Origin of the sequence: Kineococcus gynurae (assembly GCF_042433995.1) — a bacterium.
Lineage (GTDB): Bacteria > Actinomycetota > Actinomycetes > Actinomycetales > Kineococcaceae > Kineococcus > Kineococcus gynurae.
Genome location: NZ_JBHLUI010000003.1, coordinates 57,216 through 113,345 on the forward strand (window position 1 = coordinate 57,216; position 56,130 = coordinate 113,345).

At 73.3% G+C, this 56,130-nt stretch carries 57 protein-coding genes, 3 tRNA genes and 1 riboswitch (2 of these 61 running past the window's edge); of the genes, 32 read left to right on the forward strand and 28 right to left on the reverse strand.

The features are described 5' to 3' along the window. From yidC to rpmH, 4 genes are all read right to left on the reverse strand, one after another. Window positions 1–332, reverse strand: the 5' portion of a protein-coding gene (gene yidC, locus ACFFKU_RS01610) for a membrane protein insertase YidC (RefSeq protein ID WP_380134892.1). Its footprint begins 646 nt before the window's first position; only the first 332 of its 978 coding nucleotides appear in the window; it begins with the start codon at window positions 330–332; its stop codon lies off the left edge, out of view. Between the two features lie 82 nt (window positions 333–414). Beyond that, entirely contained in the window at window positions 415–696 is a 282-nt protein-coding gene (gene yidD, locus ACFFKU_RS01615) for a membrane protein insertion efficiency factor YidD (protein ID WP_380134895.1), read from the reverse strand. Then, window positions 693–1,064, reverse strand: a complete 372-nt coding sequence (gene rnpA, locus ACFFKU_RS01620) for a ribonuclease P protein component (RefSeq protein WP_380134898.1) — start codon at window positions 1,062–1,064, stop codon at window positions 693–695. Before rnpA ends, yidD begins: the two co-directional genes overlap by 4 nt. A gap of 24 nt (window positions 1,065–1,088) precedes the next feature. Next, the gene (gene rpmH, locus ACFFKU_RS01625; protein WP_380134900.1) at window positions 1,089–1,226 is read right to left on the reverse strand and encodes a 50S ribosomal protein L34; all 138 of its coding nucleotides are present in this window, start codon (window positions 1,224–1,226) and stop codon (window positions 1,089–1,091) included. Window positions 1,227–1,630: 404 nt separating this feature from the next. Between rpmH and dnaA the strand changes: the two genes are divergently transcribed. The 11 genes from dnaA (at window position 1,631) to ACFFKU_RS01680 (ending at window position 13,712) form a co-directional block, all read left to right on the forward strand. After that, on the forward strand, window positions 1,631–3,259 hold the full coding sequence (gene dnaA, locus ACFFKU_RS01630) for a chromosomal replication initiator protein DnaA (protein ID WP_380134901.1): 1,629 nt from the start codon (window positions 1,631–1,633) through the stop codon (window positions 3,257–3,259). 576 nt (window positions 3,260–3,835) lie between these two features. Then, window positions 3,836–4,969 (forward strand): DNA polymerase III subunit beta, encoded by a 1,134-nt coding sequence (dnaN, locus tag ACFFKU_RS01635; protein ID WP_380134903.1) that lies wholly within the window; start codon window positions 3,836–3,838, stop codon window positions 4,967–4,969. A 42-nt stretch (window positions 4,970–5,011) separates the two neighbouring features. Continuing rightward, window positions 5,012–5,932 carry a phosphogluconate dehydrogenase (NAD(+)-dependent, decarboxylating) gene (gnd, locus tag ACFFKU_RS01640; protein ID WP_380134906.1) on the forward strand — a complete coding sequence of 307 codons (921 nt, stop codon included), beginning with the start codon at window positions 5,012–5,014 and terminating at the stop codon, window positions 5,930–5,932. 30 nt (window positions 5,933–5,962) lie between these two features. After that, a complete protein-coding gene (gene recF / locus ACFFKU_RS01645; protein WP_380134909.1) occupies window positions 5,963–7,126 on the forward strand; it encodes a DNA replication/repair protein RecF in 1,164 nt (387 codons plus the stop codon). Then, window positions 7,116–7,739, forward strand: a complete 624-nt coding sequence (locus ACFFKU_RS01650) for a DciA family protein (RefSeq protein ID WP_380134911.1) — start codon at window positions 7,116–7,118, stop codon at window positions 7,737–7,739. Before recF ends, ACFFKU_RS01650 begins: the two co-directional genes overlap by 11 nt. A gap of 256 nt (window positions 7,740–7,995) precedes the next feature. After that, complete coding sequence (gene gyrB, locus ACFFKU_RS01655) at window positions 7,996–10,062, forward strand: DNA topoisomerase (ATP-hydrolyzing) subunit B (RefSeq protein ID WP_380134913.1); 2,067 nt, start codon at window positions 7,996–7,998, stop codon at window positions 10,060–10,062. Between the two features lie 79 nt (window positions 10,063–10,141). Beyond that, on the forward strand, window positions 10,142–12,838 hold the full coding sequence (gyrA, locus tag ACFFKU_RS01660; protein WP_380134916.1) for a DNA gyrase subunit A: 2,697 nt from the start codon (window positions 10,142–10,144) through the stop codon (window positions 12,836–12,838). Next, complete coding sequence (locus ACFFKU_RS01665; protein WP_380134918.1) at window positions 12,835–13,305, forward strand: DUF3566 domain-containing protein; 471 nt, start codon at window positions 12,835–12,837, stop codon at window positions 13,303–13,305. The genes gyrA and ACFFKU_RS01665 overlap by 4 nt, the downstream gene beginning before the upstream one ends. Before the next feature lie 86 nt (window positions 13,306–13,391). After that, window positions 13,392–13,465, forward strand: a tRNA-Ile gene (locus tag ACFFKU_RS01670). Window positions 13,466–13,507: 42 nt separating this feature from the next. After that, entirely contained in the window at window positions 13,508–13,612 is a 105-nt protein-coding gene (locus tag ACFFKU_RS01675; protein ID WP_380134921.1) for a DLW-39 family protein, read from the forward strand. A gap of 27 nt (window positions 13,613–13,639) precedes the next feature. Continuing rightward, window positions 13,640–13,712 (forward strand) — tRNA-Ala (locus ACFFKU_RS01680). 56 nt (window positions 13,713–13,768) lie between these two features. On the opposite strand, the gene ACFFKU_RS01685 is transcribed toward ACFFKU_RS01680, so the two are convergent. Further along, the gene (locus tag ACFFKU_RS01685; protein WP_380134922.1) at window positions 13,769–14,548 is read right to left on the reverse strand and encodes a hypothetical protein; all 780 of its coding nucleotides are present in this window, start codon (window positions 14,546–14,548) and stop codon (window positions 13,769–13,771) included. A 185-nt stretch (window positions 14,549–14,733) separates the two neighbouring features. Here ACFFKU_RS01685 and ACFFKU_RS01690 point away from each other — a divergent pair, with 185 nt between their 5' ends. Further along, window positions 14,734–15,258, forward strand: coding sequence for a peptidylprolyl isomerase (locus tag ACFFKU_RS01690; RefSeq protein ID WP_380134923.1), 525 nt, complete (start codon window positions 14,734–14,736; stop codon window positions 15,256–15,258). Window positions 15,259–15,348: 90 nt separating this feature from the next. Further along, window positions 15,349–16,215, forward strand: a complete 867-nt coding sequence (locus tag ACFFKU_RS01695) for a rhomboid family intramembrane serine protease (protein WP_380134925.1) — start codon at window positions 15,349–15,351, stop codon at window positions 16,213–16,215. A gap of 272 nt (window positions 16,216–16,487) precedes the next feature. Here ACFFKU_RS01695 and ACFFKU_RS01700 read toward each other — a convergent pair whose 3' ends face one another. Next, window positions 16,488–16,808, reverse strand: coding sequence for a cell division protein CrgA (locus ACFFKU_RS01700; RefSeq protein ID WP_380134927.1), 321 nt, complete (start codon window positions 16,806–16,808; stop codon window positions 16,488–16,490). A gap of 143 nt (window positions 16,809–16,951) precedes the next feature. On the opposite strand from ACFFKU_RS01700, the gene ACFFKU_RS01705 reads away from it, so the two are divergent. The 5 genes from ACFFKU_RS01705 to ACFFKU_RS01725 all read left to right on the forward strand — a co-directional run bounded on the left by ACFFKU_RS01705 (window position 16,952) and on the right by ACFFKU_RS01725 (window position 20,872). Next, window positions 16,952–17,671 (forward strand): DUF881 domain-containing protein, encoded by a 720-nt coding sequence (locus ACFFKU_RS01705; protein ID WP_380134929.1) that lies wholly within the window; start codon window positions 16,952–16,954, stop codon window positions 17,669–17,671. Then, complete coding sequence (locus ACFFKU_RS01710; RefSeq protein WP_380134932.1) at window positions 17,668–18,363, forward strand: class E sortase; 696 nt, start codon at window positions 17,668–17,670, stop codon at window positions 18,361–18,363. The genes ACFFKU_RS01705 and ACFFKU_RS01710 overlap by 4 nt, the downstream gene beginning before the upstream one ends. 2 nt (window positions 18,364–18,365) lie before the next feature. Next, complete coding sequence (locus ACFFKU_RS01715; RefSeq protein ID WP_380134935.1) at window positions 18,366–18,530, forward strand: hypothetical protein; 165 nt, start codon at window positions 18,366–18,368, stop codon at window positions 18,528–18,530. Between the two features lie 90 nt (window positions 18,531–18,620). Beyond that, window positions 18,621–19,247: a DUF4190 domain-containing protein gene (locus tag ACFFKU_RS01720; protein ID WP_380134938.1), complete on the forward strand. Its 627-nt coding sequence runs from the start codon at window positions 18,621–18,623 to the stop codon at window positions 19,245–19,247. Between the two features lie 107 nt (window positions 19,248–19,354). Continuing rightward, on the forward strand, window positions 19,355–20,872 hold the full coding sequence (locus ACFFKU_RS01725) for an LCP family protein (protein ID WP_380134939.1): 1,518 nt from the start codon (window positions 19,355–19,357) through the stop codon (window positions 20,870–20,872). Window positions 20,873–20,909: 37 nt separating this feature from the next. Here ACFFKU_RS01725 and ACFFKU_RS01730 read toward each other — a convergent pair whose 3' ends face one another. Continuing rightward, a complete protein-coding gene (locus ACFFKU_RS01730) occupies window positions 20,910–21,950 on the reverse strand; it encodes a Gfo/Idh/MocA family protein (protein WP_380134941.1) in 1,041 nt (346 codons plus the stop codon). Window positions 21,951–22,062: 112 nt separating this feature from the next. On the opposite strand from ACFFKU_RS01730, the gene ACFFKU_RS01735 reads away from it, so the two are divergent. The 3 genes from ACFFKU_RS01735 to ACFFKU_RS01745 all read left to right on the forward strand — a co-directional run bounded on the left by ACFFKU_RS01735 (window position 22,063) and on the right by ACFFKU_RS01745 (window position 24,982). After that, on the forward strand, window positions 22,063–23,061 hold the full coding sequence (locus tag ACFFKU_RS01735) for a LacI family DNA-binding transcriptional regulator (RefSeq protein WP_380134943.1): 999 nt from the start codon (window positions 22,063–22,065) through the stop codon (window positions 23,059–23,061). 49 nt (window positions 23,062–23,110) lie between these two features. Next, on the forward strand, window positions 23,111–23,515 hold the full coding sequence (locus ACFFKU_RS01740; protein ID WP_380134946.1) for a YchJ family protein: 405 nt from the start codon (window positions 23,111–23,113) through the stop codon (window positions 23,513–23,515). Between the two features lie 57 nt (window positions 23,516–23,572). Beyond that, a riboswitch (SAM riboswitch) is annotated at window positions 23,573–23,684 on the forward strand. A 14-nt stretch (window positions 23,685–23,698) separates the two neighbouring features. Then, window positions 23,699–24,982, forward strand: a complete 1,284-nt coding sequence (locus ACFFKU_RS01745) for an acyl-CoA dehydrogenase family protein (protein WP_380134949.1) — start codon at window positions 23,699–23,701, stop codon at window positions 24,980–24,982. A gap of 21 nt (window positions 24,983–25,003) precedes the next feature. Here the strand turns inward: ACFFKU_RS01745 and ACFFKU_RS01750 are convergent, their stop codons facing one another. After that, on the reverse strand, window positions 25,004–25,348 hold the full coding sequence (locus ACFFKU_RS01750; RefSeq protein WP_380134951.1) for an ArsR/SmtB family transcription factor: 345 nt from the start codon (window positions 25,346–25,348) through the stop codon (window positions 25,004–25,006). A gap of 123 nt (window positions 25,349–25,471) precedes the next feature. On the opposite strand from ACFFKU_RS01750, the gene ACFFKU_RS01755 reads away from it, so the two are divergent. The 4 genes from ACFFKU_RS01755 (at window position 25,472) to ACFFKU_RS01770 (ending at window position 28,677) form a co-directional block, all read left to right on the forward strand. After that, complete coding sequence (locus ACFFKU_RS01755; RefSeq protein ID WP_380134953.1) at window positions 25,472–26,569, forward strand: HoxN/HupN/NixA family nickel/cobalt transporter; 1,098 nt, start codon at window positions 25,472–25,474, stop codon at window positions 26,567–26,569. A 46-nt stretch (window positions 26,570–26,615) separates the two neighbouring features. After that, window positions 26,616–27,641 (forward strand): alpha/beta hydrolase, encoded by a 1,026-nt coding sequence (locus ACFFKU_RS01760; protein WP_380134956.1) that lies wholly within the window; start codon window positions 26,616–26,618, stop codon window positions 27,639–27,641. After that, window positions 27,638–28,339 carry a maleylpyruvate isomerase N-terminal domain-containing protein gene (locus tag ACFFKU_RS01765; protein WP_380134958.1) on the forward strand — a complete coding sequence of 234 codons (702 nt, stop codon included), beginning with the start codon at window positions 27,638–27,640 and terminating at the stop codon, window positions 28,337–28,339. Before ACFFKU_RS01760 ends, ACFFKU_RS01765 begins: the two co-directional genes overlap by 4 nt. Before the next feature lie 200 nt (window positions 28,340–28,539). Continuing rightward, entirely contained in the window at window positions 28,540–28,677 is a 138-nt protein-coding gene (locus tag ACFFKU_RS01770; protein ID WP_380134961.1) for a hypothetical protein, read from the forward strand. A 2-nt stretch (window positions 28,678–28,679) separates the two neighbouring features. On the opposite strand, the gene ACFFKU_RS01775 is transcribed toward ACFFKU_RS01770, so the two are convergent. Further along, on the reverse strand, window positions 28,680–29,642 hold the full coding sequence (locus ACFFKU_RS01775) for a hypothetical protein (protein WP_380134964.1): 963 nt from the start codon (window positions 29,640–29,642) through the stop codon (window positions 28,680–28,682). Next, window positions 29,639–30,292 carry a MerR family transcriptional regulator gene (locus ACFFKU_RS01780; protein WP_380134965.1) on the reverse strand — a complete coding sequence of 218 codons (654 nt, stop codon included), beginning with the start codon at window positions 30,290–30,292 and terminating at the stop codon, window positions 29,639–29,641. Before ACFFKU_RS01780 ends, ACFFKU_RS01775 begins: the two co-directional genes overlap by 4 nt. 64 nt (window positions 30,293–30,356) lie before the next feature. On the opposite strand from ACFFKU_RS01780, the gene ACFFKU_RS01785 reads away from it, so the two are divergent. Beyond that, on the forward strand, window positions 30,357–30,740 hold the full coding sequence (locus tag ACFFKU_RS01785) for a DUF2834 domain-containing protein (RefSeq protein WP_380134967.1): 384 nt from the start codon (window positions 30,357–30,359) through the stop codon (window positions 30,738–30,740). Window positions 30,741–30,759: 19 nt separating this feature from the next. Here ACFFKU_RS01785 and ACFFKU_RS01790 read toward each other — a convergent pair whose 3' ends face one another. From ACFFKU_RS01790 to ACFFKU_RS01825, 8 genes are all read right to left on the reverse strand, one after another. After that, window positions 30,760–31,362, reverse strand: a complete 603-nt coding sequence (locus tag ACFFKU_RS01790) for a class I SAM-dependent methyltransferase (RefSeq protein ID WP_380134969.1) — start codon at window positions 31,360–31,362, stop codon at window positions 30,760–30,762. 88 nt (window positions 31,363–31,450) lie between these two features. Next, the gene (locus ACFFKU_RS01795) at window positions 31,451–31,900 is read right to left on the reverse strand and encodes a hypothetical protein (RefSeq protein ID WP_380134971.1); all 450 of its coding nucleotides are present in this window, start codon (window positions 31,898–31,900) and stop codon (window positions 31,451–31,453) included. A gap of 61 nt (window positions 31,901–31,961) precedes the next feature. After that, window positions 31,962–32,351, reverse strand: a complete 390-nt coding sequence (gene mnhG, locus ACFFKU_RS01800) for a monovalent cation/H(+) antiporter subunit G (protein WP_380134972.1) — start codon at window positions 32,349–32,351, stop codon at window positions 31,962–31,964. Further along, window positions 32,348–32,659, reverse strand: coding sequence for an MrpF/PhaF family protein (locus ACFFKU_RS01805; RefSeq protein ID WP_380134973.1), 312 nt, complete (start codon window positions 32,657–32,659; stop codon window positions 32,348–32,350). The genes mnhG and ACFFKU_RS01805 overlap by 4 nt, the downstream gene beginning before the upstream one ends. Beyond that, complete coding sequence (locus ACFFKU_RS01810; RefSeq protein ID WP_380134976.1) at window positions 32,659–33,375, reverse strand: Na+/H+ antiporter subunit E; 717 nt, start codon at window positions 33,373–33,375, stop codon at window positions 32,659–32,661. The genes ACFFKU_RS01805 and ACFFKU_RS01810 overlap by 1 nt, the downstream gene beginning before the upstream one ends. Continuing rightward, a complete protein-coding gene (locus ACFFKU_RS01815; protein WP_380134978.1) occupies window positions 33,375–34,997 on the reverse strand; it encodes a Na+/H+ antiporter subunit D in 1,623 nt (540 codons plus the stop codon). Before ACFFKU_RS01815 ends, ACFFKU_RS01810 begins: the two co-directional genes overlap by 1 nt. Further along, a complete protein-coding gene (locus ACFFKU_RS01820) occupies window positions 34,997–35,503 on the reverse strand; it encodes a Na(+)/H(+) antiporter subunit C (RefSeq protein ID WP_380134981.1) in 507 nt (168 codons plus the stop codon). The genes ACFFKU_RS01815 and ACFFKU_RS01820 overlap by 1 nt, the downstream gene beginning before the upstream one ends. Beyond that, entirely contained in the window at window positions 35,500–38,424 is a 2,925-nt protein-coding gene (locus ACFFKU_RS01825) for a Na+/H+ antiporter subunit A (protein ID WP_380134983.1), read from the reverse strand. The genes ACFFKU_RS01820 and ACFFKU_RS01825 overlap by 4 nt, the downstream gene beginning before the upstream one ends. A 101-nt stretch (window positions 38,425–38,525) precedes the next feature. On the opposite strand from ACFFKU_RS01825, the gene ACFFKU_RS01830 reads away from it, so the two are divergent. Then, entirely contained in the window at window positions 38,526–38,903 is a 378-nt protein-coding gene (locus tag ACFFKU_RS01830; RefSeq protein WP_380134986.1) for an excisionase family DNA-binding protein, read from the forward strand. Window positions 38,904–38,914: 11 nt separating this feature from the next. On the opposite strand, the gene ACFFKU_RS01835 is transcribed toward ACFFKU_RS01830, so the two are convergent. The 9 genes from ACFFKU_RS01835 to ACFFKU_RS01875 form a co-directional block, all read right to left on the reverse strand. Continuing rightward, window positions 38,915–39,352, reverse strand: a complete 438-nt coding sequence (locus ACFFKU_RS01835) for a hypothetical protein (protein ID WP_380134987.1) — start codon at window positions 39,350–39,352, stop codon at window positions 38,915–38,917. Window positions 39,353–39,444: 92 nt separating this feature from the next. After that, the gene (locus ACFFKU_RS01840) at window positions 39,445–39,798 is read right to left on the reverse strand and encodes a VOC family protein (protein WP_380134990.1); all 354 of its coding nucleotides are present in this window, start codon (window positions 39,796–39,798) and stop codon (window positions 39,445–39,447) included. Further along, the gene (locus tag ACFFKU_RS01845; RefSeq protein ID WP_380134991.1) at window positions 39,795–40,637 is read right to left on the reverse strand and encodes a metallophosphoesterase family protein; all 843 of its coding nucleotides are present in this window, start codon (window positions 40,635–40,637) and stop codon (window positions 39,795–39,797) included. The genes ACFFKU_RS01840 and ACFFKU_RS01845 overlap by 4 nt, the downstream gene beginning before the upstream one ends. Further along, window positions 40,634–42,766: a Stk1 family PASTA domain-containing Ser/Thr kinase gene (gene pknB / locus ACFFKU_RS01850; protein WP_380134993.1), complete on the reverse strand. Its 2,133-nt coding sequence runs from the start codon at window positions 42,764–42,766 to the stop codon at window positions 40,634–40,636. Before pknB ends, ACFFKU_RS01845 begins: the two co-directional genes overlap by 4 nt. Further along, entirely contained in the window at window positions 42,763–44,235 is a 1,473-nt protein-coding gene (locus tag ACFFKU_RS01855; RefSeq protein ID WP_380134996.1) for a peptidoglycan D,D-transpeptidase FtsI family protein, read from the reverse strand. The genes pknB and ACFFKU_RS01855 overlap by 4 nt, the downstream gene beginning before the upstream one ends. Further along, window positions 44,232–45,605: an FtsW/RodA/SpoVE family cell cycle protein gene (locus ACFFKU_RS01860; RefSeq protein WP_380134998.1), complete on the reverse strand. Its 1,374-nt coding sequence runs from the start codon at window positions 45,603–45,605 to the stop codon at window positions 44,232–44,234. Before ACFFKU_RS01860 ends, ACFFKU_RS01855 begins: the two co-directional genes overlap by 4 nt. Then, window positions 45,605–47,086 (reverse strand): PP2C family protein-serine/threonine phosphatase, encoded by a 1,482-nt coding sequence (locus ACFFKU_RS01865; protein WP_380135001.1) that lies wholly within the window; start codon window positions 47,084–47,086, stop codon window positions 45,605–45,607. The genes ACFFKU_RS01860 and ACFFKU_RS01865 overlap by 1 nt, the downstream gene beginning before the upstream one ends. 5 nt (window positions 47,087–47,091) lie before the next feature. Beyond that, complete coding sequence (locus tag ACFFKU_RS01870) at window positions 47,092–47,604, reverse strand: FHA domain-containing protein FhaB/FipA (protein WP_380135004.1); 513 nt, start codon at window positions 47,602–47,604, stop codon at window positions 47,092–47,094. A 49-nt stretch (window positions 47,605–47,653) separates the two neighbouring features. After that, window positions 47,654–48,361 carry an FHA domain-containing protein gene (locus ACFFKU_RS01875; RefSeq protein WP_380135006.1) on the reverse strand — a complete coding sequence of 236 codons (708 nt, stop codon included), beginning with the start codon at window positions 48,359–48,361 and terminating at the stop codon, window positions 47,654–47,656. Between the two features lie 168 nt (window positions 48,362–48,529). Here ACFFKU_RS01875 and ACFFKU_RS01880 point away from each other — a divergent pair. The 5 genes from ACFFKU_RS01880 to ACFFKU_RS01900 all read left to right on the forward strand — a co-directional run bounded on the left by ACFFKU_RS01880 (window position 48,530) and on the right by ACFFKU_RS01900 (window position 56,045). Next, window positions 48,530–48,616 (forward strand) — tRNA-Leu (locus tag ACFFKU_RS01880). 159 nt (window positions 48,617–48,775) lie between these two features. Next, window positions 48,776–49,657, forward strand: a complete 882-nt coding sequence (locus tag ACFFKU_RS01885; protein WP_380135009.1) for an SDR family oxidoreductase — start codon at window positions 48,776–48,778, stop codon at window positions 49,655–49,657. After that, a complete protein-coding gene (locus ACFFKU_RS01890) occupies window positions 49,650–51,299 on the forward strand; it encodes a P-loop domain-containing protein (RefSeq protein ID WP_380135012.1) in 1,650 nt (549 codons plus the stop codon). Before ACFFKU_RS01885 ends, ACFFKU_RS01890 begins: the two co-directional genes overlap by 8 nt. Before the next feature lie 71 nt (window positions 51,300–51,370). Then, window positions 51,371–53,656, forward strand: coding sequence for a putative bifunctional diguanylate cyclase/phosphodiesterase (locus ACFFKU_RS01895; RefSeq protein WP_380135015.1), 2,286 nt, complete (start codon window positions 51,371–51,373; stop codon window positions 53,654–53,656). Then, on the forward strand, window positions 53,640–56,045 hold the full coding sequence (locus ACFFKU_RS01900) for a putative bifunctional diguanylate cyclase/phosphodiesterase (RefSeq protein ID WP_380135018.1): 2,406 nt from the start codon (window positions 53,640–53,642) through the stop codon (window positions 56,043–56,045). Before ACFFKU_RS01895 ends, ACFFKU_RS01900 begins: the two co-directional genes overlap by 17 nt. A 16-nt stretch (window positions 56,046–56,061) precedes the next feature. On the opposite strand, the gene ACFFKU_RS01905 is transcribed toward ACFFKU_RS01900, so the two are convergent. Then, window positions 56,062–56,130 carry the 3' end of a universal stress protein gene (locus ACFFKU_RS01905; protein ID WP_380135020.1) on the reverse strand. 810 nt of this gene lie beyond the right edge of the window, so the window shows 69 of its 879 coding nt (coding positions 811–879); its start codon lies beyond the right edge, outside the window; its stop codon occupies window positions 56,062–56,064.

Genomic DNA, 56,130 nt, shown 5'->3' on the forward strand with positions numbered 1-56,130 from the left:
GCCATCGGGTTGGTGCCCGACTCGCGGTAGAGCGCCATCATCTCCTGCTGCTGGGCCTGCTTGCTCTGCGGGTCCGTCTTGCCCTTGTACTTCTGCTGGATCTTGCGCATCTCGGGCTGCAGCACCTGCATCCCGCGCATCGCCTTGATCTGCTTGACGAACAGCGGGATCAGGATGATGCGGATGACGATGACCAGACCGACGATGGACAGCGACCAGGCGGCCCCGCCTTCAGGGTCGAGTCCCAGGGCCGTGAACAGGTCATGGAACCGCACCATGATCCAGGCGACCACCCACTGGATCGGGTAGAGCAGGTCGAAAAAGGTGTCCATCCTCCGGCTGTCCTCTCCTCCACTCGCCGGCGGACCGGCGCTCACGCCCGCGGAACCCCTCGGTCCGTCGGGAAGTCAGTCGTCAGGGCGCCGTCGACGCCCGATCCCGATCCGCCCTCCGAGGCGGAACGGGGTCCACCCCCCCAGGGTTCCACGGGTGGCAGCGGCCCAGGCGCCGGACGGTCAACCAGAGGCCCACCAGCACCCCTCGTTCCCGCAGCGCGTCGATCGCGTACTGCGAGCAGGAGGGGTAGAAACGGCAGGTGGGACCGAGCAGGGGCGACACCAGGAGCTGGTAGGCCCGGACGAGCACGGTCAGCAGCAGCGCGGGCCAGCGCACGGGGTGCCACCAGGCCCGGCTCACCGGGTCAGCCCCAGGCGGCGCAGGCCGCGCTCGACGTCGGCACCCAGCTCCGTCGAGGTCGCCCCGGCCGATGCCGGCAGGGCCCGCACCACCAGGAGCCCCTGCTGCGCCGGCAACGAGGGGAGGAGGCCGGCCATCACGTGCCGCAGCTGCCGCTGGGTCCGGTGCCGGACCACGGAGTTGCCGACCGCCTTGGACACGACGAAGCCCACCCTCGTGGGGTGGGCTTCGAAGGTCGGCTCCGCCGCGCCGCTCGACCCGGCGTGGAACCAGTGCAGGACGAGCCGCCGGGTCCCCGCACGGTTACCCCGTCGCAGGGCGAGGGTGAAGTCGTCCTTGCGTCGGAGTCGGCGCGGGGCCGGGAGCACGCGGTCCTGACGCGGGGCCTGGACTCAGGCGGAGATCTTGTCGCGGCCCTTGGCGCGACGCGCCGAGAGGATGGCGCGGCCGGCACGGGTCCGCATGCGCAGCCGGAAGCCGTGGACCTTGCTGCGGCGACGGTTGTTCGGCTGGAAGGTGCGCTTGCTCACGTCAGAACTCCATGGTCACTAGGTTCGGCCGGTGGGCCGAGGGCTTGTGCGGGGCTCCGAGTCGGTAGCGTGGCGTCACCCGGACGGGCGCGGCGCTGGCCGTTGCAGAGCACAATCCCGGTCAGCGTACGTGGGCCGGGGGTACCCGGTCAAAACGCGCCGGACCTCTGGGCCGCCACGGCCCCCGCTGCGTCCCAGAGGTGTCCACGAGGTGTCCCCGCACCCCCGTCGGGGGGCTACGGTGGACCCCGCACACCCGCCCCCCGCGGTCCGGTCTCGCTTGAACCGGGCACCGGGCCTTGTTACCGTTCCGCGCTTCGTGCACAGCCTGTGGACAACGGTGTGGACGGGGTCGTCCGGCACCGGGCGCGCACATCCGGAACGGTAGGACGGGGAGACGACGAGTGGACAGCGACGGCGGAGACTTCCCCAGCGTCTGGGAACGCGCCATCGCCACCCTGGACGACGGCGGGGTCACCCGTCACCAGCGGGCCTTCGTCCGCCTCGCCCGTCCGGTCGGGCTCCTGGACGGGACCGCCCTGCTGGCCGTGCCGAACGACCTCACCAAGGAGGTCATCGAGCAGAAGGTCCGTGAGCCCCTCACCGATGCGCTCAGCGCGCAGCTCGGCACCCCCGTCCGGCTCGCCGTCACGGTGGACCCCGAGGTCGGCGCGATGCTCAGCCCCGAGCGCAACGGCGAGGTCCGCGGCCCCCGCGACCTCGAGCGCGAACGCCTGGCCACGGTCGGTGCGCCGGAGCGGACCGGTTCGCCGTCCCCCGGCGCGGAGGGGGAACTCCCGCGGCACCGGCAGACCGGGTCGGTCCCGGCGGGCGAAGACGAGGACGCCTTCGAGGACGGGCTCGGCCCCGGGGCCGGGCGCGGTCTGGACGACGGCCCCCTGGACGACTCCGACCCCGACCTGCTCTTCACCGGCTACCAGGTGGACCGCGGGCCCGGCACCGGGCGGGCCGGCCGCTCCAAGGCGGCGCGGCCGGAGAACACCCGGCTGAACCCCAAGTACATCTTCGAGTCCTTCGTCATCGGGGCCAGCAACCGTTTCGCCCACGCGGCCGCCACCGCGGTCGCCGAGGCCCCGGCCAAGGCCTACAACCCGCTGTTCATCTACGGGGAGTCCGGGCTCGGCAAGACCCACCTGCTGCACGCGATCGGGCACTACGCGCAGAACCTCTACCCCGGGGTGCGGGTGCGCTACGTGAACTCCGAGGAGTTCACCAACGACTTCATCAACTCCATCCGCGACGACAAGGCGCAGGCGTTCCAGCGCCGCTACCGCGACGTCGACGTGCTGCTCATCGACGACATCCAGTTCCTGTCGAACAAGGTGCAGACGCAGGAGGAGTTCTTCCACACCTTCAACACGCTGCACAACGCCTCCAAGCAGGTGGTCATCACCTCCGACCTGCCGCCGAAGCAGCTGTCGGGCTTCGAGGAGCGCATGCGCTCGCGCTTCGAGTGGGGCCTGCTCACCGACGTCCAGCCGCCGGACCTCGAGACCCGCATCGCCATCCTGCGCAAGAAGGCCATCGGCGACCGGCTCGAGGTTCCCGACGACGTCAAGGAGTTCATCGCCTCCAAGATCTCCTCGAACATCCGGGAGCTGGAGGGGGCGCTGATCCGGGTGACGGCGTTCGCGAGCCTCAACCGCCAGGCCGTCGACATGCAGCTGGCCGAGATCGTCCTGCGCGACCTCATCCCCAACGGGGACGCACCGGAGATCACCGCCGCCGCGATCATGGGGCAGACCGCCGGGTACTTCGGGATCACCCTGGAGGACCTGTGCGGCACGTCGCGCTCGCGCACCCTGGTGACCGCCCGGCAGATCGCGATGTACCTGTGCCGTGAGCTGACCCAGCTCTCGCTGCCGAAGATCGGACAGCACTTCGGCGGCCGCGACCACACGACCGTCATGCACGCCGAACGCAAGATCAAGCAGCAGATGGCGGAGCGGCGCAGCACCTACAACCAGGTCACCGAGCTGACCAACCGCATCAAGAAGCAGACGGGCGCCTGAGCCCCGCCGGAGGAGCCCGGCCCGCACGACCCCCGTACGACCCCTCGGCCCGACGGCCGGGGGGTCGTCGGCGTTCGCGGCGACCCTCGGTGACGACCCGTCCACAGCCGTCCACACCCTGGGGACAGCCATGTGGACAGCGCGATCCCCAACCGTGGACAACCCGGTGGACAACCGGTGGACGCGTTGGCGGCCCCCGGTGGGCGCCTGTGGACCGACCACGGACCCGGAGCCGGCCTGTGGACGACCGAGGAGCCCCGTCCGCAGCGGACCCACAGCCGGCGACGGCCCGAATAGGGCTCTGACCAGCAGCGACACCTCGTCGTCCACAGCCTCCACAAGGGCGATGACGATGACGAATCCTTCTGAGAGGGAGAAGGTCCACCCGCGAGTACCGGTGGAAACGGTGGACGGTGGAGGCCCGGGGGCCGGGCCGACAACCCGGGAGGGACGTGGCTCGCGCGTCTCCACTACTGTCGGACGCGCTCGATGCCGCCATCCACCCGAGGAGCTGTCGGGGGCCTGGCGTGACCCAGATCACACGAGCGAGCGATCGCTGGAGAAGGACGGTGCCCGGTGGAGTTGCAGGTCGAACGTGACGTGCTGGCGGACGCCGTCGCGTGGGCTGCACGAGCGCTCCCGAGCCGCCCGCCCGTCCCCGTCCTCGCGGGCGTCCTGCTGGAGGCCGAGACCGACGGCGTCCTGCGCCTGTCGACCTTCGACTACGAGGTCTCCGCCCGGGTCGAGGTGCCCGCGGAGGTGCGCACCGGCGGGTCCGTCCTCGTCTCGGGCCGACTGCTGGCCGACATCTCCCGCAGCCTGCCCGGCAAGCCGGTGACCCTCGTCCTCGAGGGCTCGAAGGTCGTCGTCACCTGCGGCGCGAGCCGCTTCACCCTGCTGACCATGCCCGTCGAGGAGTACCCGACCCTGCCGGGGCTGCCCGAGGTGGCCGGGACGCTGGCCGGGGACGAGTTCACCGCGGCCGTCGCCCAGGTCACGGTCGCCGCGAGCCGGGACGAGACCCTGCCGATCCTCACCGGCGTCCGCATGGAGCTGGAGGGCGACAAGATCTCCCTGCTGGCCACCGACCGGTACCGGCTCGCGGTCCGCGAGCTCCGCTGGCGCCCCGAGCACCCCGACGTCTCGACGGTCGCCCTGGTGCGGGCCCGCACGCTCAACGAGGTCGCCCGGTCCCTGGGGGCCACCGGGTCCATCGCCATGGCCCTGTCCGACACCGGGACGGGGGGCGACCTCATCGGCTTCCAGGCCGCCGGTCGCTACTCCACCTCCCTCCTGGTCGACGGCGAGTACCCCAAGGTGCGGGCGCTGTTCCCGGCCGAGTCGCCCACCCACGCCGTCGTCTCGACCGCGGCCCTGGTCGAGGCCGTCAAGCGCGTGGCCCTGGTCGCGGAGCGGAACACCCCCGTCCGGTTGCTGTTCGCCGACGGGGTGCTCTCCTTGGAGGCGGGGCAGGGGGACGACGCCCAGGCCTCGGAGGCCCTGGACGCGACCTTGGTCGGGGAGTCCATCTCGATCGCCTTCAACCCGCAGTTCCTGCTCGACGGGCTCGGCGCCCTGAACACCCCGTTCGCGCGCCTGTCCTTCACCCAGGCCACCCGCCCGGCCGTCATCACCGGTCAGGGCGAGCTGGAGGGCGAGGACGACGACACCTACCGCTACCTGCTCATGCCCGTGCGGATGGCCGGCTGAGGTCGGCCCCGGGCCCCCTGACGACGAAGGAGACACCTCACGATGCACATCGGTCTGGTCGGCCTCGGCAAGATGGGCGGCAACATGCGCGCCCGGCTGCGCGACAAGGGCATCGAGGTCACCGGGTACGACCCGAACCCCGACGTGACCGACGTGGCCAGCCTGGCCGAGCTGGTCTCGACGCTGCGCGCCGCCGGCGGCCCCGTCGTGGTCTGGGTGATGGTCCCCTCCGGCAAGGTCACCCGGGACACCGTCGAGGCGCTCGCGCCCCTGCTCGGCGACGGCGACCTGGTCATCGACGGCGGCAACTCGAAGTGGACCGACGACGCGATCAACGCGAGCCGGCTCGGGGAGCGCGGCACGAACTACCTCGACTGCGGCGTCTCCGGGGGCGTCTGGGGACGGGAGAACGGCTACGGCCTGATGGTCGGGGGCCCGAAGCCCGCCGTGGAGCTGGCCCTGCCCGTGTTCGACGCCCTGCGCCCCGACGGACCGCGCGAGGAGGGCTGGGTCCACGCCGGCGGGGTCGGCGCGGGGCACTACGCCAAGATGGTCCACAACGGCATCGAGTACGGCCTCATGCACGCCTACGCCGAGGGCTACGAGCTGCTCGAGGCGAAGGGGATCATCACCGACGTCCCGGCCGTCTTCAAGGCCTGGACCCGGGGCACCGTCGTCCGCTCCTGGCTGCTGGACCTGCTGGTCCGCGCCCTGGAGGAGGACCCGACGCTCAAGGACATCCGCGGGTACGCGCAGGACTCCGGCGAGGGCCGGTGGACCCTGGAGCAGGCCATCGAGAACGCGGTCCCCATGCCGGTGCTGGCCGCGGCCCTCTTCGCGCGCTTCGCCTCGCGTCAGGAGGACTCCCCCTCGATCAAGGCCGTCGCCGCGCTGCGCAACCAGTTCGGGGGCCACGCCGTCGAGCACGCCGGTCCGACGTCGGGCACCGGCTCCACGCACTGACGCCACCGTCACCGAGCCGGGAGGTCCGGGGTGCACGTCGCGCACCTGTCCCTGGTGGACTTCCGCTCCTACGCGGGCCTCGAGCTCGACCTGGGACCGGGCACGACGACGTTCGTCGGTCTGAACGGCCAGGGCAAGACCAACCTGGTCGAGGCGATCGGCTACGTCGCCACGCTCTCCAGCCACCGGGTCCCGGCCGACGCCCCGCTGGTCCGGCAGGGTGCCGACCGCGCGGTGGTCCGCTGCGGGCTGGTGCGCGGGGACCGGCGCGCGCTGGTCGAGCTGGAGATCACCCCGGGCCGGGCCAACCGGGCCCGGATCAACGGGTCCGCGGTCCGGCGCAGCCGTGACGTCGTCGGCACCCTGCGCACGGTGCTCTTCGCCCCCGAGGACCTCGCCCTGGTGAAGGGCGACCCGGACGGGCGCCGGCGCTACCTGGACGACCTGCTGAGCAGCCGCTGGCCGCGGATGGCCGGGGTGCGGGCCGACTACGACCGGATCGTCCGCCAGCGCAGCGCGCTGCTGAAGTCGGCCGGTTCGGCCATCCGGTCGGGGCGCGGCGACGTGCACACGCTGGAGGTCTGGGACGAGCAGCTGGCCACCGTCGGGGCCGAGCTGCTGGCCGCGCGGTTGGCACTGCTGACCGACCTGCGGGGCCCGGCGGCCGAGGCCTACCGCGCGGTCAGCAAGGACCAGGGCGAGCTGGTCCTCGGCTACCGCAGCTCGTTGCCGTTGCTGGGTTCCGGCCTCCCGGACCGGCTGCCCGAGCGGGCCGAGCTGCGCGACGCGCTGCTGGAGCAGGCGCTCGAGCGTCGGGGCACCGAGCTCGACCGGGGGGTCTGCCTGGTCGGGCCGCACCGAGACGACCTCGTCCTCGACCTCGGCGGGATGCCGGCCAAGGGCTACGCGAGCCACGGTGAGTCGTGGTCGGTGGCGCTCGGGCTGCGGCTGGCGAGCTACCGCCTGCTGCTGCACGACGGTTCGGCCGAGGATCCGGGCGGTCCGGTGCTGATCCTCGACGACGTGTTCGCCGAGCTCGACGCCGGTCGGCGCGAACGGCTGGCCGACGTGGTGGCCGACGCCGAGCAGGTGCTGGTCACCGCGGCCGTCCCCGACGACGTGCCCCCCGCCCTCCGCGACGGGGGCGCCGACGTGGTCGAGGTCCGGCTGGGGAGCGCCGCGCGTGCCGGCTGACGACGAGGTCGCGGAGGAGGGCCCCGCGGAGGAGGGCCCCGCGGAGGGCGAGGACGCCGGGACGACGGGCGCCGACCTCGCCCGCACGGCCCTGGGACGGGCCCGGCAGGCGGCCCAGGCCCGCGGCCTGCGCCCCGCCGCCCGGACCGACGGGCGCCGCTTCGGTGACCTCGAGCGCACCGGCCGGGACGAGCGCTGGGCGCGGCGCCGCGCGGCGAACGAGGCCGCCCGCCGCTCCGGGGCCTGGCCCGACGCGCGCGACCCGCAGGCGCTGGGGTCCAACCTCGGTCGCCTCGTCGGGGAGCGCGGCTGGGAGCAGCCGGTCCAGGTCGGGTCGGCCTTCGGGCGCTGGGACGTCGTGGTCGGCCCGGAACTGGCCGGGCACTGCGCGCCGGAGACCCTGAAGGAGGGGGTGCTGACCGTCCGGGCCGAGTCGACGACGTGGGCCACGCAGGTGCGGCTGCTCACCAGCGTCCTGGTCCGCCGCCTCGACGAGGAGCTGGGCCACGGCGTGGTCACCAAGGTCGTCGTCAAGGGCCCGACCGCCCCGAGCTGGCGCAAGGGCAACCGCTCGGCGCCCGGTGGTCGCGGACCCCGCGACACCTACGGCTGAGCACCGGCGAGACGCGGACGGGCCGTCAGCGCCCATGGTCGGCTCCACGTAGGGACCCACACGACCGGGGCTCGCTGGCCGCAGCGGGCGCCACAGGGCCGCGCATCACCGCCCGACCCGTTCGGCGGGGTAGACTGGGGACGAACCTGGCGGTCGTGGGGCCCCGGCGCGTCGTATCGGGAAGTGGCCCGTCCGGGGTCCTTCCCGCGTGCTGCGGATCCCGCGTCGCCGTGACGCGGAGGGAGTGCACGCGCCCGTGCCAGACCAGGAGTCGACGCAGCCTCAGAACGACCATCCCGAGGAGGCGCCGTCCTTGGCCGACGCCGTCACCCCCGACGGTGAGCCGAAGGGCGGTGACTACGGCGCCGACGCCATCTCCGTCCTGGAGGGTCTCGAGGCCGTCCGCAAACGCCCCGGCATGTACATCGGCTCCACCGGGGAGCGCGGGCTGCACCACCTGGTCTGGGAGGTCGTCGACAACTCCGTCGACGAGGCGCTGGCCGGCTACTGCGACACCATCGACGTGACCCTGTTGGCCGACGGGGGTCTCCGGGTCCGGGACAACGGCCGCGGCATCCCGGTAGACGTCATGCCGGGCGAGGGGCGCTCTGCGCTCGAGGTCGTCCTCACCGTCCTGCACGCGGGCGGGAAGTTCGGCGGTGGCGGCTACTCGGTCTCCGGGGGTCTGCACGGCGTCGGCATCTCGGTGGTCAACGCGCTGTCCGACCGCGTGGACGTCGAGGTCCGTCGGCAGGGCTCGGTCTGGCGGCAGAGCTTCGCGGGCGGGGTGCCCGTGGCCTCCGTCGAGAAGGGCGAGGACACCGACGAGACCGGCACCACGGTCACGTTCTGGCCCAGCGCCGACACCTTCGAGACCGTCGTCTTCTCCTACGAGACCCTGCGCACGCGCTTCCAGCAGCGCGCCTTCCTCAACAAGGGCCTGACCATCTCGCTCACCGACGAGCGCCCGGTCGAGGCCGACGACGAGGAGGCCGAGGCGGAGAGCACCGACGCGGCGCCCGAGCGGTCGGTCACCTACCGCTACGACGGCGGGTTGGTGGACTACGTGCACCACCTGAACTCGCAGAAGAAGAACGACCCGCTGCACGAGAGCGTCATCTCGCTGGAGGCGGAGGACACCGAGCAGGGCATCGCCGTCGAGATCGCGATGCAGTGGACGACCTCGTACTCCGAGACCGTCTTCACCTACGCCAACAACATCAACACCTCCGAGGGCGGGACCCACGAGACCGGGTTCCGGACCGCGCTGAGCAACCTCGTGCCCGACTACGCGCGCGAGAACAAGCTCATGAAGGAGAAGGACACCATCGAGGGTGGCGACATCCGCGAGGGTCTGACCGCGGTCATCTCGGTCAAGATCGCCGAGCCGCAGTTCGAGGGCCAGACCAAGACCAAGCTGGGCAACACCAACGTCCGGACCTTCGTCCAGCAGCAGGTGCGCGAGCACCTCGGGCACTGGTTCGCCTCCAACCCCAAGGAGGCCAAGGCCGTCGTGCAGAAGGTCCTCTCGGCCTCCTACGCCCGGCAGGCCGCCCGCAAGGCGCGTGACGCCAGCCGTAAGTCGCTGCTGGAAAGGTCGTCGCTGCCCGGCAAGCTCAAGGACTGCCAGTCCAACAACCCCGCCGAGTGCGAGGTCTTCATCGTCGAGGGCGACTCCGCGGGCGGTTCCGCGACCCGGGGTCGCAACCCCCGCACCCAGGCGATCCTGCCCATCCGCGGGAAGATCCTCAACGTCGAGAAGGCGCGTCTGGACCGGGCGCTGAGCAACCAGGAGGTCCAGGCCCTCATCACGGCCTTCGGCACCGGGATCGGCGACGAGATCAACCTCGAGAAGCTCCGGTACCACAAGATCGTCATCATGGCCGACGCCGACGTCGACGGTCAGCACATCCGGACCCTGCTGCTCACGCTGCTGTTCCGCTACATGAAGCCGCTGGTGGAGCAGGGATTCGTCTACCTCGCCCAGCCGCCGCTGTACCGGATCAAGTGGCAGGGCGGGCAGGCCCACGAGTTCGCCTACTCCGACCGGGAGCGCGACGCGCTGCTCACCGCCGGGCGCCAGTCCGGCAAGAAGCACGCCAAGGAGAACTACGTCCAGCGCTACAAGGGGCTGGGCGAGATGAACTGGGACGAGTTGTCGGAGACGACGATGGACCCGGCCCACCGGACCCTGCTGCAGGTGACCCTGGAGGACGCCGCGGCGGCCGACGCCATGTTCTCGGTGCTGATGGGCGAGGACGTGGAGTCCCGCCGGTCCTTCATCCAGCGCAACGCCCGTGACGTGCGGTTCCTCGACGTGTGAGGTCGACCCGCGGCCGGGTACCGCCCCGGTCGTTTCACGTGGAACCGATGAAACCCCAGCCTGAGAGGTCCCTGAACCCGTGACCGACACCACCATCGAACCCCCGGACAGCACCGGCGGCGACCGGGTCGAGCAGGTCGACCTGCAGCTGGAGATGCAGCGGTCCTACCTGGACTACGCGATGTCGGTCATCGTGTCGCGCGCGCTGCCGGACGTGCGGGACGGTCTGAAGCCGGTGCACCGCAGGGTGTTGTACGCGATGTACGACGGTGGGTACCGCCCCGACCGCGGGTACTCCAAGTGCGCCCGCGTGGTCGGTGACGTCATGGGTCACTACCACCCGCACGGCGACACCTCGATCTACGACGCCCTGGTCCGGCTCGCCCAGGACTGGTCGCTGCGCTACCCGCTCATCGACGGGCAGGGGAACTTCGGCTCGCCCGGGAACGACCCGGCCGCGGCCCCCCGCTACACCGAGTGCCGCATGGCCCCGTTGGCCATGGAGATGGTCCGCGACATCGACGAGGAGACCGTCGACTTCGTCGACAACTACGACGGGCACACCCAGGAACCCTCGGTCCTGCCCTCGCGGTTCCCGAACCTCCTGGTCAACGGTTCGGCCGGGATCGCCGTCGGCATGGCCACGAACATCCCGCCGCACAACCTGCGCGAGGTCGCGGCCGGGGTGCAGTGGCTGCTGGAGAACCCCGAGGCCGGCGACGACGAACAGCTCGCCGCGATGATGCAACGCATCAAGGGCCCGGACTTCCCGACCGGGGCCACCATCCTCGGGTTCCGCGGGATCAACGACGCCTACCGCACCGGTCGCGGGGCCATCACCATGCGGGCCGTCGTCGAGGTCGAGGAGATCCAGGGCCGCACCTGCCTGGTGATCACCGAGCTGCCCTACCAGGTGAACCCCGACAACCTGGCCGAGAACATCGCCAACCTCGTCCGCGACGGGCGGCTGTCCGGGATCGCCGACGTCCGCGACGAGACCTCGGGTCGGACCGGTCAGCGCCTCGTCGTCGTGCTGCGCCGCGACGCCGTGGCCAAGGTCGTGCTGAACAACCTCTACAAGCACACCCAGCTGCAGGTGAACTTCGGCGCCAACATGCTCGCGCTGGTCGACGGGGTGCCGCGCACCTTGCCGATCCACGCGTTCCTCAAGCACTGGGTCACCCACCAGCTCGAGGTCATCCAGCGCCGGACGCGCTACCGGCTGCGCAAGGCCGAGGAGCGCGCGCACATCCTGCGGGCCCTGCTCAAGGCCCTCGACGCCATGGACGAGGTCATCGCCCTCATCCGCGCCTCGGCGACGGTGGAGATCGCCCGCGACGGCCTCATGGAACTCCTCGACATCGACGAGGTCCAGGCCCGGGCGATCCTCGAGATGCAGCTGCGGCGCCTCGCGGCGCTGGAACGGCAGCGCATCATCGACGAGTACGACGAGCTCATGCGGCTCATCACCGACTACAACGACATCCTGGCCCGCCCGGAGCGGCAGCGGCAGATCGTCGGCGACGAGCTCGCCGAACTGGTCGAGCGCTACGGCGACGAGCGCAAGACGGTCATCCTCCCCTTCGAGGGCGACATGTCGGTCGAGGACCTCATCCCGGTCGAGGACGTCGTCGTCACCGTCACGCGCGGCGGGTACACCAAGCGGACCCGGACCGACCTCTACCGGGCCCAGCGCCGCGGCGGGCGCGGGGTGCGGGGGGCGAACCTGCGCGAGGACGACGTCGTCGAGCACTTCTTCACGACGACGACCCACCACTGGTTGCTGTTCTTCACCAACCTCGGCCGGGTGTACCGGGCCAAGGGGTACGAACTGCCCGAGGCCGGTCGCGACGGTCGCGGGCAGCACGTCGCGAACCTGCTGGCGTTCCAGCCCGAGGAACGGATCGTCGCCGTCCTCGACATCGAGAACTACGAGCAGGCGCCCTTCCTGGTCCTGGCCACCCGTCGCGGGCTGGTCAAGAAGACCCGGTTGTCGGAGTACGACAGCAACCGCTCCGGGGGCCTGATCGCCATCAACCTCCGCTCGCAGGAGACCGAGGACGGCACCGAGGTGCCCGACGAGCTGTTCGCGGCCGCGCTGGTCGGCGAGGGCGAGGACCTGTTCCTGGTCTCCCGCAAGGGGATGTCGGTGCGGTTCACCGCCGACGACGCCACGCTGCGTCCCATGGGACGGGCCACCTCGGGGGTCACCGGGATGAAGTTCCGCGGCGACGACGAGCTGCTCGCGATGGCCGTGGCCTCCGACGACCTCGACGTCTTCGTGGTGACCGAGCTGGGCTACGCGAAGCGGACCGCGATCGCCGAGTACCGCCGGCAGGGCCGGGGTGGGCTCGGGATCAAGGTCGCCAAGCTGGCCGAGGCCCGGGGCGACCTCGTGGGGGCGCTGACCGTCCACGCCGACGACGAGGTGCTCGTCGTCATGCAGGGCGGCCGCGTCGTCCGCTCGCGCGTGGACGAGGTGCCGGCCAAGGGCCGCGACACCATGGGCGTGACCTTCGCCCGACCGGAGACCGGGGACCGGATCCTGGCGGTCGCCCGGAACGTCGAGCGGGCGGTCGAGGAGGAGCTGGAGGCCGAGGCCGACGGTGGGCCCGGGGACGGGCCCGGGGATGGGCCCGACGACGCCCCCGGGACCGGGTCGGGAACGGTGGGCGACGAAACCACGCAGGACCTCGGCACGGATCACGTCGATGGCGTACCGTCGCAGGGATCCAGCGACGACTCGTCCGCGGACGAGCCCGGAGGTGACAAGTGAGTTCCGCCGAACGCACGGCAGCGGGTTCCTCGGGCACCCCGACGTCGGCCGCGAAGCCGGCCGCCGGCGCCCGACCGGGCACCCGGGGCGGTGGGGTCGACGCGGTCCCCCGCCGGGTGCGCCTGACGCTGTCGCGCATCGACCCCTGGTCGGTCACCAAACTGTCGTTCCTGCTCTCGGTCGCCGTGGGGATCGCCCTCGTCGTCGCCACGGGCGTCGTGTGGAGCGTCCTCAACGGCATGGGCGTCTTCACCGACCTCGACGGGCTGTTCCGCGACATCGTGGGATCGGAGATCCAGATCGACCTGCTCGACTACGTCGGGTTCAGCAAGGTCATCTCGCTGGCCACGGTCGTCGCGGTCATCGACGTCATCCTGCTGACGGCGCTCTCCACCCTGGTCGCCTTCCTGTACAACGTCTGCTCCGCGCTGGTCGGCGGTCTGCAGGTCACGCTGTCCGACGACTGAGGTCGTCCCCCTGTCGTTCCCCGGCAGCCGTTTTGGGTTGCCGGGGCATCCTCGGGTAGAGTCTGGACGTCGCCGCGTGCGACGACGGGCCTATAGCTCAGTTGGTTAGAGCGCTTCGCTGATAACGAAGAGGTCACAGGTTCAAATCCTGTTAGGCCCACCCCCCACGTGACCCTCGGAGGTCGGTGTGAAGAAGATCCTCGTGCTCGCCGCAGTCGTCGGCGGTGCCGTCTACGCCTGGAAGAAGCAGTCCGCGGCCGCGGCCGAGCGGGACCTCTGGGCCGAGGCCACCGACACCGTCCGCTGAACCGCTCGACGGGACCCACGGTCCCTCGGGGACGTGGCGCAATTGGTAGCGCACCTGCTTTGCATGCAGGGGGTTAGGGGTTCGAGTCCCCTCGTCTCCACCGAACGATGAAGGGCCCCTCCCGGACGGGAGGGGCCCTTCATCGTGCTCGGGAGTTCAGTCGCGGGGCTTGTCCGCCCCACCCTCGGTGTCCTGCTCGACGTCCTCGATGTCGTTCTCGTCCGCGGACGTGGAGTCCTCCGGCGTGGGGACCGGGGCCACCGGGGAGGTGGGCGGGGACCAGGTCGCGCCCGGGGCGGCCCACGGGTCCTCCTGCTTCTTGCCCTTGAGCGCCGAGAAGGCCGCGGCCCCCAGGCCGAGGACCAGCCCGACGAGCAGCACCTTCTTGAGCTTGCCGCCCCTGCGCTTGGCGACGGCGTCACCCTTGAGCACGGCGTAGGCGTCGGTCGAGCGGTGGGCGGCCTCGCCGGCCACCTCCTTGCCCGCGACGGCCGCGGCGCCGGCGGCGGCGATCGCCGGGGCGGCAGCCTCCTTGGCGGCGTGCTGGGCCTGCTCGGCGGCGTGGTGCACCGCGTCCACGAGACGCGGCAGCAGGTCGTCGACCAGCTTGTCGCGGGTGGCGTCGACCGCGGGGGTGACCTTGTCGACGGCGCTCTCGACGGCCGGGGCCGCGGCGCTCACCGAGGCCTGCCAGCCCTTCTCGATCTTGGGGGCGGCCCAGTCTCGGGCCGCCTCGACCTTGGGTCCGGCCCAGTCGACGGCCGTCTCCACCCGGGGCCCGGCCCAGTCCTGGGCGCTGTGCACGGCGTCCTTCGCCGACTTGACGGCGGTCCCCACGCCGGGGCCCACCTTGTCCTGCAGCGACCCGGCCAGGCTGGCCGACTGGTCGCGGACCTGGGCCTGCAGCCGCTCGGCGCGGCTCTTCCTCAGGGACATCCGTTCCTCCTCCGTGGATCCTGCGCTCGCTCGTTGCCGCACAGCCTGTCGTGCCCGGCCGTAAACAGCCACCGGGACGATCAGATCAGAACCTCACCTGACGGCACCACCGGGGCGACCGCCCGGGCGCGTCGCGGGAGGCGGGTCCCGGGGCCCGGCGACGGGGGGCGTGCGAGGATTCCCCCATGCACGCCACTCTGCACACCAACCACGGTGACATCCGGATCGAGCTGTTCGAGAACCACGCCCCCAAGACGGTGGCCAACTTCGTCGAGCTGGCGGAGGGCACCCGGGAGTGGCAGGACCCGGTCTCGGGCGAGAAGAAGACGCAGCCGTTCTACGACGGTCTGACCTTCCACCGCATCATCGACGGCTTCATGATCCAGGGCGGGTGCCCGCGCGGCGACGGCCGGGGCGGCCCTGGGTACCAGTTCGACGACGAGATCCACCCGGACCTGCGCTTCGACAAGAAGTACCTGCTGGCCATGGCCAACGCGGGCAAGATCGGCGGCCGCGGCACCAACGGCTCGCAGTTCTTCATCACGGTCACCACGACCCCGCACCTGAACGGCAAGCACACCATCTTCGGCGAGGTGGCCGACGACGAGAGCCGTCAGGTCGTCGACGCCATCGCCAACGTCGCGACCGACCGCGGTGACGCCCCCAAGGACCCGGTGGTCATCTCCTCCGTCGAGGTCACCAAGGACTGATCCCTCCCTCACCCGCCCCGGTGGCCCGGCCCGACCTCGGTCCGGGCCACCGGTGTCTGCGGGGCCCGGACCCGACCGAGAAGGTGGCCCGTGACCGAACCCGCCCCGTCCCCCACGGTCCCCGTCTGCCCGCGCCACCCCGACCGCGAGTCGTGGGTGCGCTGCCAGCGCTGCGAACGCCCGGTCTGCCCGGAGTGCCAGCGGTCGGCCTCGGTGGGCGTGCAGTGCGTGGACTGCGTCAAGGAGCAGGCCCGGGGTGACCGGGCGGTCCGGACCACGTTCGGCGGCACCTGGCGCCGCGGCGACACCCTGATCACCCGCACGGTCATCGTCATCTGCCTGGTGATGTACGGGGCGCAGTTCGTCCTGCCCGGTTCCGTCTACGCCTACCTGCCGCTGGTGAACGACCCCGGCTACCTGAACTCGTTCGAGGCCGGCAACTGGTGGCAGCCGCTCACCTCGGCGTTCCTGCACGCGCGCTCACCCCTGCACGTGGCGCTGAACATGTACGCGCTGTGGATCGTCGGCGGGTACCTCGAACCACTCCTCGGTCGGCTGCGCTTCGGACTGCTCTACCTGCTCTCGGCCCTGGGGGGTGCGGTCGGGGCGACGCTGCTGCCCGGGACCGCCTTCACCACCACGGTCGGCGCCTCGGGCGCGGTCTTCGGGCTCTTCGGTGCGCTGCTCGTCGTGAACCGCCGGTTGGGACGGCAGGCCGGGCAGGTCGTCGTGCTCATCGCCATCAACTTCGCCCTCGGCCTGTTCGTCGCGGGGATCTCCTGGCAGGCCCACCTGGGTGGCCTCGTGACGGGGGTCGTGGTCGCGGTCCTGCTGGCCCGTCGTCGCGGCGCGGACCGCCGCGCGGGCGCGGGGACGTGGGTCGGTGTGGGTGCCGTGGCCGTCGTGATCCTGGGGCTGCTGGTGATCGCCGGGACGGGTGTGGCGCTCGGCTACTAGTGGGGTCGGTGTCGTCCACAGGGCGATGCACACCTGTGCGAATAGCGCTCCCGTCGTCCACCGCGTGTGGGCACATCTGTGGACGCACCTCGGGGGTTCTCCACCGTCGTCCCCAGGTTGTGGACGCGCAGGTGGATAAGTCTGTGGACTCCGACACGCTCGGTGCGAGGTCCGCGACCCTCGGTCGACAGGTTGTCCCCAGGCCGTCCACACCGTGGAGAACGCGAAACACCCCCGCAACGCCGGGCGTCGCGGGGGTGTCGGTCCGGGGGTCAGCGCCAGCGGGTGGTCATCCCGAAGCCGACGAGGACGAGCCCGAAACCCGCGACCAGGTTCCAGTTGCCCCATCCCGGCACGGGGTACTGCGCGCTGGAGAGGTAGAACACGACGATCCAGGCCAGCCCGAGCAGCATGAAGGCGATCATCGCGACCACCCACCAGCGCGGGGTCAGCCGGTTGCCCGCCTTGATGTCGCGGTCGGTCGCGTCGCCCTCGCTGAGCGAGCGACCGAACCGGCGCCGGCGCGACTCCTCGGCGGTCTCGCTCGTCTGCACCTCGCGCTGCTTCCGTCGGCGCGACGGGGACTGGGACACGGGGACCTCCGAGGTCGTGGGGGCGAGCCGGTGGCCGGGCGACCACGCTCCGCAGGCCAGGGTAGTCGGCACGTCCGGCACACTGGGGAGGGCGAAGTGACGGGCGGTCACGGGAGTGGCGCGGACGGGAACGAGGTGCGGCGGTGGCGTGGTCGGCGTCGCGGGTGGCCTCGCGGGTGGCCGTGGTCGCGGTCCTGGCCGCCGGCGGTCTGCTGTTCGCGACCAGCGCGCAGACCTCGCACGGGACCAACCTGCGCACCGACTCCGGAGACCTCGGCGACCTCATCCGCGAGCGCTCGCAGCAGGTCGAGGCGCAGGCGGCCGAGGTGAGCCGGCTGCGCGGCGAGGTCGAGACCCTTACGGCCCGGGTGGGGGGCGACCCGGCCCCCGACGCCGCCGCCCAGCGGCTCGCCGCCGCGGCCGGGACCGAGGCGGTGACCGGGCCGGGCGTCCGGGTCACGCTCGACGACGCCCCCCGCGGGGAGCTGCGCCCGGCCGGCGCGGCCCCCGACGACCTCGTGGTGCACCAGCAGGACCTGGAGGCCGTGATCAACGCGTTGTGGGCCTCGGGGGCGGAGGCCGTGGAGGTCATGGACCAACGGCTGGTCTCGACCAGCGCCGTGCGCTGCGTCGGCAGCGTCCTCATCCTCCAGGGCCGCACCTACTCCCCGCCGTACACGGTCTCGGCCATCGGTGACCCGGCCCGGTTGCAGACGGGGCTCGAGGACAGTTCGTCCGTGGCGGTCTACCGGCAGTACGTGGCGGCCTACGGGCTGGGGTACGAGGTGCAGACGTCGACGGACCTGACCTTCCCGGCCTTCGACGGCCCGCTGGACCTCGAATACGTACGGAGCGACTCGTGAGGCGCGCGGTCTCGGTCCTCGGGGAGCTGATGGTCACCGCGGGGGTGCTCGTCCTGCTGTTCGTGGCCTGGCAGCTCTGGTGGACCGACGTGACGTCGGGTCGCGCCCAGGCGGCCACGGTCGCCGAGCTGCAGCAGGAGTGGTCCGCGGACCGGCCGGCGACCCCCGCGCCGGCGGACCCGGCCGCCCCCGTGGCCCCCGACGTCGACCAGACCCCGCCGCAGGGCGACGCCTTCGCGATCCTGTACGTGCCGCGGTTCGGCCGTGACTACGCGGTCCCGATCGTCGAAGGCACCGCGACGGACGACCTCAAGGAGGGCATCGGCCACTACGACGGGACGGCCATGCCGGGTGAGGTCGGGAACCTGGCGCTCGCCGGGCACCGGGTCACCTACGGCAAGCCCTTCAACCTCATCGCCGACCTGCAGGACGGCGACGCCGTCGTGGTCGCCACCGCCGACCGGTGGTTCACCTACCGGGTGCGCAGCGAGGAGATCGTCTCGCCGCGGCAGGTCTCGGTCATCGCACCCGTCCCCGACCGGCCCGGCGAGACCCCGACGGAGGCCTGGTTGACCATGACCGCCTGCCACCCGATGCACTCGGCGCGGCAGCGCTACGTCGTCCACGCCCTGCTGGAGTCGGTGACCGACCGTTCGGCCGGCCCGCCCGCGTCCCTGGCGGCGGTGGGCTGAGCGTGTACGCGTGGTGGTGGCGGGTCCTGCCCGGGCCCTGGTGGGTCCGGCTGCTCATCAGCCTGGTCGTCGTCGCGGCGGTGGTCGCGGTCTGCTTCGAGGTCGTCTTCCCCTGGGTCGCGGACCGCCTCGCCATCAACGACGGGACGGTCGACGGCAGCGGCTGACCCCGGTCCGGCGGGCTCGCCGATCACTCGCCGCGCGGTCGCGGGGCATCACTGCCACGATCTTCGGACCACGCACCACGAGGAGGAGCCATGTCGTCGACCGACGGACCTGACCCCTACAACCAGCAGGGTGGCCAGTACGGCAACCAGCCTGGCCAGGGCAACCATCCGCAGTACGGGGACCAGCAGTCCTCGGGTCAGTACGGGAATCAGCAGTACGGCAACCAGCAGTACGGCAACCAGCAGTCCGGGAACCAGTACGGCAACCAGCCGCAGTACTCCGGTCAGCAGTACGGGGACCAGCACGGCTACGGGCAGCCCGGCCACGGCGGTTCCCCGAAGAACGGCCTCGGGGTCGCCGCCCTGATCCTCGGGATCGTCGCGATCCTCAGCTCGTTCCTGGTCATCGGGATCATCCTGGGGATCGTCGCGATCATCCTCGGGGTCAAGGGCCGTGGACGGGTCAAGAAGGGCCTCGCGACCAACGGCGCCGTCGCGCTCTGGGGCATCATCACCGGTGCCGTCGGGCTCGTGCTGTCCGCGGTCTTCCTCGCGATCTACATCGCCAGCGCCTCGTTCTTCTTCCAGAACGGTGGGCAGCAGCTGACCGACTGCCTGGGACAGGCCGGCCAGGACGCCGTCGCCCAGCAGCAGTGCTTCGACCAGTTCGGCAACCAGGCCGAGCAGCAGCTCGAGAACTCGGGCACCGACACCTGAGTCGGAGCCACCCACCCGGCCGCCCGGCTGTGAAGGGACTGCGGCGGCGCTGCGAAGTGCTGCCGCAGTCCCCGGGTCGGGCTGGACGGGGACCGTACCCTCACGAGGTGCCCGACTCCCCGAACCGACCCCCCGCCGGCCTGCCCGGGCAGGGGCGTCGTTCCCGCGGACAGCACGTCGCCCACCAGCACGGTCGGTTGTACAAGAGCCTGCGGGTCGTCGGCGTCATGGTGCTGGCCCTGGTGCTCGTCGGGGTCGGCGGCGCGGGGTACGCGTTCTACCGCCTGCAGGGCAACATCAACGAGATCGACCTCACCGACCGGCTGAACCCGGACCGTCCGGCCGACGAGGCCGCCGTCGACCCGACCACCGGCAACGACGCCGTGAACATCCTGGTCATGGGGTCGGACACCCGGGACCTGGCCGACGGGACCGGTGACGAGTACGGCGGGGAGGCCGACTCCCCGGGGGCCCGTTCCGACACGACCGTCATCGTCCACCTCTCGGCCGACCGTCGGCGCGCGGCGCTGATCAGCATCCCCCGCGACTCGATGGTCCGGATGCCGGAGTGCCAGGGCACCGACGGCACGACCCAGCCGGCCGAGCTCGGCATGTTCAACTCCGCGTTCTCCCGGGGCGGCCCGGCCTGCACCATCAACACCGTCGAGGAACTCACCAAGGTCCGGATCGACCACTACGTCGTCGTGGACTTCAGCGGGTTCCAGAAGATGATCGACGCCCTCGGCGGGGTCGACATCTGCCTGCCGAAGAAGGTCGCCGACGCGCAGTCCGGGCTGTACCTGGACGCGGGGACGCACGAGGTGGACGGCCGCACCGCGCTGGCCTACGCGCGGATCCGGCACAACATCGGCGACGGCTCCGACATCTCCCGGATCTCGCGGCAGCAGGCGCTGATGTCCTCGATCGTGCAGAAGGTCACGAGCTCCTCGATGCTGACGCGGCCCGACCAGCTCTACTCGTTCCTCAGCGCGGCCACGAGTTCGGTGACGATGGACCCGCAGCTGGCCAGCCTGTCCGAACTGACCGACATCGCGCAGAGCCTGCAGAAGCTCCCCCCCGGCGGGGTGCAGTTCATCACCGTGCCCATCGAGGAGTACCCGCAGAACAAGGCGCGGGTGCAGTGGACGTCGGCCGCCGACGACCTCTGGCAGGAGCTGCGGACGGACACCCTCGGGGCGACCGCGGCGCCGGCACCGACGACGACCCCCGGGGACTCCTCGGCGCTCACCGTCGCCCCCGACGACGTGTCGGTGCGGGTCCTCAACACCGGCGCCCCGGCCGGGACCGCGGGGGCCGCGGCCACGGCGCTGCGGGCCCAGGGCTTCACGATCGCCGGCACCGGGGACGGGGACGCCCTGCGTCCGGCCGCGGCCGCGGTCGTCCGCTACGGCTCGGCCAAGGCCGACTCCGCCGCGACGGTGGCCGCCGCGCTCGGCGGGGCCGACCTGGTCGAGGACGACTCGCTCGGGTCGACCGTCGTGGTCGAGCTGAACCAGGCCCCGACCGTGGTCGACGTCCGCAGCCGGGTGGTGGGTGCCCCCGCCACCCCGACCGCGACGCCGACCTTCGAGGCCCGCGTGGCCAGCGACGACATCTGCTCCTGACCCGCAGGCGGGCAGACCGGGAGGTCAGGCCGGGAGGTCAGGCCGGCAGGTCGACCCGGACCGGACCGCCGGTGAGCAGGGATTCCTGGGCCGCGTCGGCGACCCGGGAGGCGGCGACCGCGTCGGCCGGGTGGCACAGCTCGCCCTCGACCCCGCGGACGAGGTCGGTGAAGGCCACGATCTCGGCGCGGTAGGCCGCCCCGAAGCGCTCGGCGAAGGTCAGGTGGGGGCCGCCGGTCGGGAAGGTCACGCCGGGCTCGGCCGAGCGCAGGGCCGTGCGCTCGTCCAGGCCGACCATGAGGGAGGCCTTGGACCCCTGCAGCTCCAGCCGGACGTCGTGGCCGGCACCGTTGTAGCGGCTGGCGGTGACCGTCGCGAGGGTGCCGTCGTCCAGCGTGCACACGGCCAGGGCGGTGTCGACGTCGCCGACCTCACCGATGGCCGGGTCGCCGTTGTTGCTGCCGCGGGCGTAGACCTCGACGATCTCTCGCCCGGTGATCCAGCGGATGACGTCGAAGTCGTGGACGCTGCAGTCGCGGAAGAGCCCGCCGGAGGTCGCGAGGAAGGCCACGGGCGGCGGGGCCATGTCGCACGTGGTGGCCCGCAGCGCGTGCAACCAGCCCAGCTCGCCGGCGTCGTAGGCACGCTTGGCGGCCAGGTAGCCCGCGTCGTAGCGCCGCTGGTGCCCGATCCGGACGACGCCGGCGTTGGCCGCGATGTGCTCGAGGACGGGCAAGGACAGGGCCACGTCGGGGGCGACGGGCTTCTCGCAGAGCACCGGGATGCCCGCGTCGACCCCGGCGACGATGAGCTCGGGGTGCTGGGCGGTGCCGGTCGCCACGACCAGTCCGTCGATCCCGCTCGCGAGCAGGGCCTCGCTGCTCGCGGCGACGTCGACCTGCAGCTCCGAACCCGCGGCGCGGGCGGCCGCGGTCAACGAGGCGGCCACCTCGCGGGCGCGGTCGACGGCGACGTCGGCGAGCGTCAACCGGGCTACCCCGGGGGTGGTCGCGATGTTCTCGGCGTGCATGACGCCGATGCGTCCGACACCGGCGAGGCCGAGGTGCAGATCAGTCATGGGGTGAGCCTTTCAGAGTCCGTCGTTGGACCGGTCCAATTGATCCCACGATGCGGCGCGGCGGGCCCGGCTGTCAACATCGGGCCGTCGGAGGAGCCCGGGGGGAGCATCGATGAGCACGCGACCGACCATCCGCAGCGTCGCCGCGCGCGCCGGGGTCTCGAAGTCCCTGGTCTCGCTGGTCCTGCAGGACTCGCCCAAGGTCGGCCCGGAACGCCGGGCCGCCGTGATGGCCGCCATCGAGGAGCTGGGGTACCGCCCGGATCCGACCGCGCGCAGCCTCGCGGAGCGACGGACCCGCACGATCGGGGTCGTCCTCGACGACCTGCGCAACCCGTGGTTCGTGGACCTGCTGGACGGTCTGCGACCCGTGCTGCTGGAGGCCGGGCTGCGGCCGGTGCTGGGGGACACCCGCACCGAACCCGACGTCGCGGCCGTCTTCGCCCAGCTGCGCGTCGACGGGCTCGTCGTCGTCGGCACCCGGGAGGACCCCCACGCGGTCGAGGAGGTCGCCCGGGGTGTGCCCACGGTGCTGGCCGGCAGCCGGGACTCCTACGACGCCCCGGTCGACACCGTCGCCGGGGACGACCGCGCCGGGGTGCGGTTGCTGGTCGTGCACCTCGTGGGGCTCGGGCACCGACGCATCGGGCACGTCGCGGGGACCGGGTCGGTGGGGCGGCTGCGTCGGGCGGCCGTCGAGGAGTCCGTCCGGGCCGCGGGCGGGGAGGTGCTGGTCGCGACGGGGGACATGACCGAGGACGCCGGGTTCCGCTGCGGTCTGGAGCTGCTGGGCGGCCGTGACCGACCGAGCGCGGTCGTCGGCGCCAACGACGTGTCGGCCGTGGGGCTGCTCGCCGCGGCCGACGAGCTGGGGTTGCGGGTGCCCGAGGACGTGTCCGTCACCGGCTACGACGACATCGCCCTGGCCCGCTCGCGGCGCACGGCGCTGACGACGGTGGACAACGGGGCCGCCCGGGTGGGCGGCCTGGCCGGGGAGGAGCTGCTGGCCCGGATCGCCGACCCGCACCGGGCCCCGGTCACGACCCTCGTCCCGCCCCGGCTCGTCGTCCGGACGACCACCGGACCGGCGCCCGACTTGTCCCCAGGTTGATCCCCAGACCGTCGTCAACAGGTGTGGACAAACGTGGGGATATCACGCTATGTGTCAGAGAGGTGGACCTAGAGTGATCTCGGTTGACGACCGGTGCCCGTGCGGGACGGGGGAGACGTACGGGGGGTGCTGCGGTCGTCGGCACGCCGGTGAGCCCGCCCCGACGGCCGAGGCGCTCATGCGCTCGCGCTACTCCGCCTTCGCGGTGGGGGACGCCGCCTACCTGCTCCGGACCTGGGACGCCGCGACCCGCCCCACCGACCTCGACCTCGACCCCGACGTGGAGTGGCGCCGCCTCGTCGTGCTGGGCACCGAGGGCGGCGGGCCCCTCGACGACGCCGGCACGGTCGAGTTCGAGGCCCACCACCGCCACGAGGGTCGTCGCGGCCACCAGCACGAGCGCAGCCGGTTCCGTCGCGTCGGCGGACGGTGGGTGTACGTGGGCCCGGTCTGAACGACGTCCGGCGGTCGGGTGGACACCGGTCGCGCGCGTGTGGTTCTCTGCCCGGCAGGTCAAGAAAGCCGACACGAAGCCCCGGCTCGTCGGCTGGCAACCCTCCTCGTCGTGGGGTGCCCCGGGTGATGACCGGGCCCGCGCAGCACCGCGCGGGTAAGGACGCTCTCGAGGAGACCGGCGATGTCCGCTGTCAGCACGCCCCTGCCCGTCACCGAACGGCTCCGCCTCGCGCGGGGCCGGATCGCGCCGCTGCTGGAGGGGATCGCCGCGGGCGTCGTGCAGCGCGAGCAGGACCACGTCCTGCCCTACGAGCCGGTGCGCGCCCTGGTCGAGGCCGGGTTCGGGCGCCTGCGGGTCCCCGTCGAGCACGGGGGCGACGGCCTCGACCTCCCGGCGCTCGCCGAGATCCTCGTCGACGTCGCCGCGGCCGACTCCAACCTCCCGCAGATCTTCCGCGGGCACATCGCCTGGGTCGAGCAGCTGCTCACCCTGGGCGAGACCGACCGGGCCTACCGGGACGCCTGGTACGCCCGGATCGTGGCCGGCGAGTTCGTCGGCAACGCTTGGAGCGAGACCGGGTCCGGGGTCACGGGCAAGCAGCAGACCGTCGTGACCGAGGGTCCCGGGGGCCTGCGCGTCGACGGGCGGAAGTTCTACACGACCGGGTCGATCTTCGCGGACTGGACCGACGCCACCGCCCGTCGGGTGGGCCCGGGGCAGAGCCCGGACGACGACGACCTCGAGGTGGTCACCGCGATCGTGCGGACCCGGCAGCCGGGCGTGCAGATCAGCGACGACTGGGACGGCTTCGGCCAGCAGCTCACCGGGACCGGGACCATCGTCTTCACCGGTGCCGAGGTCGACGCCGCCGACGTGCGGCCCTTCGCCGAGCGGTTCCGTTTCCAGACGGCGCTCTACCAGCTGGTCCTGCTCGCGGTGCACGCCGGCATCGCCGAGGCGGTCGAGCGCGACGCCGGGCACGAGGTCCGGACCCGCACGCGCAGCTACACCCACGGGCTCGCCCCGCTCGTGCGCCACGACGCGCAGGTGCTGGCCGTCGTCGGCGAGATCTCGGCGGTGGCCTGGACGGCGCGCCAGCTCGTGCGGGGGGCGGCCGAGGCCCTCCAGGCCGCCGCGGACACCGCCCACGACCGTGACTCCGCCGCCGACCAGGCTGCGAACGCCGTCGCCGAGATCCGTACCGCGCAGGCCCAGACCGTGCTGTCGGAGTCGGTGCCGCGCGCGGCGACGCTGCTCTTCAACACGCTGGGCGCCTCGGGCGTCGGTCGGGGCAAGGACCTGGACCGGCACTGGCGCAACGCCCGCACGGTCGCCTCCCACAACCCGGTCATCTACAAGACCCGGATCGTGGGGGACTTCTCGGTCAACGGGACGACGCCGCCCTACGTCTGGGACATCGGCACCCACGCCTCGGTCGCGGCGGCCGCCGGCAGCGAGGGCTGACAACGGCGACCCGCCGCCGGCTCAGTGGGCCGGGTGCAGGTCGCTGTGCGGGGCCCCGAGGTGGTGCAGCAGGTCGTGGGCGGCCTCGTCGGAGAGGTACCAGCGGCTGAATCGGCCCTCCCGGACCCGGCGGACCAGCCCCGCCGCGCGCAGCGTCTGCAGGGCCTGGGTCGCGGTGTTCGGGCTGAGCCCGGCGGCGGCGGCCAGGTCGCTGACCGGGGCGCCCGGGGCGGCGTGGATCGCGATGAGCAGGCCCAGGCGGGTCGGGTCGGAGAACGCGCTCAACCGGTCCAGGACTTCGGGCAGCCGCGGGCCGGACGCGTCGAGGGCGTCGCGGGCCACCGTACGGCGCGCGTCGTCGACCACGGGCGGCTCCCTCCTGCGCTGCGGTGTCGTCCCGTGCTCATGGTGGCACCCCCACCGGTCCGCTACCGTCGCCCCGACGCGTGTCCGCCCGGACACCTGTCGACGTCGTCCGTCGGGAGCACCGTGAGCGCCACCACCCACGTCGGGCCCCGCCCCTCCCTGCTGACGACCGAGGGGCGAGCCGCCCTGCCGTTCCGGCGTCGGGTGGGGGTGGCCTTCGCGGTCGTCGCTGCGCTGCACGTGATCGGTCTGGCCCTGCTGACCATGGGGGTGCTCGCGGGCACGGCCGGGGCGGTCACCGTCGGGGTCGCCGGCCTGGCCTACCTGCGCGGGCTGGTCCACTCCTTCGACTTCGACCACGTCGCGATGATCGACAACTCCACCCGCAAGTTCGTGGCCGAGGGCCGCAACCCGGCCGGCGTCGGGCTGGCGTTCTCGGCCGGCCACTCCACCGTCGTCGTGCTCACCGGCGTCCTGGTCATCGCCGGGGCCGGCTTCATCCGCACCGCGCTGGAGGAGGACTCGGGGGCGGCCCGGGTGCTCGGCATCATCGGGGTCTCGGTCTCGGGGCTCTACTTGCTGCTCGTCGCCGTCGCCAACCTCGCGACCTTCGTGCAGGCCCTGCGCCTGCGCCGGGCGCTGCGACGCGACCCCGACCTGGTGATCCCGGCCGACGCGCTCACCCCCCGCGGCCCCGCGGCCCGGGCCATGACGTTGCCGTTGCGCCGTGTCCGGCACCCCCGCCACGTCTACGTGCTCGGGTTCCTGTTCTCCCTGGGCTTCGACACCAGCTCGCAGATCGGGGTCCTCGTGCTGACCGCGGGAGCGGCCCTGGCCGGGGCGTCGTTGATCTCGCTGCTCTGCCTGCCGATCCTCTTCGCCGCGGCGATGACGCTGGGGGACACGGTGAACGGGCTGATGATGCTGCGGATGTACACGGCCGCCCAGCACGACCCGGCCCGCAAGATCACCTACAACCTGCTGATCACCGGGGTGGGCATCCTGGCCGGTGCCGCCGTCGCCGTGCTCGCCGCGGCCGGTCTGCTGAGCGAGCAGTTCGGCATCGTCTCCGGTCTGGTCGGCGCCGTCGCGTCGGTTGAGACCGAGTACGCGGGCTACGCGCTGGCCGTCCTGTTCGCGGTGATCGGGGTGGTGTCCTGGGCGGTGTGGCGCCGCGCAGCCTCCGGCCCCTCGCGCGTCGTCGGGGACACCCGGCCATGATGCTCGGGGACGGGGCCCCGTCCGCCCCGGACCCGAGGGAACCCCGATGCGCCGACGTCCGCCGTCCTCTCGCCGCCGCGGTGGCCTGCTCCCGCTGCTGGCCCTGACCGCCGGTGCCGCCTGGCTCGCCCCGCACGTCGCCCGCCGCCGGCGGGCGGTGCAGGCCGTCGCCCCCGAGCTGCGCTCACCCGGGTTGTTCGTCCCCACCGACCTCACCCCACGACGGGTGCGCCTCGCCAACGCGCTGCCCGTGCGGCCCGCCGAGCTCGGGCCGGACGTCCGGCTGCGCGAGGAGCGGACCGCCGACGGGGTGCCGCTGCGCGTCGTCGAGCGCACCGACCGCACGGGGACGACCGGCGCCCTGGTCTGGATCCACGGGGGCGGGTACGTGCTCGGCAGCGCCGTGGCCGACGACGAGACCGCCGCCCGTCTGGCCCGCGACCTCGGGGTCCTCGTCGTCAACGTCGAGTACCGCCTCGCCGGGGTCGCGCCCGCCCCGGCCGGGGTGGAGGACTGCTTCTCGGCACTGCGCTGGGTGCACGAGCGGGCGGCGACGCTGGGCGTCGACCCGGCCCGGGTCGCCGTCGGCGGGGCCAGCGCCGGGGGCGGGCTCGCCGCGTGCCTGGCCCAGCTGGCCCACGACCGCGGGGTCGACGTCGCCCTGCAGGCCCTCGTCTACCCGATGCTCGACGACCGGACCGTGCTGCGGACCGACCACGGCGGGACGGGGACCTTCGTCTGGACCCCGGCGTCCAACCGGCTGGGGTGGACGACCTACCTGGGGCACGCGCCCGGGTCCGCCGAACCGGTGCCCTACGCGGTGGCCGCCCGCCGCGGCGACCTCGCCGGTCTGGCCCCGGCCTGGATCGGGGTGGGCGACCTCGACCTGTTCCACGCCGAGGACGTGGCCTACGCCGAGCGCCTGCGGGCGGCCGGGGTGGCCTGCGAGCTGGTCGAGATCCCCGGGGCCTACCACGGCTCCGACGGCTTCTTCCCCGCCGCGCCGCAGACGGTCCAGCTGCGGGAGTCGCTGAACGAGGCGCTCCGTCGGGTCCTGGTCCCGGGCCGGTGACGGGGGCTCCGGCGGTCGGTCGTCTCGGGATCGACCACGCCGAGGCGCTCGCCGCACTGGTCGCGTCGATCGACGACCTGCTGGGTACGGCCGCGGCCTTCGGTGCCACCGACTGGTCGGCCGCGACACGGTGCCGCGGGTGGACCGTCGCCGACGTCCACGCCCACCTCGACCTCGGCCTGCAGGAACTCCTGCACGGGTTGCTGCGCCCGACCGACCGGCCCCCGACCCACGACGCGGCCGGGTACTGGCGGGCCTTCGCCGCGGCGGGCGGCGGCGGTGACGGCAACGGCGCCGCCCACGCGCGCTTCGTGCGACGACTGGCGGACGCCTACGTCGACCCCGCCGGGTTGCTGGCGCACCTGACCGCGACGGCGACGGCCGCCCGGGACGGGGCCCGCCGGTTGCCGTCCGGGGCGGTGGAGATGCAGGGGATGGTCCTCGCGACGGGGGACCTGTTCACGACCTGGGCGGTGGAGCTGGCCGTGCACCGCCTCGACCTGACCCGGGAGCTCGACCTTCCCGCCGCCCCGGCCGCCGCGCTGGGGCTTGCCCGGCGGACCGTCGAGGTGCTGTCCGGGCTCGACCCGTCCCTCCTCGCGCCCCTGGACGACGCGACCGTGGTGCTGGTCGGAGCCGGGCGGATCGACCCGACCACGGTCGACGCCCCCGCCGCACTGGCCGCCGTCCTCGGTTGACCGATCACGCGGTCCGGCGTCCCGGGGGGCATGGTGCGACGGATCGCGTGGACGAGCGGCGGAACCACGACGGACTTCGTGCAGATGCCGTGGCGCTACCCGGTGTGTCCGCTTCCGGTCAAGCTCGCGGCGCCTACTGTCGATGTACGGGACAGACGACAACGACTGGCACCCGACGACACCGATTGCGGAGCAGAACGATGAGCGAGTCCCACGAGCACGAGAGCGACACCCTGACCATCCCGCGCATCCGGGCCGACCGTCCCGTCGCCGCCGTCGCGGACCAGGACGCCTGCGAGCCGGACTGCTTCTTCTGCCTCTGCCCCGAGACCGACTGAGGTCAGCTCGTCCGGGGCGGAGTCAGGCCGCCCCGGACGCTGAGTCCGACCCCGAGGGCGACCGCCAGCACCAGACCGCCGGCGGTCGCCAGGACCGCGGTCGAGGGTCGCAGCAGCGGCTGCCCGAGCAGCGCCTGGACGGTCAGGAGGGCGACGAGACCGGCGTAGCCCGCCGTCGCGACGCCGACCAACCGCAGCCGGACCCCGCCGTCGCGCAGCGTGCCGATGCGGCCGGCCAGGACCTCGAGCAGCAGCGCCCCCAGGGGGAGCAGCTGCAGGGCGTGCAGCCCGACGAAGTGACCGATCCGCAGGTCGCCGCCCTGCGTGCTCCACCCGAGGAACGGCAGGCCCGCTCCGCCGTCGGCGACCCCGACGGCGTGCGCCCCGGCCACGCCTTGGAAGTCGGCGAGCTGCTGGGCGGTGGGGCTGGTCATCAGGAAGGCCAGGGCCATGCCGACCAGGCCGAGGACGACCCCCGCCCGGATCGAGAGAGCGCGCGCCCGGTCCGGCAGCGGTGACCGGATCACCAGGACCCCGACGACGAGGGTCATCACCCAGACGACGGCGATCGACACGCCCATGACCGACCACAGTGCGGTGGCCAGCGGGGTGCTGACGTTGAAGTGGCTGGTCGTGCCGGCCGCGGCGGCGTAGACGATGACCAGGATCTCCAGCACGAGTCCGACGACGACGACGGTGCCCGCCGTCGCGGCCAGCCGCGGGCGTCGCAGGCCCGGCAGACCCACCAACCAGGCCATGGTGACCGCGTAGAGCACGAAGGACAGCGCGAACTTCGCGGGTTTGAACCAGGCGTTCTGCCCCATGACCGCGCGCGGGTCCACCACGGCCAGCGTGAGGGTCACGACGCTCAGGGCGGCCATGAGCAGGGCGAAGCCCAGCAGGGGCCGGTGCCAGCGCGACGGCGTGGGCAGGGCGGGGGCGCGGTGCTCGACGACGGTGCTCACGAGGGGTTCCCTTCGGTGGGGCGGTAGCGGCGGGCGGAGGCGTTCTCCTGGGCGATGCGACGCAGACCGACCAGGAGCTGGTCCCCCAGGACGGTGCCCACGACGACGGTCTGGGCGGCGGCGGCCCGGTCGCCCCCGGTCCGGGCACCCTCGACGGCCGTGGAGACGGCGTCGAGATCGGCCTCGGCGATGACGTCGGCGGCCCGTGCGTACTCCGGCAGGACGGAGGCGAGGTCCTCCCGTCCGACGGCGGCCCAGGCGTCGAGGACCCCGGCCAGGATGCGCAGCCCCGGGTTCTGCGGTCCGGCGCGCCAGCCGCGGCCGGCGACGAACTCCTCGGCGCGACGGACGGAGGCGGGGGAGGGTGGGGAGACCGGTTGCGGCAGAGCGCTCTGCGCCGTGGACAGCACCTGCTCCAGGGGGTGGTCGGGGGCGTCGATCGAGGCCAGGACGCGAGCCGCGGCCGCGACCGGCAACCCACCGACGTCGATCAGCGACCGGATCAGTCGCAGCCGTCGCAGGTGCGCCTCGGAGTAGTCGGTCTGGTTGTACCCGGTGCGTTCACCGGCCGGTAGCAGTCCCTCGCGGGCGTAGAACTTGATCGAAGCGGTGCTGACGCCGCTGCGGGTGCTGAGCTCGGAGATGCGCACATTGACAGTTTCACTATCGATAGTGAAACTGTCAACACGAGACCGTCCGATCGGGAGGCTTGTCGTGAACACCACCCCTGCGTCCGCCCGTCCCACCACCGGCCGAGGTCACCTGACCCTGGCCGTGATCTGGTCCGTTCTCGCCCTGGTCGGTGTCACGGCCACCTGGGCCTTCATCGTGCAGTTCTTCGCCGATCCGCAGGGTCTGGGTTACGTCGAGGCCTGTTTCGACAACCCGGCCAGCTCTTCGGCCGCCGCCGACGTCCTCGTCGTCGCGGTCGCGGCCTGCCTGCTGTTCGTCGTCGAAGGACGGCGCCTGGGCTGGTCGCGGTGGTCGTGGTTGCTGGTCCCCGCGACGTTCGCGATCGCCCTGGCGTTCACGTTCCCGCTGTTCCTGGCGCTGCGGGAACTCACGCTGCGACGTCGCCCCAGCGCGCGCCAGGCCTGATGACGGAACGGGAGCCGGGTCACCCCGCCCGGAGCGCCAGGGCCGCGTGGGGCCGCCGCTCGCCCTCGGCCGACCGCTGCAGCCGGTCCACCTGCACGAAACCGGCGGCGGCCAGGCGGGTCGTGAGCTCCGGCACCGGCCAGCGGTAGGCCGTCGTCACCGCGTGCTCGAAGGGTTCGAGAACCGCGCCCGCGAAGAAACCCACGACCAGGATCGCCCCGGGGGCCAGCAGCTCGTGGATGCCAAGCAGGGTCCGGTCCAGGTCCCGGGGTTCGAGGTGGATCAGGGAGTACCACGCGAGGGCACCGGCCATCGCGCCCTTCGTCAGCGTGTTCGCGGTGAAGGAACCCACCTCGAACTCCGACTGCGGATAGGTGGCACGGGCGTGGCTGACGAACTCCGGCACCGGGTCGATGCCCCTGACGTCGTACCCGCGTGCGTGCAGGTGGCCGGTCAGGTGCCCGGGGCCGCACCCCAGGTCCACGACCGGACCGCTCGGGCGTCCCAGGTTCCGTCCGATGAACGCCAGGTCGTCCGGGTGCACCGTCGTGACGGACCCCAGGCGATCGATGTACTCCTGCGCTCGGGCGGAGTAGGCCCGCCCGACGTCGTGGGAGTTCATCGCGTGGAGGGTATCCAGCGGCCGGGTCCGGATCGCGGTCACCGCCGTTGCAGTGATCCCGGCAACGGAATGGTGGCGGTGACGTCGGTCAGGGAGCCGTCGGGTTCGACGCGAACCGCCCCCAGAAACCGTGGGACCGGCACCGTTCGCCGTTGACGTCGGAGCTGACCGCGAGGGCTTCGACGGTGACCTCGACCTCCCTGAGGACGGGACCGCCCTCGTCGTGCAGCCGGAGGTAAGCGGTCGGGGTGGCGGACATGTCCAGGTCGAAGACGAACTTACGACCGGTGTCGACGCCCGCGGGGGCCGCAGGGTCGGTGACGAGGTCGCGCACCCGACGGCTCTGGCAGACGTCGTCGGCGCAGACGTCGACCACCAGGGGGCTGTCGACCGGCTGCGCCGGGACGTTCACCGCAGTCAGGTCGAATTCAAGGCCGAAGGGTGGGCCGATCAACGTGCACGCGTACTCGGTCGCGCCACGGGAGCAGGCGCTGGTCAGCAGGAGAACCGTGACGACGGCGGCGCGGCTGGGATGCACAAGACTCCGACGCCGTCCGCCGTCCGGGGGTTCCGGATCGGACCCGGCGACCGACCGCTTCTTAGGACGCGGGGTCGGCCTGCCGGGGCCGGGTCACCCGCGTCTCCTCCTCGGCGAGGGTCACCGCCAGCTCGTCGACGTCGAGCAGCGAGGCGTCCACCTGACCGGTGCGGTAGGCCGCACGGCCCACCATGTGCGACCCGACCGGGACGGTCAGCAGCTGGAACGCCCCGATCGCCACCAGCACGGCGACGTCCCCGCCGTTGCGCAGCTGCAACCCGACGCCGATCAACGACAGCAGCACGCCCAGCACCTGAGGTTTGGCCGTGGTGTGCATGCGGGCCAGCACGTCGGACAGGCGCAGCAGCCCGATGGCCGCGAGCAGCGACAGCAGGCAGCCGCAGAACAGCAGCACGGCCGACACGACGTCGACCACGGTGGTGAGGGTCATCGGGTCCGCCTCCGCCCGGGGGTCGCGCGCCCGACCACCGATTTCGCGGCGTCGTCCTCCTTGGCCGCGTACCGGGCCACGCTGACCGAACCGACGAAACCGACCAGGGCCAGCACGACGATCACCGGCAGCGTGGTCGAGTGCCGGTTGACCGCCGCCTCCAGGGCCAGGGCGATGATGACGATGGCGACCATGACGTCGAGGGCGACCACCCGGTCGAGCATGGTCGGCCCCTTGGCCGCCCGGACCAGCGCCAGCACGGCGGCGGCGAACAGCATCCCCATGCAGACGATCAGAACGACCTGCATCACACGACCTCCTTGCGTCGGTCCCCGGCCTGCTCCGGGGCGTCGCAGACCGCGGCGCTCCCGTCGGCCGCGGCCCGTCGTTCGTACTCGGCGAGGGCGGCGGGTTCGGCGAACGTCCGCATGATCCGGCGTTCGAGGGTGAGCACGGTCCGCCGCACGTCCTGACGTCCCTCCGGGGTGTCCACCCCGAGCGCGTGCACGTAGAGCGACCCCTGCCCGTTGGCCGAGGGCGTCCCGATCTCGATGATCAGCGAACCCGGGACCAGCGAGGTGAGTTCCGCGGTCATGGCCACGAACAGGTCGGACTCGCTGTGCAGCGGGATCCGCACCACGGCGTTGCGCGGCTGCCGCCCCGGCCGGACGGCGAGCCAGGCGACCTGGGCGCTGGCCGCGACGAGGTCCACCACGAAGTGCCCGAGCAGGGCCAGGATCCGCAACGGACGGAACCGGATCCCGAAGGTCACCCGGGGCAGCGGGAGCACGATCATGACCAGCAGACCGAGCGCCAACCCGGACAACGTGTTGGCCACCGACAGGTCGCCCCAGAGCATCTGCCAGAGCAGGACGAGCCACACCAGCACGGGGATGCTGATGCGTTCCCGCCACGGGATGGCCGGCCGCAACCGGGCCCGCAGGCGCACCTCGTCGACCTGACCGTCGTCGACGTGGCCCTCGTGGGCGTGCGGACGCCCGTTCTCGTCGGGTGTGCTCGCCATCAGCGGGTCACCTCCCTGGACGCGTTGGTCCCGTCGCCGCCGTCGAGGACGGTCTGCACGTAGGGGGCCCGGTCGATCAGGTCGGTCGCGGCCCGGTCGCTGATGCCGAACAACGGTCCGGCGACGACCGTGATCCCGACACCGACGGCGACGAGGACGGCCGTGGGCGCGACCATGCCGAGCGGGGTACGGACGTCGACGGCCTGCTTCGCGATGGCGACGCCGCTGCCGGTGGTCCCGGCGTCGTGGGCCTGCTCGGCCTCGGCCGCCTCGTCCTCGGGCGGCTCCTGCCAGAACGCCCGGTTCCAGACCTTGGCGATCGCGTACAGCGTGAGCAGGCTGACCACGACGCTGCCCGCGACCAGCACGTAGGCGGTGGTGGTCCCCTGGTCGACGCCGGCCTGCAGCAGGCCGAGCTTGCCGAGGAACCCGGAGAACGGCGGGATTCCGGCCAGGTTCATCGCCGGGATGAAGAACAGGACCGCCAGCAGCGGGGCCCGTTTCGCCAGCGCCCCCAGCTTGTCCAGGGCGGTCGACCCGGAATGTCGTTCGACCAGTCCGGTGACGAGGAACAGCGTGGTCTGGATGGTGATGTGGTGGGCGACGTAGAAGATCGCCCCGGACAACCCCGCGGCCGAACCGAGCGCGATCCCGAACACCATGTAGCCGATGTGGCTGACCAGGGTGAAGGACAGCAGACGCTTGATGTCCGCCTGGGCGACCGCACCGAGGATCCCGACGACCATCGTGAGCAGCGCGACCCACATGAGCAGCCGGTTGGCCTCGCTGCCGGGGAACAGCAACGTCTGGGTCCGGATGATCGCGTAGACGCCGACCTTGGTCAGCAACCCGGCGAACACGGCGGTCACCGGGGCGGGGGCGGTCGGGTAGGAGTCGGGCAGCCAGGCCGACAGGGGGAAGACCGCCGCCTTGATCCCGAAACCGACCAGCAGCAGCAGGTGCAGGGCCATCCGCACGTCGGGGTCGATCTCCTGCAACCGGATCGAGAGCTCGGCCATGTTGACCGTGCCGGTCGCGGCGTAGATCAGCGCGATCGCGGTGAGGAAGATCAGCGAGGACAGCAGGCTCACCATGACGTAGGTCGTGCCCGCCCGGATGCGGGCCTTGGTCCCACCCAGGGTCAGCAGGATGTAGCTGGCCGCAAGCAGGACCTCGAAGCCGACGTAGAGGTTGAAGAGGTCCCCGGACAGGAACGCGTTGGAGACGCCGGCCGACAGCACCAGGTACGTCGGGTGGTAGATCGAGACCGGGGCCCCCTCCTCCCCGTCGGCGACGCCCTGGGCGAGGGAGTACAGCAGGACGGCGAGGGTCACCGTGGCCGAGACGACCAGCATCAGGGTCGAGAGCCGGTCGGCGACCAGCGGGATGCCGAGCAGGGGCGGCCAGCCGCCCACGTCGATCGAGTAGGTCCCGCGACCGGCGTCGGTCAGCAGCAGCAGGGCGACCGCCACGGCCAGGACGATGCTCAGCGCGGTGACGCTGATGATCCGCTGGGCGCGGGCCCGGCGGGCCAGCGCCAGGGTGAGTCCGGCGGCGAAGAGCGGCAGGGCCACGGGGACCGGGAGGAGCACCCGGACGTAGTCGGCGGCGAGCTGGTCCATCAGCGACCCACCGCCTCGGCGTCGTCGGCCTTGCCGCGCTTGTCGGGCAGCGGCGCGTCGGGATCGACCTCGGACCCCTCCGGCGGCGCCCCGTCGGGCGTCCCGTCGTCGCGGGTGTCGTCGTCGTAGCTGGAGGAGACCTCGTCGCGCTCGGCCAGCCGGACGATGCGACGGTCCTCCACGTCGTCCTGGACCTCGTCGTGCCCGTTGAGCTGCCAGCTCCGGTAGGCCATGGCGAGTACGAAGCTGACCATCCCGAAGGTGATCACGATGGCGGTCAGGACCATCGCCTGCGGGAGCGGGTCGCTCATGTCCTCGGGCGCGGCCGAACCGTAGAGCGGTGCGGCTCCCGGAGGCCCGGCGGCGACGAGGAACAGGACGTTCACGCCGTTGCCGAGCAGCAGGATGCCGACCAGGACGCGGGTCAGGGTGCGTTCCAGCAGGAGCGCCACCCCGGCGGCGATCAGCACGCCGGAGACGACGACCAGGGTGATGTTCGGGCTCATCGGTTCGCCCCCTCCAGGCTCGCGCGGGTCTCGGCGTCGATCGCGCCGGCGTCGCTGTCGTCGTTGTCCTCGCTGTCGCCGTCCTCGGCGTCCACGCCCTCGCCGTCCTCGATCTGCCGGTCGACCTCGGCACCCAGGCTGCGGATGACGTCCACGACCAGCCCGATGACCAGCAGGTAGACCCCGACGTCGAAGAACAGCGAGGTAACGAGCTTGATCGTGCCCAGCACAGGCGCGTCCACCTCGACGATCGCGGTCTGAAGGACGTCGCCGCCCAGGGCCAGACCGACCAGCCCGGTCCCGGCGGAGAGGAACAGGCCCATGCCGAGCAGCCACCCGGCACTGATCGGGACGGCGGCGTTGAACTCGAAGCGCCCCCCGGCCAGGTAGCGGACGAGCAGCGCCAGACCGGCCACCAGGCCCCCGGCGAAACCGCCGCCGGGAGAGTTGTGCCCGGCGAAGACGAGGAAGATCGACACGATGATGATCGCGTGGAACGTCAACCGGGCCACGACCTCGAAGACGACCGAGCGTCGCTCGGGGCTGACCGTGCTCTCCGCGGGGAGCCAGGCCTGCGGTCGCGGGGTGCTCTCCTGGAGGTTCGGGGCCTTGAGGGCCGCGTCGGCCGGACGGTCGATCGACCCGATGCGGCGACGGAAGACGAGGCTCGCGACCCCGGTGGCCGCGACCAGGACGACGGACAGCTCGCCCATGGTGTCCCAGGCGCGGGCGTCGACCAGCGTCACGTTGACCACGTTCGCCCCGCCGCCGTAGCTGTAGGCGAGCTCGGGCAGGCCCCGCGACGTCGGTTCGGCGACCCGGGCCCCGGCCGCGACCAGCGCGAACACCGAGGTCGTGATGCCGACCAGGACGCCGATCGCGACCCGGACCCAGCGCACCGCGAGCAGCGGACGGCTGGAGAAGAACGGGGGCAGGCGGCGCAGGGCGAGGACGAACACGACCAGCGTGATGGTCTCGACGAGGGCCTGGGTGAGGGCCAGGTCCGGCGCGGAGGCCAGCACGAAGAGCAGCACGACCCCGTACCCGGTGACCCCGGCGAGGATCACGGCCCGCAACCGTCGACGGGCCCGCACGGTGAGGACCGCGGCGGTGCAGATGACGATCGCGACCAGGACCTGGGTGGCATTGTCGGCGAGGATCACGTCGGCGGGCCAGGGGCGCGACATCAGCAGCGCCCCGCCCGGAACGACGATGACCACGACCAGGATCACCGCCAGGTAGATCGGCAGCGAACCACGCTGGGTGGCACCGGTGACCTCGACGGCGACGCGGTCCACCGCGCGCACGGTCTTGCGGTAGACGCGGTCGGCGTCCAGGGGCGACGCGAGGCGGGCCTGCAGCCGGGCGACGGGCCGGCGTCCGAGGAACAGCAGGACGGCCAGGCCCAGGGTCACGACCGTGAGGAGCAGGACCGGGGTCAGGCCGTGCCAGAGGCTGAGGTGGACCAGCTCCTCGGTGCCGTCCGTGGCCAGCCCGGCGTTGCGCTCGGCGATGGCGGTGGCGGGCACGTCCAGCAGCGGGGCCAGCGGACCGAGCACCAGGGTGGTCGCGGCGAGCAGCAGCGGCGGACCGATCAGACCGGGCGAGGGCGCCGCGTCGGTCGAGTCGGGCAGTCCGCGCTTGCGGGCGAAGGCGCCCCAGACGAAGCGGATCGAGTAGGCCGCGGTGAGCACGGATCCCGCCACCAGCACCGCGAGGATCCAGGGCCGTTCGTGCAGGAAGGCCTCGTAGGCGGCCTCCTTGGCGACGAACCCGAGCGTGATCGGGACCCCGGCCATGCTCGCCGCCGAGACCGTGCCGACCACCGCGAGCAGCGGCATCCGGCGGCCCAGACCGGACAGGGTCCGCAGGTCCCGGGTGCCGGTCTGGTGGTCGATGATCCCGACGGTGAGGAAGAGCGCGGCCTTGAAGGTGGCGTGCGAGACCAGCAGGGCGACACCCGCGAGCGCCGCCGCCCGCGACCCCGCCCCGACCAGGACGATCAGGAACCCGAGCTGGGAGACGGTCCCGAACGCCAGCAGCAACTTCAGGTCGTGCTGGCGCAACGAGCGGTACCCACCGATGACCATGGTCGCCAGGCCCAGCCCGACGACCGTGACCTGCCAGGCCGGGACGTCGGCCACGGCCGGGGCGAACATGGCGACCAGGTACACCCCGGCCTTGACCATCGCCGCGGCGTGCAGGTACGCGCTGACCGGGGTCGGGGCGGCCATCGCCGCCGGCAGCCAGAAGTGGAAGGGGACCAGCGCGGACTTGGTGATGGCCCCGACCAGCAGCAGGACGACGGCGACGGTGACCGCGGTGGAGGAGGGGAACGCCGCCAGCACCTCCGAGATCCGGTAGGTGCCCGCGGACTGCCCGATGATCACGATCCCGACGAGCATCGCCAGACCGCCGAGGGTGGTCACCACCAGTGCCTGGGTCGCCGCCCGGCGGGCCGAGCGCTTGGCCGAGTCGTAGCCGATGAGCAGGTAGGAGAAGACCGTCGTCAGCTCCCAGAACACGTAGAGCAGGACGAGGTCGTCCACCAGCACGAGTCCGGTCATCGCCCCGGCGAAGGCCGTCAGGACGCCGGCGAAGCGCGGCGTGCCGGGGTCTCCCTCGTGGAAGTAGGCGGCGCAGTAGATCAGCACGAGGGCGCCCACGCCCCCGACCACGAGGGTCATGACCCAGGACAGCGTGTCCATCCGGAACGCCAGCTCGGTGGCGAGCGAGGGGACCCACTCGACGACCTGGGTGGGGTAGCGGCCCGCGAGCACGTCCGACGTCTGCAAGGCCGCCCAGGCGGCGGTCGCCACGGAGGGCAGGCTCAGGATCCAGAACGCCCGGCGACCCAGGGCGTTGACCAGGGGCACGGCGACGAGGGCGGCGACCGCATGGAGGACGAGGAGCAGGAGCAACGGCCGGTCCTCTCGACGAGAAGGTGGATCGGTCTCTGTGCGGCACCTTAGCGTGAAGTTTCGAGTTGTTCGATTCGAGCGGACGTGGTTACGGTGCTCCGGTGACGGCCGGGGCTCGAGAACTGGTGCTGCTGCCCGAGGCGTGCCCCGCCGATCGCTGGGACGCCCTGCACGCGATCCTCTCCCAGGACGGTCCGCTGCACCTGGTGGGCGGGACGGCGTCCGAGGCCCTGGCCCCCGAGCTGCGGCAGCTGCTCCTCGCCATGGTCGCCACGTTGCAGCACGGGGAGGCGGTCGCCCTCACCCCGCACGAGGCGATGCTCACCACCCAGGAGGCCGCGGCCGTCCTCGGCGTGAGCCGGCCCACGGTCGTGCGCCTGCTGGAGAGCGGGGCGCTGCCCTTCGAGCAGCCGGGCAAGCACCGCCGGGTCCGGCTGTCCGACGTCATCGCCTACCGGGACCGCCGCGACCATCTCTGACGGGGGCCGGCTCAGAGCAGCGGGAACGCCCGTCGGCCCTCCAGGAGCAGGTCGGCGCCGATCACGTCGATCCCGAGCCGCAGCGCCTGCTCCCGCAGCAGCCGGACCGCCCGCAGCTCCGGGGCCGTGGGCCGCGCGGGCCCGCCCCCGCGCAGCAGGCCGAACCCGACGAAGCCCTCCCGCAGCGACAGCAACCGACCGGCCGCCACGGCCAGCAGGTCCCGGCACCCCTCGACGTCCAGGTCGCCGATCCCCGGGTGGAGCACGCTGCTGCCGAGCATCGGCCCCGCGCCGGGGGCGCCCACGACCATCACCGTCTCGGCCGTGGTCGGCCCCACGGTCAGGTCGAGCAGGAACCGCAGCAGGTCGTCGCGGGTGCGGACGGGCGGGGGCAGCACGAGGTCGGGGAACGCGGTCAACAGGTCGGAGAGCGGGATCTCGTCGGTCATGGGGTGATCGTGGACGCCCGCAGACCCCCGACCGGGGTTGTCCACAACCCGGGTCCGACCCGACCCGGCGGACCGTCCGGATGTGGACGGGCTCAGGGCGCGAAGACGCAGAACTCGTTGCCCTCGGGGTCGGCCAGCACGTCCCACTCCCGGTCCTCGCCCCGGGCCTGGACCAGCACGGCCCCCAGGGCCAGCAGCTCGGCCACGTCACCCACGACGTCGAGGTGCATCCGGTTCTTCACGGTCTTGTCCTCGGGGACGGGCACGATCCAGATCAGCGGCCCCTCGCCGTCCGGGTCGACGATGGGCACCGGGTCGGCGTCGGGTCGGGGGCCACCCGACCCGACGTGGCGGCGGTACCCCATCGCGCGGCACCACCAGTCGGCCGACGCCTGGTGGTCGCGGGCGTCCAGGCAGAGGTCCTTGAACCGCGCGGGCGCGCTCACCGGCCGGCCTCGGCGATGATCGCCTGCACGGTCTCGGCGTCGAGGTCGACGACCACCTCGCCGTCGCCCGGCCCGGGGACGTCGAGGACCCAGGAGCGGACCGCGCCGCCCGGGTCGATCTCGACCAGGACCGCCCCCGACCCGCGGCGGGCCCGTTCCCGACCCCGTTCGACCAGGACGTCGGTGCGGTTGGCGACACCGGGGGCGACGACGACCGCCAGCCCGTCCACCGTCGCGGTGAGCGGCGCGTGGTAGTGCCCGGACAGGATCACCCGGACGTCGTGGCCGGCCACGGCGGCCAGCAGCCGCTCGGGGTCGCGCAGGGCCAGGGCCTCGTGCAGGACGGTCGGGGCGTTCAGCGGCGGGTGGTGGACGACGACGACCGTGCCGCGCTCGCTCGGCGTGGCCAGCTCGGCCCGCAGCCCCGCCAGCTGCCCCGAGCTCAGCGCCCCGTACCCCTTGCCGGGGACGGACGAGTCGAGGCAGACGATGCGCAGTCCGTCCGCGACGACCACCGAGACGACCGGGACGTCGACGGCGTCGCGGTCCAGCAGGGTCCGGGCGAACGGGACGCGCTGGTCGTGGTTGCCCATCGCCCAGGCCACGACCGCCCCGCGCCCGGCGGCGAACTCCTCGACCAGCCCCCGGACGGTCCGGTAGCTCTCCTCGGTCCCGTCCTCGGAGACGTCGCCGGAGACCACGACCGCGGTCAGCGGCCCGACCCCGGCCAGCCCGGCCAGGGTGCGCCGGAGCACCGCGGTCGTGTCGACCCGGCCCTGGTGCAACCCGTCCGCGGCCAGGACGTGGGTGTCGGACAGGTGCAGGACGCGCGCGATCATCCGCGACCCGGGGCTCCGTGACCGGGACCGGCGGCACCCGCGGCACCGCTGCGCCCGACGGCGACACCGCGACCGGCGGCACCGGCCGGCCCGGCGGCAGCGGCGGCCCCGGCGGCGGACCCGGCGGCGGCGGACCCGGGTTGCTCCGGGGTCGCGGTGCCCGGGTCGGTGCCGGAACCCGACCCGTTGGCCGACGGCGTCGGGGACGAGGCGCTGGGCGTCGAGCCCGACCCGTCGCTCCCGCCACCGCTGCCGTCGCCACCCGAACCGCCGTCGCTGGGCGAGGGGCTGGGAGAGCTGGTCTCGCGCAGCTGTCCGACGACCAGCTCGACCTGGGTCCCGGTGTCGACCTTGCTCCCGGGGCTCACGCTCTGGTCGAGGACCACCCCGTCGTCGGAGGAGTCCGTGGTGGTCTCGTAGGTGATCGTGGAGTTGAGGTTCAGCCCCTGCAGGATGTCGGTCGCCTCCTGCTGGGTCTTGCCGCTCAGGTCCTGCATCTCGACCTGCCCGCTCGACAGGTACAGCGTGACCTGGGTGTCGCGCGCGACCGAGGACCCCGCCGCAGGATCGGTCCGCACGACGTTGCCCTGGTCCACGTTCGGGTCGTCGACGGTCTGGGTGTCCCCGACCTGCAGCCCCGCGTTGGCGAGCTCGGCGCGCGCGTCGGACTGCGACCGGTTCGTGACGTCGGGCACCGGGACCTCGGCCGCCCCGGTCGAGACCTCGACGACGACCGTCCCGCCCGTCGCGATCGAGGCACCCACCTGCGGGTTCACCGAGACGATGCCGCCGCTGTCCACGTCGTCGCTCGCGACGTCGCGGAAGTCTCCGCGCAGCCCGGCGTCCTGCAGCGCGGCCTGGGCCGACTCCCGGGTGTCGCCGAGCTCGGGGACCGTGGTGGTGGTCGCCGAGGTCTGGTTCGGGTCCGGTTCGCCGCCGTCGCCCGTCTGCGTCAGCACGTAGACGAGCGCGGCCAGCCCGGCCGCGAGGAGCAGCACGATCGCGATCACCGGGCCCCGGCGCGAGGAGCGGCGGTCCTCGACCGGCGGCAGCGATCCGGTCGACGGGTCGCTCGCCGCGTGGGCGCCGTAGGCGGCGGCCGCCGCCCCGTAGGCCGCGGTGGCCCCGGTCGCGGCGGGCATGGCCCGGGTGGCCTCGGCCGGGGCGGCCACCGCCGGGGTCACGGTCGTGGCCGCGGTGGCCCCCGCCCCGGCGATGGCGGCCCCGCGCAGCGGTCGACCCTCCACGGCCCGGCGGAGGTCGTCGGCGAAGTCGCCCGCCGACTGGTAGCGGTGCTCGCGGTCCTTGGACAGGGCCATGAGCACGACCTGGTCGACCGCGGGCGGCAGCCCCGGCGCGAGCAGGCTCGGTGGCTTGGGCTGCTCGGAGACGTGCTGGTAGGCCACGGCGACCGGGGCCTCACCGGTGAACGGGGGCCGACCGGTGAGGATCTCGTAGAGCAGGCAGCCGGTGGAGTACAGGTCGCTGCGCGCGTCGACGTCCTCGCCGCGGGCCTGCTCGGGGGACAGGTACTGCGCCGTCCCCATGACCGCCGAGGTCGCGGTCAGCGTCGCCGAGGAGTCAGAGACCGTCCGGGCGATGCCGAAGTCCATGACCTTGACCTCGCCCGCGGGCGTGATCATCACGTTGGCGGGCTTGATGTCGCGGTGCACGATGCCCGCGCGGTGGCTGTAGGCCAGCGCGTTGAGCACGCCCTCGGTGACGCTGAGCGCCTCCTCCAGCGACAGCGGCTGACCGGCGCGGAGGGTGTCGCGCAGCGTCCGGCCCTCGATGTACTCCATGACGATGTAGGGCAGCTGCACCACGCTGCCGCCGGGCTGCGGCGAGGGGTCGGCGCCGGTGTCGTACACGGCGACGATCGAGGGGTGGTTCAGCGACGCGGCCGACTGCGCCTCGCGGCGGAAGCGCGTCTGGAAGGAGGGGTCGCGGGCCAGGTCCGGACGCAGCAGCTTGACCGCGACCGTCCGGCCGAGCCGGGTGTCGCGCGCGACGTGGACCTCGGCCATGCCGCCCCGACCGAGCAGGCTGCCGACCTCGTAGCGGCCGCCCAGCACCCGCGGGCCGGCCGACCCGGCCGGTTCGTCGAAGTGTTCGGGCCCGTCCGTCACCGTTGTCCCCATCCGTCGTCGCTCAGTGCCGCCTGCATCACCGTCTTGGCCACCGGGGCCGACAGCCGCCCGCCGTAGGCGCTGTCCACCGACCCACCGTCTTCGATGACCACCGCCACGGCGACCTTGCGGTCCCCCTGGATCGCGTAGGACGTGAACCAGGCGTAGGGCGGCAGACCCACGCCGTGCTGCGCCGTCCCGGTCTTCCCCCCGACCTCGACCCCCGGGATGGCGGCCCGGGTCCCGGTCCCGCGGCTGACCACCGCCTCCATCATCGTGCGCAGGGTGGCGGCGGTGTCGGCGCTCACCGCCCGGCCGATCTCGTCGGAGGACGGCTGGTCCACCACGTTGAAGGACTGGTCGCGGACCTCGGCCACGAGGTTCGGCTTCATCAGCACCCCGTCGTTGGCGACCGCGGCCGAGAGCATCGCCACCTGCAGCGGCGTCGACCGCACGTCGAACTGCCCGATCGAGGACTGCGCGAGCTGCGGCTGGTTCAGGTCGCTCGGGAAGGTCGAGGGGGTGACCCGCAACGGGATCGACAGGTCCTCGCCGAAGCCGAACTTCTGGGCCTGCTCGGCCACGGCGTCCTGCCCGAGGTCCATCCCGAGGGAGGCGAAGGCGGTGTTGCACGACTCGCGCAGGGCGTCCAGCAGGCTGACCTGGTCGTTCGGCCCGCAGGCGGTGCCCTCGTCGTTGCCGAGGGTGGTCGTGGTCTGGGGCAGGGTCAGTCGGGCGGGACCGGCGAGCAGGGTGTCGGCGGTGTAGCTGCCCGACTCCAGCGCCGCCGCGGCGACGACGATCTTGAAGGTCGAGCCCGGCGGGTAGAGGTTGCCGCCGATGGCCCGGTTGACGAGCGGGTCGTCCTCGTCGTCGTTGAGCTGGCGCCACGCGTCGGTCAGGTCGGTGCCGTTGTGCGTCGCGAGCCGGTTCGGGTCGTAGGTCGGGCCGCTGACCATGGCGAGCACGTCGCCCGTCTCGGCGTCGAGCGCCACCACGGCACCCTTGCGGCCGTCGAGGGCGTCGCTCGCGGCCTGCTGCACGGCCGGTCGGAGGGTGAGCGCCACCGAGCCGCCCCGGGGCTGCTCGCCCTTCAGCATGTCGGTGACCCGGCGGTAGAACAGGTCGTCGGAGGTGCCGGCCAGTACGTCGTTCTCGGCCCGTTCGATGCCCGTCGCGCCGTAGCGGATCGAGTAGAAGCCGGTGACCGGGGCCCACAGCGGTCCGTCGGCGTACTGGCGCAGGTACTGGTAGTCGTCGCCCTCCACCTCGACGCTGGTCGCGATCGCGCGCCCGTCGACGGTGATCTGACCCCGGTCGCGGCCGAGCTCGGCGTAGAGCTGGCGGGAGTTGCCCGACGTGGTGTTGAGCGCCTCGGCCCGGACGAACTGGATCCAGGTCGTCGAGGCGAACAGGGAGGCGAAGAGCAGGGCGACGACCACCGCGAGGCGGCGCACGGGTCGGTTCACGGCAGCCGCACCACCTGGGTCGCGCCCGTGTCACCCGGTTCCGGACCGTCGGTGACGACGGGTGCGGGTCGGCGGGCCAGGTCGGAGATCCGCAGCAGCACCGCCACCAGGACCCAGTTCGACACCAGCGAGGAGCCGCCGGCGGCGAGGAACGGCATGGTCAGACCGGTCAGCGGGATCACCCGGGTGACACCGCCCACGACCACGAAGATCTGCAGCGTCATCGAGAACGCCAGCCCGGCCGCGAGGAGCTTGCCGAACCCGTCGCGCACCGCGATCGCCGTCCGCAGCCCGCGCTCGACGATCACCCCGTAGAGCAGCAGCACGGCGAACAGCCCGACGAGCCCCAGCTCCTCGCCGATCGAGGTGTAGATGAAGTCGGAGTTGGCGAAGGGCACGATGTCCGGCCGGCCCTCGCCGAGCCCGGTGCCGAGCAGCCCGCCGTTGGCCATCCCGAACAGGCCCTGCACCAGCTGGTAGCTGCGGTCCAGGTTGTCGGGGGCGAAGGGGTGCAGCCAGATGTCCACCCGCTCCTGCACGTGGCCGAACACGTTGGCGGCCAGCACCGCGCCGGCGGCGAACAGCCCCAGACCGACGACGATCCAGCTGACCCGTTCGGTCGCGACGTAGAGCATGGCGACGAACAACCCGAAGAACAGCAGCGAGGTCCCGAGGTCGCGCTGCAGGACGAGGACCCCGACGCTGGCCAGCCAGGCGAGCAGGATCGGGCCGAGGTCGCGGGCGCGCGGCAACCGGAGGAAGAGCAGCTTGGGGCCCATGAGGCTCAGGGCGTCCCGGTGCACGACGAGGTACCCCGCGAAGAACACGGCCAGGACCAGCTTGGCGAGCTCACCGGGCTGGAAGGAGAGCGGCCCGATGCCGATCCAGATCCGGGCGCCGTTGATCGTGCGGCCGAGGCCCGGCAGCAGCGGCAGCAGCAGCAGGACGAGCCCGACGACCATCGCCGTGAACGTGTAGCGGCGCAGCACGCGGTGGTCGCGCACGAACCACAGCACCGCACCGGCGATCACGATCCCGAGCGCCGACCAGAGCAGCTGGCGACCGGCCGCCGCGGTGTCCTCGGTGATGTCCAGGCGGTGGATGACGACCAGCCCGATGCCGTTGAGCAGGGTCGCGACCGGCAGCAGGATCGGGTCCGCGTGCGGGGCCTTCCAGCGCAGGACTCCGTGCAGCAGCAGGGCGAGCGCGGCCAGCCCCCCGGCGTAGAGGGCCAGGTTGGCCGGCAGCGCGCCGTCCATGGTCAGGCCGACGACCGCCCACGCCCCGGCGGCGATGACGACCGCCCCCAGCAGCAGGACGAGTTCGACGTTGCGCCGGGTGCTCGGGTAGACGGGCAGGACGGTGGCCATCAGGAATCGCCTCCGCAACCGCCGACCGCGCCGGCGCCGCTCGGGATCGGGGTGGTCGGGATCGTCGAGGGGACGGTGGCCGAGGGGGTGGCGGAGGGGCTCGCGGACGGGCTCGCCGGGACCCCGGTGGTCGTCGGGCTTCCGGAGGGGGTGGGGGTGGCCTCCTGCTCCTGCTCCTGCTGCGCGGCGGCCTGCTCCAGGCAGCCGACCCAGAGCGTGCGCAGGTTGGCGATGATCGCCTCGGCGGACTCCCGGTCCGGGGCGCTCACCCGCTCCTCGACCTGCTCGCGGTACACCGGCGGGAGCTGGGCGACGACGATGTCGGTGCCCTGCACGACCCGGGCCGTCTGCACCGGGCCGATGTCCTGCGCGAGACCGCGGAACAGGGCCACCCGCTCGGTGGACGCCTCGGCCGTGGAGGTCGCCGGACGGCCGTCGGCGGTGACCGCGCCCACGAAGAACTGCTGCTGCGACCAGGTCCAGGCGCCCCAGGCTCCTCCGGCCAGCAGGACGACGAGCAGGGCCGACCCGAGCGCCACGAACCGGCGGCGGCGTCGGCGGCGTCGCTGCTCGAGCACCTGCCGCGCGGCGGCCTCGGCGTCCTCGTCGTCGGGGCCGTCGTCGGCGTCGCGGCCCAGCATCGCCCCGCGCGAGGCCGCGGTCCCCGGGCCCTTGTCGAAGGCGCTGGAACGGCGCGGCCGGTGGAACGCGGCCGCGCCCACCACCTGCGGGGTCGTGGCCGGCGGGGGGCCGTTGCCGATGTCGACCACGTCGGCCACCACGACGGAGATGTTGTCCGGCCCGCCACCCCGCAGGGCGAGCTCGACCAGACGTTCCGCGGCCGCCCCCGGGTCGGCGTTCTCGATCAGGGTGGTGGCCAGGGTGTCGGCGGCCACCACGCCGGACAGGCCGTCGGAGCAGAGCAGGAAGCGGTCGCCGCTGCGGGCGGTGCGCACGGAGACGTCGGCGTGGTCCTCCGCGGCACCGGTCAGCACGCGCAGCAGCACCGAGCGCTGGGGGTGGTTCTCGGCGTCCTCGGGGGTCAACCGTCCCGCGTCGACCAGGCTCTGCACGTAGCTGTGGTCACGGGTCAGCTGGGTGAGCACCCCGTCGCGGAGCAGGTAGCCGCGCGAGTCGCCGATGTGGGCGAGGACGAGGCGCTCGCCGCTGCGCAGGATCGCGGTGACCGTGGTCCCCATCCCGGCGAGCTCGGGCTCGGCCCCGATGCGGCGGCGCAACTCCTCGTTGGCGGCCTCGATGGCCTCGCCGAGGTGGTCGGCCGCGTCGTCGGCGCCGTGCGCCTCCCCGTCCAGGACGGACAGGGCCCCCACCGCGAGGGAGGACGCGACGTCCCCGCCGGCGTGCCCGCCCATCCCGTCGGCGATGACCAGCAGGTGGGGCCCGGCGTAGCCGGAGTCCTGGTTGGAGGCGCGCACCAGACCGACGTCGGAGCGTGCGGCGTAGCGCAGGGCGATCGCCACTGGAGCTACCTCCGCAGTTCGAGGACTGTCTTGCCGATCCGCAGCGGCGTCCCGGGCTCGAAGGGCACGGGCACGCTGAGGCGCTCCCGTCCGAGGAAGGTCCCGTTGGTCGACTGCAGGTCCTCCACGATCCACCCCCCGGGCTCGCGATCGGGGGAGGTGTCGGGGGAGATCCGGACGTGGCGCGTCGAGGCGTACTCGTCGTCGAGCACGAGCGTGCAGTCCGGACCGCGGCCGATGAGGACGGGGGAGGAGCCGAGACCGATGGTCGTGCCCCGCAACGACCCCTCGACCACGACCAGGCTCGCGCGGCGCGGACGGGCCGCCGCGGCGGGTTCGGCAGGGCGGTCGGTGGCCGCCGGTGCGGGGGTCCGTCGGGGACGGGGGGCCTCGGTCCGGCGCGCGGTCACCCGGGTCCCGAGCAGGTCGGCCCGCAGGACCAGGACGACCACGACGACGAAGGCCCACAGCGCCAGCAGCAGCCCGAGCCGCAGCGCCGTGAGGGTCAGCTCGCTCATGACACCGACCGGTTCGGGACGGGGGAGGTGGAGGTGCAGGTCAGCACGGTCAGCTCCACCCGTCCTCGTGCCGGCCGGAGGAGAACACCAGCCGGGTGCGGCCGACCGTGACGATCGTGCCGTCGTAGAGCTCGGTGGAGGAGATCCGTTCCCCGTCGACGAACGTCCCGTTGGTCGAGCCCAGGTCGACCAGCCGGGCCCCGTGCGGGGACAGGCGGACCTCGGCGTGGCGGCGGGAGACGCCCGGGTCGTCGACGATCACGTCGGCCTCGGAGGCGCGGCCGATGACGGTGACGGCGTCGGCGAGCACGTACCCGCGTCCGTCCACCTCGAGCTTGGGCCGGCCTGCGGTCGAGGCCTTGGGCGTGGCCGGCGCGACGCGGCCCTTCACCGTGGCGGCGAGCACGCGGAAGAGGCCGGTGTCCAGGTCCTCGGCCTCGTGGAAGTCCACCCGCACGGGACCGACGAAGGAGTAGCGCTGCTTCTCGGCGTGCTGGGTCACGGTGGCGACCAGCTCGTCGGAGAGCGTGTCCTGCCAGGAGGCGATCCGGTCGTGGTCGGAGCGGCTCAGCTCGACCACGAAGCTGTTGGGGACCAGCGTGCGGCCGCGGGCCAGCACGGCGGCGCGGTCGTCCAGCTCCCGCTTGAGCGCGCTCGCGACCTCGACGGGTTGCACCTCGGAGGAGCGGAACGCCTTGTTGAAGACGCCGTTCACGGCGCGCTCGACCCCGCGTTCGAACCGGTCCAGGACTCCCACCGCGACGACCCCCTCTCGCACCCGTGACGTACGTGCCGGACCTGGGCATCGTAACCACGACGACCTCGCGCGCCGCCCGGATGCGGCCGTCCGGTGATCTTCGCGTCCCCCGGGCGACGTCGGCGTGGTCCGGACCACCGCGCGGGAACTGGTACGGTTCTTCTGTCTGCGCGAGTGGCGGAATAGGCAGACGCGCACGGTTCAGGTCCGTGTGCCCGAAAGGGCGTGGGGGTTCAACTCCCCCCTCGCGCACCAGACGAGAGGCCCCGACCGACGGTCGGGGCCTCTCGCGTTCCCGGGGACTCCGTGCAGATGTCCACACGGGTTCTCCCCAGGCGGCGGGTCGTCCCGCGGTTCTCCACAGGGGTCGCCCCCGCCGCTGCGCGAATGCGGCCCGGGGGCCAGGGTGGGGACATGCCGCTCTACGGGATCACCGGTGCCACCGGCCGCCTCGGCGGGGCCGTCGCCCACCTGCTCGCCGGGGCGGGGGTGCAGCAGAGGCTGATCGTGCGCGACCCGGCCCGCGCCCCCGACCTGCCCGGCGCCGACGTCCGGGTCGCCGGTTTCGACGACCCGGCCGCCCTGGCCCACGCGATGGACGGCGTCGACGTCCTGCTCCTGGTCTCCGCGGGGGAGTCCGCCGACCGGCGCACCCTGCACCACCACGTCGTCGAGGCCGCCGCGGGGGCCGAGGTCGAGCGGGTCGTGTACACGTCCTTCCTCGGCGCGGCGCCGGACTGCACGTTCACCTTCGGGCGCGACCACGCCGCCACCGAGTCGATGCTCGAGGCCGCCCGGCTGCCCACGACGGCCCTGCGCAACTCCTTCTACCTGGACGTCCTGCCGCAGTTCGTCACCGACGGCGCCCTGCGCGGGCCCGCGGGCACCGGTCGGGTGGGGGCCGTCGCGATCTCCGACGTCGCGGCGGTGGCGGCGGCCGCCCTGCTCGAGGACGAGCACGCCGGGCGGACCTACGACGTGACCGGCCCGACCGCGCTGAGCCTCGACGAGGTGGCGGCCGAGATCACCGCGGTCACCGGTCGTGACGTCCGCTACGTCGAGGAGTCGGTCGAGGAGGCGTACGCCTCGCGTGCCGCCTCCGGGGCGCCGGGCTGGATGGTGGACGGCTGGGTCAGCACCTACACGGCCATCGCCTCGGGCGAGCTCGACGTCGTGACCCCGACCGTGGCCGAGCTGACCGGGCGGGCCCCGCTCTCGCTGCGCGACCTGCTGCTCCGGGACCACGACGGTGACCGCGAGGCTGCGACGGACCCCGGGGGCGCGGCGGGTGCCTGACCTCGCCCGCATCCTCGACGGCCTCGACGGCGCCCCCTACGCCCGGCTTGCCCAGCTCCGTGGTCGCAGCCCCCTGGGCCCGGGGGTCGAGCTGGTCGTCGCCCGGGTCCAGCCCGACCCCTTCGCCCCGCCCAGCCGGCTGGAGCTGCACGTCGACCCGCCCACCGCGGCCCTCGACCCGGCCGACGCGGCCCATCCCGACCGGGCCCGGGCCCTGGCCTCGCTGCTGGCGCGGACGGCCGCTGCGACCGGGGGTCCCTTCCGCATCGACGCCGGGGGTCAGGAGGTCCTGACCCGTAGCAGCGCCGAGGTGGGGCCGGACGGGGCGGTCGTCCTCCGCTTCGGCTACTCCTTCCCCGGGCCGCGTCGTCGCGTCGACGCCCGGGCCGTGCGGCGCGACCTGCTGCACCGCCTGCCCGAGCTGGCCCGCACCTGCCTGCGGGCCCCGGTGCTCGACCCGGACGCGCTCACCCGCTTCCTCGACACCGTGGAGGACGCGGCCCACCTCCGGCGGGCGTTGCCCGGCCTGGGACTGGTCGCCTTCGTCGCCGACGGCGCGGTCCTGCCCCGCCGCAGCGGTGTCGACGACCGTCCGGCCGAGCGCGCGGTGCCGTTCCGCTCACCGGAGTCGTTGCGGGTGACGGTGGAGCTGCCCCGGCGGGGCCCGGTGAGCGGGATGGGCGTCCCCGAAGGGGTCACCGTCGTCGTCGGCGGCGGGTTCCACGGCAAGTCGACCCTCCTGCGGGCCCTTGAGCTGGGGGTCTACGACCACGTCCCCGGTGACGGCCGCGAGCTCGTGGTGACCCGGCCGGCGGCGGTGGCGGTGCGGGCCGAGGACGGACGCGCGGTCACCGCGGTCGACGTGTCGACGTACGTGTCGGGGCTGCCCGGGGGCCTGGACCCCTCCCGGTTCAGCACCGCCGACGCCTCGGGCTCCACCAGCCAGGCCGCCGCGGTGGCCGAGGCCTGGGAGGTCGGCAGCCCCCTGCTGCTCATCGACGAGGACACGGCCGCGACCAACCTCATGGTCCGCGACGCGCGGATGCAGCGGCTGGTGGAAAAGGCGGCCGAACCCCTCAACCCCCTCGTCGACCTCGTGCGCCCGATGCACCGCGAGCACGGCGTCTCGACGGTGCTGGTCGTCGGCGCCTCCGGGGACTTCCTGGACGTAGCCGACCGGGTCCTGCTGCTGCAGGACTACGTGTGCTCCGACGTCACCGGGCGGGCCCGGGAGGTCGCCGCCCTCGCCACCGGCCGTCGCGTGGAGGCGGGGTCCCCCCGCCCGCCGCGACCGCGGGTGCCCGACCCGACCTCGGTGCGACCGGCCGGGGACCGGGTCAAGCTGGCCGCCCGGGGCACGGACACCCTGCGGCTGGGGGAGACCGACGTCGACGTACGGAGCGTCCGACAGCTCACCGACGCCGCGCAGGTCCTCGGGGTGGGGCGGGCCCTGCTCCTCGCCGTGGACCGCGGGCTCCTGGACGGACGGCGGACCCTGGCCGAGCTCTGTCCCCTGCTCGCCGCCGAGCTCGCCGGCCCGACCGGGTCGTGGGCCGACCCCGGCGGCGGTGACGTCGCGGTCCCCCGGATGGTCGATCTGGTGGCGGTACTGAGCCGGACGAGGGGCCTGCGAGTGCTCTGACCGGGGGAAACACCGGTTCCGGGGTGGGTGATCGGCTACACCGACCCCACCCCGCGGCCGATCTGTCAGACATGCGCAGCGCGAGCCTCGAGCCGGCCCGCACCCCCCGGGTGCCGGCGCCGCTGCTGCTCGCCGTCCTGGGGGTGGCCGCGCTGCCTCATCTGCCCGGTCCCACCGGGGGACGGGTCGGTGACCTCCTCGGTCTCCTGGTCGCGGTCACGGCGCTGCTGCTGCTGCTCTGGTCGACCCGCCGGCAGTCCCGGCTGCGCGGGTCCGAGACGACGGCCCTGGCCTACCGCCGGTTGGCGCAGGCCCACCTCGTCATGGCCCTCGGGGCCGGCGTCGACGTCGTCCTGTGGGCCCTGCGTCTGCTCATCCCCGCCGCCGGGTCGCTGCCCGATCCCGGGACCGGGTCCTTCCTGGCCGCGGGACCGGCCACCGTCTGCACCCTGGTCGCCCTCCTGCGCGGACGGCGCGGGCGTGGCAAGGAGTGGGCCACGGTCGCCGCCGGGTTCCTGCTGGCGACCGCCGTCCTCGTCCTGCTGGATCTCCCGGGTGGGGCCGCCCCCTCCCCGGTCGTCGACCACGTCCGCATCCCGGGGGTGGCGCTGCTCCTCGCCGCCCTGGGCCTGCGGATGCTGCTGCTGCACGCGGGTCGGCGGTTGCGCTCCCCCGGCGCCTGGGTGGCCACCCTCGCCTGGTGGCTGCCCTCGGTGCTGGTGCTCCTCGCCCCGGGGACCGGCACGGTCTCGGCCGTCCCCCTCGCCCTGGTGGCGATCGCGAGCACCCTGGTCGTCCGCGCGACCGGGGCCGACCGGCGCCGCGACGAGGCCGTCCTCTTCCCGGTGCTCTCCGGGCGGGCGACCGTCCTCACCTGCTTCGCGATCGTCACCGTCGCGGTCGTCCTGCTGACCGCCCAGGCCTTCGGCGTGCTGCCGGACCCGCCGGCGTCGGCCGCGCTGTGCGCCGCCGTCCTGCTGGTCCTCGTCCGCAGCCGCGACCTGGTCGGCAGCCTCCAGCACCTGGCAGCCACCACCGAACTGGCCCTGACCGACGAGCTGACCGGCGTCGGCAACCGGCGCAGCCTGCTGCGCCGCCTGGCCACGCCGACGGCCGCCGGGTCGGCCCTGCTCTGCGTCGACCTCGACCGCTTCAAGGACGTCAACGACCGCTACGGCCACGAGGTCGGTGACCTCGCCCTGCGCTGCGTCAGCGGCGCGCTGGCGGAGAACCTGCCCGCGGGATCCCTGCTGGCCCGCATCGGGGGTGACGAGTTCGCGGTGCTGCTGCCGGCCACGTGGTCGGACCCGCAGGCCCTCGCCCACCGGCTCTTCGTCGACGTGCGCGCGGCGCTGCAGGACGACCCGCGCCTGACCGAGCTCGGGCTGAGCATCGGGGTCGCCCTGCCGGTCGAGGGGGCCCTGGAACCCGGTGACCTGCTGCGGCGCGCCGACGCGGCCATGTACGCGGCCAAGACCGCCGGTGGCGGGGTCTCGCTCTACGACGAGGTCATCGACGCCGACGCCCGCGTCAAGGCCCGCCTCCTCGCCGACCTCACCGACCTGTTCAACGCCCCCGAACGCCTCGAGTCCGAGCTCGTCGTGCACTACCAGCCGCAGCTCGAGGCGGGCACCGGCCGGGTCGTCGGCGTCGAGGCGCTGGTGCGCTGGCAGCACCCCGACCTCGGCCTCATCCCGCCGCTGGACTTCCTGCCGGTCGTCGAGGAGCACGGTCTGATGGCCGACCTGACCTTCTACGTCCTGCGCCGGGCCTCGATCGAGGCGCGCTCGTGGGGCGAGGCGGGCCGCCGGCTGCGCATCTCGGTCAACCTGTCCGCGAGCACGCTCGCGCACCCGCACCTGCTGACGTTCGTCGAGGCGGCGCTCGCGATGAGCCGGCTGGAGGTGGGGCGCCTCGTCCTCGAGGTCACCGAGACCACCCTGATGTCCGACCCCGACCGCGCGCTGGAACTGACCCGGGTCCTCACCGAGCGGGGCGTGCAGCTCTCCATCGACGACTACGGCACCGGCTACTCGTCGTTGTCCTACCTGACGGACCTGCCGGCCTCCGAGCTCAAGCTCGACCAGGCCTTCACCCGGCGCGTGCGCGACGAGCCCCGCACCGCGGCCATCGTCGCGGCCACGGTCGCCCTGGCCCACCGGCTGGGCCTGCGCGTGGTGGCCGAGGGCGTCGAGGACCCGGCCACCCTGGCCCTGCTCGGCCGCCTCGGCGCCGACGAGTCGCAGGGCTACCTGCACTCCCGTCCGCTGCCCGCCGCCGAGCTCGCGGCCTGGTTGGCCCGGCGCGAGGACGACGCCCGACGCGAGGAGGTGACCGAGGATGGCGCGACCGTCTGAGGGGTTCGCTCCCGGTCGACGGGGCGACCGCCTCGGCCACCCCGTCACGCGGGCCGCCTGCCTCGCCGTGGCGCTCGCGGCCGGGGCCATGGGTCCCCTCTCCACCGGTGGGGGCCGGCTCGGGGCCGTCATCGGCTTCGGGTTGAGCGTCGCCGTGTTCGGCTTCTGCGCGGTCGTCGTGTCCCTGCGGGCCGCCCGGCCCGCGGCGGACGAGCTGATGTGGCGCTGGCTCAGCGTCGCGGTCGCCCTGCTGGGGGTCGGAGCCCTCGTCGAGGCCGGTGGTCGGTTGACGGCGGCCCTGGGCGGGACCCCGTGGCTGCCCGAGGGGGCCGCCCTGCTGGTGCTGCTCGTCCCGGCGCTGAGTGCGTCGTGGGCCTCCCTGGTGCACCGCCGCCGCGGCCGGCACGACGCCGGCGAGTACGTCAACGGCGTCGGCGGGCTCATCCTCACCACCGCGAGCGCCCTGCTGCTGCTCGCGCTGCTGGCCCCGGACACCTACCGCAGCCTGCCCGCGTGGCGGCTGCACCTGACCGCGCTGCTGGCCGGGACCCTGGTCGTCACCGTCGCCGCGTTGTTCGTGATCGGCGCGGTGAGCCGACCGCTGGCCCGCGCGTCGCTGTGGGGCCTCGGCCTCGGCTTCTCGCCGGTCATCCTCGCCATCGTCCGGTTCGGGCTGACCGGGCACGGGCTGGGCACCCTCGTCCTGCTCTGGACGATCCCGGTGGTGCTCACGACCGTGGTCGCCACCCTCCCCGAGCGGCCGCTGCCCGACCTGGTGCCGCGCATCTCCTCGACCTGGTTCGTCGTGGGGCTGCTCGCGCTGGCGATCCTGCTGCTCGGGGTCGCCGCGCTGTCCCCCCTGTTCGGCCTCGGCGTCCCGGGCGGGATCGTCGCGCCCGTCCTGTACGTCCTGGTCGGGGCGGCCTGCGTGAGCGGGCGCGGGGTCCAGCTGGTCCGCGACCTCGCCTCGTTGGCGGAGACCCGCCAGCAGGCGCTGACCGACGAGCTGACCGGGTTGGCCAACCGTCGTTCGCTGCTGCGGGAGCTGGAGGCGGCGACCGGGCGGGCCGGGTCCGACGTGGCCCTGCTCATCGCCGACCTCGACGGTTTCGCGACGGTCAACGGCCGGTTCGGGCACGCCGCCGGTGACGAGGCCCTGCGGGAGGTCGCCGCGACCCTGGTCGGGGCGGCGCCGTCGGGGACGCTGGTCGCCCGCCTCGGTGGGGACGAGTTCGCCGTGCTGCTGCCCGGGTGCGCCGAGGGCGCCGCCGTCGAGGTCGCCCGGCACCTGCACGACGTCGTCGAGGCGCGCCTCGCGGCCGACCACCGCTTCGCCCCGGTGGGCATCAGCATCGGGGTCGCCGGGGACGGCTACCGCGAGGTGGGCGCCCCGGACCTGCGGCCGGGCGACCTGCTGCGCCGCGCCGACACCGCCCTGTCCCGGGCCAAGGGGGACCCCGCGGGCGTGGGTCTCTACGACGCCGAGGCCGACGAACGGGCCCGCGACCAGGCCGTCCTGCTGGGCGACCTGACGGCGATGTTCGCCGACGCCACCCGGCTGGAGGAGGAGCTGGTCGTCTTCTACCAGCCGCAGCTCGCGGCCGGCGAGACCCGGGTCGTCGGCGTCGAGGCGCTGGTCCGGTGGCGCCATCCCGAGCGCGGGATCCTGCCGCCGATGGACTTCCTGACCATGGTCGAGGACAACGGCCTGATGGCCGAGCTGTCCTTCCACGTGCTGCGGCGGGCGGTGACCGAGGCCGCGGGCTGGTCCTGCGACGGGGTCCCGCTGCGCATCTCGGTCAACCTCTCGACCTCGACCCTGGTCCACCCGGACCTGCTGCTCGCGGTGGAGGACGCGCTGGAGGTCGGCGGCCTGGTGCCGGGCCGGCTCGTGCTGGAGGTCACCGAGACCACCCTGATGTCCGACCCGGACACCGCGCTGGAGATCACCCGGCGGCTGACCAGCCGCGGGGTGCAGCTGTCCATCGACGACTACGGGACGGGCTACTCCTCGCTGGCCTACCTCACCGACCTGCCGGCCTCCGAGCTGAAGCTGGACCGCGCCTTCACCCGGCGTCTGCTCGCCGAGCCCCGCACGACGGCGATCGTCGCGGCGACCGTGGCGCTCTCGCACCGCCTGGGCCTGCGGGTCGTGGCCGAGGGGGTCGAGGATGCGGACACGCTGCGGGTGCTGGCCCGGCTGGGGGCCGACGAGTCGCAGGGCTTCCTGCACTCCCGTCCGCTGCCCCCGACGGATTTCGCCGCCTGGCTGTCAGCGCAGCCCGGGGGGAACGCCGCCACCCGGACCGCCCCGGCGACGGCCCGGGCGGACAGGATCCCGTTCGCGCGACGTGCGGGAGGTCCCACCCGTCCGCTGACCCCGGCCTGATCGAGGGCCTCGGACCTCAGTGCACGACGGCGACCGGTCCGGTGGCCGAGGAGAGCAGCGTGAGGCTCACCGAGCCGAGCAGGCG

Excerpts from the sequence above, each read along its gene's own strand:
- gnd (WP_380134906.1), top strand. The coding sequence starts at position 5,012 with ATGCACATCGGTCTGGTCGGCCTCGGCAAGATGGGCGGCAACATGCGC.
- ACFFKU_RS01685 (WP_380134922.1), bottom strand. The coding sequence starts at position 14,548 with ATGTCCCTGAGGAAGAGCCGCGCCGAGCGGCTGCAGGCCCAGGTCCGC.
- ACFFKU_RS01690 (WP_380134923.1), top strand. The coding sequence starts at position 14,734 with ATGCACGCCACTCTGCACACCAACCACGGTGACATCCGGATCGAGCTG.
- ACFFKU_RS01720 (WP_380134938.1), top strand. The coding sequence starts at position 18,621 with ATGTCGTCGACCGACGGACCTGACCCCTACAACCAGCAGGGTGGCCAG.
- ACFFKU_RS01730 (WP_380134941.1), bottom strand. The coding sequence starts at position 21,950 with ATGACTGATCTGCACCTCGGCCTCGCCGGTGTCGGACGCATCGGCGTC.
- ACFFKU_RS01735 (WP_380134943.1), top strand. The coding sequence starts at position 22,063 with ATGAGCACGCGACCGACCATCCGCAGCGTCGCCGCGCGCGCCGGGGTC.
- ACFFKU_RS01740 (WP_380134946.1), top strand. The coding sequence starts at position 23,111 with ATGTGTCAGAGAGGTGGACCTAGAGTGATCTCGGTTGACGACCGGTGC.
- ACFFKU_RS01745 (WP_380134949.1), top strand. The coding sequence starts at position 23,699 with ATGTCCGCTGTCAGCACGCCCCTGCCCGTCACCGAACGGCTCCGCCTC.
- ACFFKU_RS01760 (WP_380134956.1), top strand. The coding sequence starts at position 26,616 with ATGCGCCGACGTCCGCCGTCCTCTCGCCGCCGCGGTGGCCTGCTCCCG.
- ACFFKU_RS01770 (WP_380134961.1), top strand. The coding sequence starts at position 28,540 with ATGAGCGAGTCCCACGAGCACGAGAGCGACACCCTGACCATCCCGCGC.
- ACFFKU_RS01790 (WP_380134969.1), bottom strand. The coding sequence starts at position 31,362 with ATGAACTCCCACGACGTCGGGCGGGCCTACTCCGCCCGAGCGCAGGAG.
- mnhG (WP_380134972.1), bottom strand. The coding sequence starts at position 32,351 with ATGACCCTCACCACCGTGGTCGACGTCGTGTCGGCCGTGCTGCTGTTC.
- ACFFKU_RS01805 (WP_380134973.1), bottom strand. The coding sequence starts at position 32,659 with ATGCAGGTCGTTCTGATCGTCTGCATGGGGATGCTGTTCGCCGCCGCC.
- ACFFKU_RS01810 (WP_380134976.1), bottom strand. The coding sequence starts at position 33,375 with ATGGCGAGCACACCCGACGAGAACGGGCGTCCGCACGCCCACGAGGGC.
- ACFFKU_RS01815 (WP_380134978.1), bottom strand. The coding sequence starts at position 34,997 with ATGGACCAGCTCGCCGCCGACTACGTCCGGGTGCTCCTCCCGGTCCCC.
- ACFFKU_RS01820 (WP_380134981.1), bottom strand. The coding sequence starts at position 35,503 with ATGAGCCCGAACATCACCCTGGTCGTCGTCTCCGGCGTGCTGATCGCC.
- ACFFKU_RS01835 (WP_380134987.1), bottom strand. The coding sequence starts at position 39,352 with ATGACCGACGAGATCCCGCTCTCCGACCTGTTGACCGCGTTCCCCGAC.
- ACFFKU_RS01845 (WP_380134991.1), bottom strand. The coding sequence starts at position 40,637 with ATGATCGCGCGCGTCCTGCACCTGTCCGACACCCACGTCCTGGCCGCG.
- ACFFKU_RS01860 (WP_380134998.1), bottom strand. The coding sequence starts at position 45,605 with ATGGCCACCGTCCTGCCCGTCTACCCGAGCACCCGGCGCAACGTCGAA.
- ACFFKU_RS01870 (WP_380135004.1), bottom strand. The coding sequence starts at position 47,604 with ATGAGCGAGCTGACCCTCACGGCGCTGCGGCTCGGGCTGCTGCTGGCG.
- ACFFKU_RS01885 (WP_380135009.1), top strand. The coding sequence starts at position 48,776 with ATGCCGCTCTACGGGATCACCGGTGCCACCGGCCGCCTCGGCGGGGCC.
- ACFFKU_RS01895 (WP_380135015.1), top strand. The coding sequence starts at position 51,371 with ATGCGCAGCGCGAGCCTCGAGCCGGCCCGCACCCCCCGGGTGCCGGCG.
- ACFFKU_RS01900 (WP_380135018.1), top strand. The coding sequence starts at position 53,640 with ATGGCGCGACCGTCTGAGGGGTTCGCTCCCGGTCGACGGGGCGACCGC.